The organism is Adlercreutzia sp. (assembly GCF_056795635.1).
The window spans coordinates 1-57671 of sequence record NZ_JBQIIT010000004.1 but is presented as its reverse complement, the minus strand read 5'-3'; the positions used below and the strand labels follow the sequence as shown (position 1 = coordinate 57671).

Sequence of the window (57671 nt, the reverse complement as noted above, 5' to 3'; positions counted from 1 at the left end):
CACCCGAAGGCGCACCGGCGATGCGGGGAAGGAACTGGGCTGCGCGGACTTCCCGCGACGACGGTCGCTCTCCCCGTGCGACCCCTTAGCCCTGGGAGCCGATATCGTCGCGCAGGGCCGGATCGAGGAAGTAACCCTCGGCCGAGAAGCGCTTCTTGTAGGCGAGGAAGCACATGACGACGATGGACAGCGTCGTGGCCGCCGACACCATGAGCAGCACGACGATCTGGTACTTCGCCGCGATGATGGGGTCGGCTCCGGCAAGGATCTGGCCCGACATCATGCCGGGAATCTGCACGATGCCCGCGGCCGACAGCTGGGCGAGCGTGGGGGTCATGCCCGCGCCCACGGCCGCCTTGATGGAGGGGAACGCCGCCTCCCGCGGCGTGGCGCCCAGGGCCACCATGGTGTAGATCTCGCTCGCGCGCGAATCCATGGAAGCCAGCAGCCGGTCGGTGGCCACGGCCGAGGCGGACAGCGTATTACCGAGCATCATGCCCGTTATGGGCACGAGCTGCATGGCGTTGTACCAGGGATCAGCGTGGATGACGGCCTCCACTACGATGAACGAGACGACGAGCGACGATACCGTGATGGACACGAAGGTGTCGGCCCACAGGCCGCCCATGACGCGCTTGGTGCGCCCCGTGGCGATCTGCGTGGCCGCGATGCACATGCCCACGAGCACGATGCCCACAAGCCACCAGGTCTGGTACTGGAAGAGGTACACGAGCAGAAGCCCCATGGCCAGAAGCTGCACGAAGGCCCGCACCGTGGAGACGGCAATGCGCCGGGTCTGACCGAGTCGCAGCCGCCACGACACGATACCAGCCACCAGCATGAGCAGGCTCGCCCCTACCAGCTCCACATAACCGATGTTCACCACACCGCCGGTCATCGGGAACGCTCCCGAGGGGCAGGGGCCGCGACCCCTTCCCCCGTTACAGGGGCATTGGAGACAGTCGCGGGATGGGCCTCGTAGCTGATCGCACCATCGGCCAGGGTGAACGTCCCGCAGGCGTAGCCGTCGTCGGCCCGATGGCGAATGCGCAGGCAGGTGGTGCCGCCGGTCAGCAGCGCCCGGGTCAGGCGGCTCACCGCCACGGCAGATTCCTCATCGAGGGCCGCCTCCACCTCGTCGAGCAGCATCACGGTCGGACGCGTGGCAAAGGCCCGCAGCAGCGCCACCCGGGCCTGTTGGCCGCCCGAGAGCTGGGCCGCGCTGTGGTCGAGGGTCACCCCGTTAAGTTGCGCGAGAGCCAGCAGTTCCTCCAGGGCCCCGTCACTCGGCGGTTGCGTGCCGGCATTCACCTTGAGCGTCCAGGGAAACCGCAGGTTATCGCGTACTGTGCCCGGCACAAGGGCCGCGGCTTGGGGCACGAGGCACACGCGACGGCGCCACTCCGTGGGATGGAAGCGATCGAAGGGAACACCGTTCAGGACGAGAGAACCGCCCGAACGCGGCAACATGAGGGCGCAGGCCGCCAGCAGCGTGGACTTCCCCGACCCCGACGGCCCCGTGAGGTTGTACAGCCGCCCGCCTTCCAAGGCGAAGCTCACGTCCGAGAAGGGCGCGAAGGGTTTCCCGCTGCGCTGGTACTGCACGCCGATATGTTGGGCTTCAAACACTGTCATGGTCCCATGCTACCCGACCCCGCGCGCCGCCGAGGCCGCGCGCCGCCAACCGTGACCGCCCCGGCAACTGACGGCATCGCGCACGCCGGTCCACGACCCCACCAACCAGCGACACACCGCGAGCAGCCCCGCAACGCCGCTCGCGGCTTTCGATGACGAAGCGAGAACCGACCAGCCAGCCAATCGCTCGACTGGGCGCAAGCGCAACCCCCCGAAAGCGCAAGCAAGTCGACAGCAGGGCGCCGGCGCGCGCCCAAGCCCCTCGCCAGTCAGCAGAGGTATCAGTTCTCGGCCGGCCCTTCCGAGGGTAGCGGGGGCAGGCAGCCGTCGAGCACCTCGTTGAACTCCTGGCGGTTGTGCACGGCGAACTTCGCGTAGATCCGGCTCGCGTGGGCCCGAGCCGCGCTCTTCGAGATGAACAGCTCATCGCTGATGGCGGCGATGTCACGCCCGCTGGCCATGAGCATGAACACCGTCGTCTCCCGCTTCGAGAGCCCCCGATCAGCGCTGAGCGATGCCAGCGCCTCACGCCGACGCGAGGCTGGGGACGATTGGGCGGCCCGTTCCAGCACGTGGCGTTCATCGATGCTGAACGGCGAGAGGCCCGCGCTCAGAAGGCTGATGGCCAGGATGATGGCCCCGACCAGCACTCCGTGGTCGATGACGAGATCGACGGAGCCCAGCTGCATGCCCGTCTCCGTCGTTGCGATGATGAGCAGCTTCACCACGGCGCAGGCCGGCAGGGCCGAGGTGCGGGTCGCATGGGCCCGCATGCAGGCCAGCGAGTAGGCGAACAGGCGGCAGCTGGCCGTGCCAGCCCCGGCGAACACCTGCACCCAGGCGTTTCCTCCGTCGAAGAACCCCACGAGCAGCAGGCCCGACACCATGAACACGAAGGCCACGTTCTTCAAGGTGCGCATATCGAAACGGCCCGGCAGCCCCCAGGCGAGTCCCACCACGGCGGCCCCGGGCACCATGTTCCCGAAATTGTCGAACACCGACAACTTCGGGAAATTCATGAGGGAACTCACGAGCCCGTAGGAAAAACAGTACACGCTCACCCACACCACCAGGCGCCACGAGACGATGGAGCGCACCTCCACGGGCGTGCGGCGGGCGGCCGACAGCGAGGGCGCACAGCCCTCCTCCACCATGCGGCGATAGGTCACCAGCAGCCCAAGGGACAGCATGAGCAGCAGCGGCATGCAGTAGATGGCCGTCTCCAAGCTCGCCCCCAGTATGATGACGAAAAACGAGTTGAGGCCCTCAGCGATTCCAATGATGAGAACAATGTGCTTGAGCGAGGTGGTGCCTACGAATTCGAGCCATTGCAGCATCATGGCCGCCGTTCCCAGGCCGAAGAGGAACATAGCCGCCGCCAGAACCGGCGCAGGAGGCGCCGAGAAATGGGCGAGCACAAACACGGCGCAGGCCGTAAGGGCCGCCAGCGCCGGAGCCACGAGCATCGCGAACGAGCGATGCTCCCCGTCGCGACCGTAGGCGAGCCCCACAAGCAGCACGAGCCCCACCACCTTGCCGGCATCGGCGCTCATGCTCAGGTCGCTCGGACCAACCCACTGAAACGAGAGATGGGACGCACAGCGGCAGAGGGCGTAGCCCGCTACGAGCACCGCGGCGCCCCGCTGACGCCCGAGCAGCCCCATGAGCCGCTCCAGCGCCGGGGGAAAGATCGTCTCGTGCGCCATTGTTTCTCCTCCCCTCGCGCCGACCTCGCAGCTCGGCGCACTCTCCTTCCCTCCATCCTAGCGCCTCGCCCCGCCACCCTCAAGACGCTTAAGCGCTTAAAGTCGCCACAAGGATATGACCTGGTCATTCATTTCCCATTCCTCTCCAGTATTTAAGCGGCGGCATCGCTGATTAAGCCGCCCGTAACGGCCCCAGCGGCCCCGAGCGTCTTAGGATGGGGCCACGGCATCGACCGCGATGCCCCCACCGCGGACCCGCTCCGCAGCAAGGAGGAGGAACCATGAAAGCACCGCAGACCCATTCCCTCGACCGCCGTCACTTCCTGAAGACGACCGGAGCCCTCGTCGCCGGCACCGTGGCTGCCGCCGGGCTCGCTGGCTGCGCCAGCGAGACGGCGCCCGCCGCGACCACCGACCAGTTCTGGCTTCCCGAAGCATGGAACGAGGAGCACGACATCGTCGTGGTCGGCTTCGGCGCCGCCGGCGTGTCGGCGGGCATTGCCGGCATGAAGGCCGGAGCCGATGTGGTGGTGCTGGAGGCGGCGCCCCGGGAACTGCGCGGCGGCAACAGCGGCGTGTGCGGCGGCGGCTGGATCTGCCCCACCGACGTGGAAGGCTACGCCGACTTCCTCTACCGCCTGAACCTCCAGCGCGACGACCGCCAGGAGCTGGTGGAATTCAGCCAGACCCTCTCGGGCATGGTGGACTGGATCGAAGAGCTCGGCATCGACTACATGGACACGAAGCGGGCCGGCTTCAACTTCTATCCCAAGGAGTTCCACGAGATGGCCCCCACCATGAACAACAGCCTGAAGGGCGTGGCCAAGACGGGCATGGAGCACCACGCCATGGCCGACGCCGACGGCAACCAGGCCATGGGCGGCAAGTACTTCTACGAGCCCATGGCGAAAATCTACGAGGGCATGGGCGGGGCCGTGCTCTACGAGACCCGCGGCCGCGAGCTCGTCCAAGACCCCCGCACGCGGGAAGTTCTCGGCGTGCGCGCCGAAGGACCCGACGGCGCGGACATCTTCATCAAGGCCCGCAAGGGCGTCATTTTGGCCTGCGGCGGCTACGAGGCCAGCCCCGAGCTCACCCAGGAGTATATCCGCGCCTGCATGGACATCGCCGTCACCGGCTCGCCCTTCAACCGCGGCGACGGCGTGCTCATGGCCCAGGCGGCCGGGGCGCGGCTCCACCACATGGACTGCATCGAGTGGCAGGGCTACGGCGCCCGCATCGAGCCCGATAGCGAGGTGAACGGCCGCGTGGGCACGAGCACCAACTGGCACAGCGAGCCGGCCATCATCATGGTGAATAAGTACGGCCACCGCTTCTTCCGCGAGGACATGCGCATGGGCCACACCCGCCAGTTCCCCGGCGTGGAATTCCTCGGCTTCGCCGACAGCACCGACACCATCAACGACTGGGCCGGCGCCCCGGCCTACGTCATCTTCGACCAGACGCGCTTCGCCGAGGGCGCGGGCAACTTCTACGGCGGCAAGGACAAGCTGGCCATGGGCTGGTTCGGGCAGCACGAGCTGTACCAGTGGAGCGACGACAACTCCCAGGAGCTGGCCAGCGGCATCATCAAGAAAGGCGAGACCTTGGAAGAGCTGGCCGAGACCCTCGGCTTCATCGGCGTGACCGAGTTCGCCGAGGAGGTGGCCCGCTACAACGGCTTCGTGGACGCCGGCCGCGACGAGGACTTCGGTCGCGATCCGGAGAAGATGGTGAAGATCGAGACCGGCCCCTTCTACGGCATCGAGGTGTGGCCGAGCCTGCTGAACACCCAGGGCGGCCCGAAGCGCAACAACACCACCTGCCGCGTGGTGGACTACGACGGCAACGAGATTCCGCGACTGTACTCCAGCGGCGAGCTGGGATCCCAGTTCGGCCTGGTCTACCACGGGTCGGGGAATACCACCGAGGCCGTCATGACCGGCAAGGTGGCCGCCGAGGACGCCGCCGCCCTGGAACCCTGGGACGCAGCTTAGGCGCCGAGGCGCGGTCCCACCATCATCTCACGGGAAGCGAGGAACCACCATGGAAGCACTGCAGAGAGTGCGGAGCCGTCTCGGCCGCTCCGCACGGAACCGAAAGCCGTCCTGGCGCCGGGGGTTGGCCATTCTGGCCGTGGCGGGACTGGTCGCCCTGGCCGCCGGGTGCGCCCCCACCGGCACGGCCACCGCACCAGAAGCGGAAGTGCCCGGCGCAGCAGAGAACGCGGCGGCCGAGGGCGCGGGCGCCCCGTGGAGCCCCTCGGCGGACTGCGGCCCCTGCCACGAGCGAGCCGTGGCCTCCCGGGAAGATACGGACTGTCTGGCGGCCCTGCACCGCGATATCCCCTGTGCCACCTGCCACAGCGACGAGACCCTGGCCGACGTCCACGAGGGCGCCACGGCCGAAGGCGGCGCGAAGGCCACGCGCCTCAAGAAGACCGCCATCGACGCCACAGCCTGCACCGGCTGCCACGGCGAGGGCGCTGACCTGGCCGCCCTCACGGCCGAGACCGAGGCCTGCACCGACAAGAACGGCCTGGTGGTGAACCCCCACGACCTGCCGACGAACGTGGAGCACGAGGATATCGACTGCGCTTCCTGCCACATCATGCACGACGACCGTACCGCTGCCGAGCAGGCCGAGAGCCTGTGCACCTCCTGCCACCACGAGAACGTCTACGAGTGCTTCACCTGCCACGCCTGATCGCTTCGACGTTTGATTGCTCCGGCGTTTGATCGCCCCGACGCTCGATCTCCCCCAGCCCCTTCCGTCCTCCCTCCCCGGGCCCCGCGCCACTCCTCGCGCGGGGCCCGCTCCATCATTTCACGGCGCTGGCATTAGTTTCCACTTTCGCACAGACACCCTGCAGTATGCGATGGTATAAAATGAGTGCAAGTGGTATAAAATGGGTGCAAGTGGTGCAACGCATGAAACCTGGAGGAGGCGCATCCATGAATCCCTTTAAGCCCACTGCCGGCAAGATGCCCCCGGTTCTCGTTGGACGACAGAATATCATCGAGGACTTCCAAGAGGCGCTTGATAACGGAGCCGGCGCCCCTGGCCGTCTCATGCTCATCATGGGACAACGCGGCTATGGGAAAACCGTCATGCTCACCGAGTTGCGCCGTCTCGCAGAGCAGCACGGCTGGATGACCATTTCCGAAACAGCCTCCGAAGGCCTCACCGCGCGTCTTATAAGCGCCCTCACACCCAAGGGCTGGCACATGGAAAGCGCTACCGTCAGCCCGTCCGTAGGCATTGCCGGTATTGCCTCCGCAAGTCTGGGTAACGCTTCTATCTCCTTCGATGACACAGCTGCGCTCACGCTACGGCGGGCCATCGACGAAGCTCTGGGCAACCGCAAATTGAAGAAGGGCGGCGGAATCCTCTTCACCATCGATGAGACCCAAGCGGCCACACCCGAGGATCTCGTTGCCATCGCCACCGCCGTGCAGCACGTCATCACCGACCAAGATCTTTCCAATCTGCCAGACAGCCAGAAAAAGGGCGTTGCCTTCGCTTTCGCAGGGCTGCCATCCCTCGTGGACGAGCTGGTGAACAACAAGGTGCTCACCTTCCTGCGCCGATCCCTGCAGCGACATGTGGGCGACGTCCCCCTCCCCGATGTGAAGAACGCCCTTATCGAGTCCTTCGCTTCCTCGGGCAAGGAGCTGAACGAGGAGGCTGCCACTCGCTGCGCCCGGCTCACATCGGGCTATCCCTATATGATCCAGCTGGTGGGCTACTACGTTTGGCAGTCGGCGCAGCGAGACAAGCGGGACGTCGTCACCGATGCCGACATAGAGCGGGGCTTCGCCGACGCGCTCCAGGCCTTCGGCGATGCAGTCTGCGCGCCGGCATTCGATGCCCTTCCATCGGCAGCTAAAAAGTTTGCCTGCGCTATGGCGGAAGACGGCACCGAACCGTCAAGGGTTGCCGACATTGGCGACCGTGTGGGAAAAAGCCGCAGCTGGGCCAACAAATATCGGGAATTACTCATCGCCGAGCGGTTCGTGGAGCAAGCTGATTACGGCTACGTCCGCTTCACCATCCCCCATATGGCCCGATACCTGTCTCAACATCGCAACGGATAAGGGGTTTCCATGCACGACCTGAACAAGACCATGTTCTACAAAACCGCCTTCGACATTCGCACGACGGATGAGGGCGACGATGCCCTGTGGAGCCTTCTGTGCAGCCTGCGGGCGTGGGCCACGCGCAAGTACCCGGCCCTTCCCCGGGAAGCGGCTTTCTGGAGTGCGCTCAAGCGAACCGGCCACGCGCCCTTCCAAGAGGGCTGCCCCGTCCGCTTCCGTTCGGAACTGTGCTTGGAAGACGGCGGGAACCACTGGGCCCTCACCATCGAAGAGATCACCGAGGTACCGGGTGCGGCCCCGCGCCATTGGACGACCGAGATCTCCTTCGCTTGGTCGGCCATGGATGCGGGCGCGGTGGCCATCGCCCTGTCCTATGGCGACACGCCGGGCTTCCTCGGCCCCTGTCAGCCCGAACCCACGCTCACCCTCCCTGGCTTCATCCGCACCATCCTGGAAAACGACCGCCTCGTCTGCACCGCTTCAGGGCGCCCTCTCTCCCTCGGGCCCGCGGAGTTGTCGGTGGGACAGTTCCGGGAGCTGTGGCGCTTCATCGCCGATGGCGAGCGGGAGACGCCCCTCGTGTACATCAGCCCCCGCTTCGAGCCCGGCAGCGACGCGGCCTCCTTCTCCGTCGATCCGGAACAGGTGGCCGCCGCCCTGGGCCCCTCGGCCTTCGTGTGCTATTCCCAGGATTCGGCATTCACCCAGGAGATGCGGGAGTGCATTCCCGACCTGGCGTTTCGCTGCTGCCATGGTACCGTGCGCGTATACGCCAGCCGCCCGCGCGTGGAAGAGCCCGGCGATGCGGGACGCCACCGCTTCTTCACGGCCCGCGACATCGAGACCCTGGGCGAGGAGGCCTTCGTCGGCATCCTGCGCCGGGCGCTCGCCCAAGATGTGCACTTCTACGAGACCATGCTGCGGGCCGACGGGGTGAAGCGGCGCCGCGCCTGGCTCATCCACACGAAGCAGGTGAAGGATGAGTCCGTCTCGGAAGCCCTGGACATGGTGGAGGCGGCCGAAGAGGAGAAGGCGGTGGCCGTCGATCTTCTGGAAGAGCTGCATCACGAGAACGACCAGCTGAAGGCCCGCAACGACGAACTGGAGTCCGAGCTGTACCTGGCCCAGGCGAAGGCGACGACCCTCGAGAGCCAACTCAACCGGACCGGTCGGCCGATGGAAAGCTCAAATGACCTGGATTGCTGGCCCTTACCCTACGAAGGCATACTCCGGCTCTTCCGCGAACACCACGGCGACCGCATCGACTTCACCGATCGCGCCCATCAGTCCCTGGGCGAGTGCATCACCGAGCCGAGCCTGGTCTGGAACGCCCTGCACGACCTGTGCGCCATCGCCCACCCGCTCTTCGCCTCCCGCGATGCCGGCGACTACGCCAAGAAGTTCAACGCTCAATCGGCCTTCGAGCTGAAGCGCGGCGCCGGGAAGATGACCCGCAAGGACAGCCGGCTCATGGCCCAGTATCAGGACATCTACCAGGGCCGCGCCATCAACGCAGAGGCCCACCTCGCCAAGGGCAACGACGACGCCAGCCCCAACAGCCTGCGCCTCTACTTCGCCTTCGACGAGGAAACCGACCGCATCATCGTCTCGCACATCGGCAAGCACCTCGACAACTACTCAACCCGCTACTTGAAGTAGGAGGGACGGCCCCAAGAATCGCGCCGCATTCGAGCCAATCGCGCCATAATCGCGCCAATCGCGCCATGGCACGAATCTGAAAGGGCGGTCATCATGAACGCGGACCAGTTGCAGCGCATCATTGAAGAGGGCGAGAACGACCGTGTCGAACGAACGGCCCATCGACGCAACCTTCATTGTCATCCAAACCTTCCGCACAAGCACGCTGCAGCCATCTTGACTTGTTCGCGGCTTTAGACTTTTTACTTTCGCAAAAATGCAGGATGAAAATTTGTAAAAATGTTAGATTCACTAATTTGAAAATGCTAGAAAATGCTAAAATCGGCAAAATAAAGATGCCAGAAAATGCATTCTAAGCCTTAATCGGCTCTTTTTGAAAGGCTATCCATGTTCAAGCGCAAAGCCTATAATCAGCTCGAGCGCTGGCGTACTCGCGCCGGGCGAACAGCCCTTCTGGTGACCGGCGCCCGGCAAATCGGGAAGAGCTATCTCGTCGAGCATCTAGGGCGCAATACGTTCGCCCATATGGTTGAGATCAATCTCTACGAAGATAAGATAGCCAAACAGGCCCTCGCTGAGGCCACCGACGCCGATGACCTCATCACGCGTATCGCCCTCTTCGCCGATTCGCCCCTTGTTCCTGGGAAAACCCTTATTTTCATCGACGAGATTCAAGAGCTCCCCGATCTTATGACCATGGTCAAATTCCTCGTGCAAGACGGCCGTTATGCCTATGCGTTCTCCGGATCAATGCTGGGCGTTGAACTCAAGCACGTGCGTTCATACCCCGTCGGGTTCGTCACCGAAATCACCATGTATCCCATGGACTTCGAGGAATTCTGCTGGGCGGCTAACGTGAACGAGGAGGCCTTGGATACAGCACGACGTTGCTGCATTGTGCACGAGGCCGTGCCAGACTTTTTGCACGAGCAGCTCCTCACTTATTTCCGCACGTACATGGCTGTCGGAGGTATGCCCGCAGCTATTCAGGCTTTTCTCGATTCCCAAGGCGATCTGCTAAGGGTGCGCGACACGCAGATCGAACTCGTCACCGCCTACGTGAACGACATCACGAAATACGCTGGCACCGATGCCCCGAACGTAAGGGCCATTTTCGAACAACTCCCGCTTCAGCTCGACGCGAAGTCGGTTCGCTTCATGCTGAACGACTTGGCGCCGAATGCCCGCTACGAGAAATTCCGCCTCGATTTCAACTGGCTCGTATCGGCCCATGTGGCCATGAAATGCAACATCGTTCAAGACCCGAGGTCACCCCTTCAAATGACCGAGAAGGCTTCCAGCTTCAAGCTGTACGAATCCGATACGGGCATGCTGGCCAGCCGCTATCCGTTCTCCCTCGCGCGAGATCTTTATCTCGATCGGCGCGAACCCAACTTAGGGCCCCTCTTCGAGAACGTGTTCGCCCAGGCCATCACCAGTTGCGGACGTCCACTTTTCTACTACATGAATCGCAAACGCGGGGAAGTGGATTTTCTCACCGAGGACGGCTTGGGAACCGTCATCCCCATCGAGATAAAATCAGGCCGGAACCCCCGCGCCCACGCTGCCTTAAACGGCCTTCTGGAGAACAGCGCCTACGACATCCCGCGAGGCTATGTTTTCTCGCGCCTTAATGTTGAGGTGCGGGGCAAAGTCGTCTACCTCCCCTGGTATGCCGCCCTATGCCTTCCCGAAGCGCTGAACCTCCCCGACGCCGACGAGCCCGGTACCTTTCGCATGGTGCTTCCTCCGCTGTAAGACAGAAGCTACCACCCATGTCGCACATAGTCGGCGCAAGCAACCTATGACACTCACCGCCCAGGCAGCGCGGCCACCAAGAATCGCGCCAATCGCGCCATGGCACGATTCTGAAAGGGCGGTCATCGCAGAAAGCGAAGCCACCGACGCCGCCAGCCCCTCTCTCCCTAGATGTCGCAGGCGAACGCCCATTGGGCTATCGTAGGGCACCGCTGTACGCTACCCTACGATTTAGAAGGTAATTGGCAAACACCCTCACAGCCCATGGGCACGCCGAGGACGAGGCGGTCACTATGGTTGCCATCAATGCAAGAATCCCCGCGATCATTGGCGCAAGAGCCCTAAAAACCACGGGCGCAAAGAGGACAGGGCTCGTATTCCTCACCCTGCTCCTCTCCTTGTCCTTATGCGGATGCTATCGATCGCCCCGCAACCCATCGCCAAATGAAGCCAAACAAAGCGAAAACTCCGCGAGCGCCTCAAACGCCTCAGAAGAGGGCGCTTATGGAGAAGAGCGCCTACGCGACCTGGAACGCGAACAAGAGGCCTATGAGGAAGAGATGCGGCGCCTCGAAGAATCGACGCCCGAGGCCATCGCCGACCGGCTTGGCATTCCCCAATCTCAACTGTGGTACAACGCCGGCCAATACGTAGGGGAAGTTTGCACTATCGCCGGCCCTGTTGCGAGCGTGCACCAAGCCACCGATGCCAACGGCATGCCCATCTTCGTGGACATCGGAGCCGCCTACCCCAGCGAGAACCGCGTCACCCTTGTCATCTGGACCGAGCATTACGACGATTATGCGGAGATGCTCTATGAAGTAGATCACGGGGGCGCATGGCTTTCCGTCAGCAGCTACCTCGATGTCTACGAGGGCTCCCTCCAAATGAACAGCGACAATGGCTGCGAATACACTTGGTGGACAGGGGTGGAATGAATGGCCAGGCCGTCCCTTAAGATCTTCTAGATGAACTCCGTTCTCGGAATAGCTACAGGGTTCACATTGCCGTCAGACCCAAGTGTGTAGGTGCAGGTAAGCAACCTTGGATTAGTGAAGTCGAGCTCGCAATCACTTTTCCAATAGGAACCCTCATCGCCAAACTTTTCCTCAAGGCCGCTCCATTCGGAGCCCGGGCCCAGCGCATAGGAGAATTCCCACACTCCCTCGGGAACGTAAGCCACCACCGTACCGCCCGAACGCACGTAGAACGAGAGCACCGTCTCAGCCGACAGGGGATCCTTCAGCTTGACAAAGGCATCCGCATCACTGGGAGCAACCACGATCAACTGAAATCGACCCCCCTGATCTATTGTCTCGAAAATGAATCCCGTAATGGGACGTTCTGCTGCTGCAAGGAAGCCCCTCGAGGGAGCCTCAACTCCCAATATATCCCCAAACGCCGCTGCGGCACGGGCAGCCGTCCGCTCCGCGCCGGTTGCTACGCCCTCATCGGGTCCATAGGTGTTCACTCCCTCGATCGAGGAGTTAATTACCACCGGGTCAGAGGCTGCATCCAACACCTCTTCTGAAGCCTGAGCACTCCCCGATGCCCCGTCTCCGGAGCCCGGCATCACCTCCTGCGAAGAATCGCGGGGCGTAGCCGTCCTGGAAGCATCCGTCCCGTCCGTACCCTCCGACGGCGCGGCATGCTCTTTCGTCACCTGCTCGGCCACCGATCTCGACACATTGCCGGACGACACTGAGTTGCCCTGCTGATCTCGAAACGGAAACCACAGCAAAAGAGCCAATAACGCGGCAAAGAGCGCTACGGGAATCCAATGGCGTAAGCGCCCCTCCCTACGACGGTCGAACCTGTTGCGGCGCCGATACCTATCTCCCTGATTCATGACCTACCAACCTCCTACTAATTCTAGGCGAACCACAACAACGCCCTTAAGCCAAATGCAGCCCAAACTCCCATTTCCATACCGTGATATGCGCTTGACAACGCCCGCAAAAGTGCCGGGGGACTTTCTCGGCGCTTTTTCATGAACAGCCAGCAAAGCGTTCCGCCAACGAAAGGCGATGCCAGCAAGACCCACCCCAGCGCGGGCCGACTAGCTGCCGCCGCAACCTGACACGCACCGACTGCCATGGAAATCTCAAGACAGGCCAGGGCACCAAAGGCCACCACCATCTCAAGCGATATACGAAATCGCGCCGCTCCTCCTTCATCGCCCTCATCCTCGGCAACTTTCGCATAGCGCCGAGGAAAGTACAGCGATTCCGGGCACGCCAGCCAGCAGAGGAACATCGCAAGAGGCGGAAAGGATCCGCATGCCGGCGCCAACGCCCATGCAGCCATCACTGAGAGCACTGCGCCACCAACTGTCCATGGCGCCGTCCGCCGATGCGTTTTCAGCACGAACCCAAACCCAATCCACCCTACGAGAAAGGCCAAGCCGGAAAGAGGCAGAGATGATTCTATGCGGAACGCCGCCGAATAGAGCATCGCATCCACCAGTTCCAGGCCAACCGTTCCGCCAGAAAAGCTCATGCGGACGACGATGCTCGCCAGCAAGGCCACACCCAGCCGCAATACCTTCTCCCGGATGATTCGCCAACGTATCATGAGGCCTGCCCATCGAGGGATGCCAACACAAAGCGGGCGCACTGCTCTAAAAAGTACACGGGGTCGGCCTGAGTGCTCTCCGCGAGGGAGAACACCGTCGTTTGCCCGTACACCCCTCCTACTACCCGGGGGTTTTCCGTCACTGCCACCACGAATGCCTCCCGCACCTCCACGCCGGACGCTTCGAGGACAGCACGCTCCTCCTCGATCTGGCGACAAGCGCACTCCACATCCTCGGGCATCAACATCGGCCCTCCCCCAGCACGCATCTCCATGCGCAGAGCGTCCATCGAGCAGAATCCAACTGCGCCAGCCCCCTCAACAGGGGCGTACCGAGACGCGAGGCGCACCATTTTTGCCGCGTCGCGATCGCGTTCTAGCAACGCCAGAAACTTTGCCACCCCCCTGTGGGGCGAAGCGGCGCCACAGCCCAGCCCGCCCTCGCGGGCATCGATAATCAGTAGGCACAACACGATCGGGCAAAGCTCCTCAATTGCATCGCCTCGCTTGTCCCGCTGAAGAAGCCTCACGAGATACCACCTCGCAACGAAAAAATCATTAGAAACTGGGCCAGGCTCATGAACAAGACCGCCGTGGCAACAGACCAACAGTATGATTTCCTCCCATATCCCGAGAAGCAATGCCTTCGAGCTGCAAATAGGTTGTACACTGCGCACCCCAGCACGGCAGCCACCCCGTAGCGCCAACCCATGTTAATGGCAGAATGAGCATAGTCTGCACCTCGAAGAGCCATAACGAGCAGATCGAGGGGAGCGAACCCGTTCATGGCCGAGCACAAACCCAAGGCGGCGGCCATCCCCAGCGTTACGGGCCAAAACACGGTAGCGTTCCCGTAACCGCGCAGGCCCCATGGCCGCTGCTCACACTCTTTTACCTGATCAGCAGGCACACGGGCACCGTTCAAAAATTGCTTGAGCCGGTCTTTCCATACTGAGAAACCACTCCGACGACGGCTCTCCCCGCGTTCGAAGTGCGCGATCATTTCCGTGGCGAGAGTCCCGGCGTCTCCGGTGCCCATGCCACGAAAACTGTGCCCCAACAGGTCCCTGAATGGGCGGGGCACATCCCACAGATTTCCCAGCAAAGGCGTGTCTTTATCGAAGCGACCTACGACTTTCACAAACCAGGGCCTTTTCACCGCATCGAATGTCGCTGCGATCATGTCCGAAGCCGACGGTCCCCTGAGACCCGAACAATCGTCCTCCCATAATCCCGCGCTCGGCGGAGGAGCGCCGTTCTTTCGCAGGAGGCTATATTCGCAGACGGCAAGGTCAACTGCTCCCTGCCACGGCAGCAGAGAGAGTGCAGTCTGATGCGAAGCGCAGCTCTCCTCCATCAGGGTAACCCAGTCTGTCGCCAGAAACACCCGGCACGTCGTCGGATCGACACGGATGCGCTCGGGAGATAGACGACCGAGGGAGACTCCCAGCTGCGATGCAACACATACTTGCACGGCAAGGTTGTACGCTACCCGCCGTCGTTCCGACCGAGCGTCCCCTGAAAAGTCCAGGTAACGGCTTAGGCTCACGCCACGATGCATATGCGTGACGATGAGGCCGACGAACTCACCGTTGCGATAGGCTGCATCCACGGGCAATGACACTTGCTTCTTCAATCCATTGAGCCGGGCGTCGCCGAACTTCAGCTGCGCCTTAGCGGTCGCCTCATCCCGCGAAGAGAGCAATCGCGCGGGCAGCTCCACGAAGGCCAGTTCCTCTTCGCCCTCCAGCAAAACGCTCCCGCAAAAGGAAGACAGCTCTACGAAGCCCTTTGCAGAAGGATGGTAAGTCTTTCCCCCTCTACCGGACAGCTCCCCCGATGTCTCTCGCGCAACGCTCACAGTCCACCGCTATTTGTCCCGATTATCAGAAGCAAGATCGGCAACCCATTTCTTAAGCACAGCTTTCAACGAGCCTGGCTGCTCGTCGGCGCCAGGTCGGTCGTCGAAATCCTCGGAAGCCTCGACAACTTCCTGGACCTCTCCTTCTTGTGCTCCAGGCTCCAACGCCTCGGCCGGGGGAAGCGTCCCGACTTCAGTCGCCTCCTCGGTCGCCGAAGGCCGCTCGGAAGTCTTGCTCTCATTGGGAACTGCGGGCCCGTCAGCGGCAAAAGGCTCGACGCCAGCCGGCGCCGCCTCTGCGACGGTCTCCTGTGCTTCACCCGTCGGCGCCGCCTCTGCGACAGCCCCCTGCCCTTCACCCGTCGCCGTCTCTGCGACAGCTTCACGCATTTCAGTCTCAGCCTCTTTGGCAGACGCCTCGGCCGCTGGCTCTTCCGAAGGAGGGGCATCGTGCGCAGATGCTTCCGTAACGCCCAGGCGCTCCAATTCCTGCTGCGCCCATTCTTCTTGGACGCGAGCGACCTGCTCTTGGGCGCGGGCGATTTCCACGTTGGCCTCGAGAGCCGCCTGACGGGCAGCACTCTCGGCCCGCGCGGCTTCCTTCTCGGCCCGCAGCTGATCCAAATCCATCTCAGAACGCTCTTGGCGCACCTGCCATTTCAGCCTTTCACGCTCAGCCCGCATCTGTTCTTTGCGCACACGACGCTCATAGCGGCGCTGTTTGAGTTTCTGCCAAGCGGCGTTCCGGTCTTCGCGCCGCTGGACCCGCACGGCCTTGGCTGCAGAAGACCTCACTTCCCGAGCCGTCTTGGCCTCGTTCTTCTGAGTAGCCTTTTCCCGGGTTCGCTGCGCCTTGGCCTCGGTTTTCGCCGCTCGCTCCTCATCTTGCTGCAGCCTCTTGGCCTGCTTGCGCCTCATTTGAGCTTCGCGTCGATCGTAGCTGGCCGCTACCGAATGCCATTCGTACATGCGCGCTTTGTCGATGCCCTCTTCGCGACGGGAGCGCTCCTCGCATACTGCCTGATAAGCCATGATATTCGCACGACGCAAGTCTGCAATGCGCTGGTCGATAATGCCATTGCGCTCCACCTGAATTTGCGCCAACCCATGCAACTCGCTGAGAAACGCCTCAACCAGCGGCATGGCCTGTGCGTCGTATTGGCCTCCGTGGAACTTTCGCTCGATAACCTGCATGCTTTCGGCCAATTCGGAGAAGACGAGGGCGTCCACATGGGCCGACGAGCACACGGCGCTTTCAAACACCGACGCGCCCACCAGGTTCCCCACGTCAATCCGGCGCACGCGCGGCCCCTGGGTCACCGGGCCCGGCCGATCGAAATCGAGGTGCGAGATACGAATCTGCCCAGGAGCATAGTAGGCAGCCGCTGGAGCTTGAGCGGAAGGAGCCGCCGAGGGAATCGACTGCCGCTTCTTGCGATTGAACCATGTCATGAGGATCCTCCGTCTATTACGATGCCTTCTCACCAGCCGCCCGAGTTTGCTTCGGAGCTTCCTCGGCGCTTCCCGTTGCCCACAACTTGAAACCCTCGGTTGCGGGCTCGTTTTCTACACCTCGCAGGCATGCGGCGAAGAACCGCTCGTTTTCTTCACGAGGCACGGTCGTGAGGGCTCGGTCGTTGATAATCTGCGTATCGAAGGACATCCGACGAAATACCCCGCGCCCGTAGCACGAAAGCCGAGCAACGAAGTCGAGGCGCACAAGGCGCTCATGGGTCGCCGAGGCATCCATCACATCCTGATATTGCGACAGCACCACCCCGGCCTGGGCCGATACCTTGTTGAGGGTTTCGCGCAACGCTTCCTCACGGGCGACGAACTCCCATTCGACCAGCACAGCACGGCGGATCCGCCGCTTTTCCGCCACGCGCTCGCCCGCGCACTCATCGCCGTCGCGATCAATGCAGACGCTCTCACTCTTCACCGCCTTCAGTCGCGGCAACTCATCGATACGACGAATGATCTCGTTGCGGTCGCGCACCGCCTCTTCCAACAGGGGCCGCAATTCGAACATAAGGCCGTTGGCCTCCTGCCATTCGGCATTGATACGCAAGTCGGCTCGTTCTACAAGCGTCTGAATATAAGGCGAATCAATGTGCCCCGCCCGAGCCACGAACACCTTCCCCCGTCGTGCATCGAGGTAGCCGCGCAGCCATAGACCCATACGCGCGGGCATCCCGAGGCTGCGGGGAAAGAACAGATCATAGCGCCGTTCGCGCGTCTCGGAGGCAATTTTGACGGCATCGTCTTTCGGCGAACTCATGACACCAGCCGCTATCCGAGCACAATTTCCACGCGACGATTCTGCTCGTCGGTCTCGTATGTAGCGTCTTCCCCCATACCCACGGCCGTAATCTGGCTCTCAGGCACACCAGCATCTACCATCAGGGCCTTTACCGTGTCCGCCCGCCTTTGCGACAAATCCAAATTGTAGGACTCGTCGCCAACGGTGCTCGTGTACCCATTGACGGCAACCGTCAGGGTCGGAAAGTCGATCAGTTGGTTGATGTGATCCTTCAAAGCCTCGCGGGCGGCAGCTTCGTCGACAAGGGCATCGGAGTCATTGTCGAATTTAATGGCCCCATTGCTCTTGAGCTCATCAAACTCAACGTTGTCGCCCGGGCGCATTGGCCTATCATTTTCGCTATCATACGCAATTCGAGGCATATCGACAGCGCTTACGCTGGGCACACCTTCCGTGGGGGCGGCCCCCGATCCCGGACGAAACGTGATGCCCCCCTCAACGCCAGCCGCCTCAAAAAGCGCACGATAGAGGTATTCCATAGCCTTGGTGGTTCCTTGGTTCGGAGAGGCCTGATCACCGCTCGTCTCACCCAGGCCGAACCAAATCACTTCATCAATGTTCTCGAATTTCACCAAATCGCCGCGTTCGCGTAAGGTCGAAATCAGCACTTCGGGCTCTAACAAGGCCTCACGCGTAGACTCTTCCGTGAAGTTAATCAAACCCGCCGTCGATATACCCGAATCGATGATGACGAGCACATTACGGTTCCCCTCAGCCACAGAACTGGAAAGTCTACGATCAGCTTCGCAAATCGCAGCAAACAAATCCACTTCCTCCGTTTGTGCATTCCAATTTGCGCCGAGTATTTTTTCTGCCTTCAATCCCTCGATCGCTTTTGCTTTCCTGCGCCCATTCGACTCGTCAGAAGTAAGTTGCACATCAAACGCCCATGGATTTCCATCTGCTACCACGCCGAAAAAGTGACCCTCGTTTTCCGCAATTGCGTCCAAGTACCCTTCCGCAACCAACATATCCTGGCTGGAGTTAGCCCTCTTCGCATATACAAAAGCAGCGTTGTCGCAGCTGATCGCCTCTCCGGTATCTGCCAAATCGGTCGACGGGCCCTCTGATGTGCAGCCAACGACGCCGAGGCCCAAAAATGCCCCCAGAATCAATGCTATGACGCCAAGTCCTCTTCTGCTCATTTCCTGTCTCCTTGCTCTTGATGATCGAAGGCGCGCTCCCGAACTAATCTGCCAATCTGAGTAAAATCATGGGCATCGGCTGGATCGACAATGCCGTTCAACTGAGTAGATAGCTCGCAAATGCGGAACGCGCTCTCTACCATTTGGCGATCAAGCTCACGTTCCTTCGTCTCATGTCCCAAAATAGCAATGGGGTCAACGGCGTGTATCGCATAGGTCTTCTCGTAGAGAAGCCTGTCTTCGGGAATGTGAGCTTCCGCAAGTCGCTTTTTTTCGGCTGCATAGAGATCGACGGAGTAGTACGAGCGAATCATGCTCATGAGAGCGCCGAGACCCATCACTGTCAAAAGGGCTATCGTCTCAAGCAGGGTGTCGTCGACATCGGACAGCGAATCAGCATCAAAAGCAACACTACGGAACCGAACGATTCCCACCAACGCCAGCACTATCACAAGCAAAATGAAGAAAAGAGCCCCCGAGACAAAAGCCGCCTTGCTTCTACTCACTTTGAATTCGGAGAACTTGCTGCCCGCCATACTGGAAAATTTCAAATACAGAACAATGAACCCGAGACATATCAGGGCAACAAAGGCAAAACCCATCCACTCCGACCGGTCGCCATCAGCGCCGAAGACATCGAGAAACGACGCGTTCCCAAGCATGAGCGCAAAAGAGTCTTGTAGCAAATAGATATCAACAGCAACGGATAATACGACAACGCCCAGAAGCCCCTTCACCCAGGGTCGTTTCGTCTTCATCGCCGCATCCAAATCAGCCACATAGGTATCGCTGGGAAATGCTCGGGGGAAGCGTTGCTCCCGACGGCGTTCACGCCATGCCCGAAAACGCCCCACGGCGCCTTTTATCTTGTCCCAAACCTTCATAACTTGGGCTCCCTGTACTCTCTCGTTGTCCCACGGGGCATTTCGCAAGCTCGCCCGTTACTGACGTAGTGTTTTATTGTACGAAGGACGCTGAGGGCCATTGCCCAATGAAGCCTGTAGCCGTCTTGAAGGATGCGGTCTCATTCGGGTTATAATTCCTCCCATGGATTGTCCCTTTTGTCATAGCAAAATCCCTGACGGTGCTGTATTTTGCCCACGGTGCGGGAAACCGCTGCCCGATCGCGACGAACCGAGCGACTTCGGCTATGCCGCCTTCATCAGCTACCGGCATTTACCCCGTGACACCGAGGTTGCTCGGCAGGTGCAGAAGGCCATCGAGACCTATCGGCTACCGCGCGGAGTTGCTATCAGGCAGCAACGCGATGAGAGCGCCACAACGGGTCCCAAGCGCCCGCAGGATGGCAAGGCCCTCGGCAAGTGCTTCCGCGACGAGGACGAGCTAGCGGCTTCCCCCTCCTTGCCCGACAGCATTCAACGGGCCCTCGAGACATCCCAGGCCCTCGTCATCATCTGTTCGCCCGATACCCAGGAAAGCCACTGGGTGCAACGGGAAATCGAAACCTTCGCCGCTCTGCACGGACGCGAACGCATCATCTGCGTGCTGGCCGACGGTGACTCAGCCCGCAGCATTCCCGACATTCTGAAAACACGCCTCTTTCCCGATGCCCACGGCATCATGCGCGATATGCCCACCGAGCCCTTGGCCGCCGACCTGCGCCCCGAGTCTAAGACCAAGCACAAGGCCGAGTTACTGCGCATTATTGCCGCCGTCGCCGGTTGCAACTTCGATGACCTGCGCCAGCGAGAGCGCAACCGACGCCGCAATCGCAGAATCGCTTTCTCCATAATGGGGGCAGTACTCATCTCGCTGGTTACCGCGCTGGCCGCCACCGCCATCCACGCCTCCTGCAACGCCCGCGCCGCCGAGTCGCGCAGCTTGGCGGCAGTTGCCCAGGAGCAACTGGCTCGCGGCGAGCGTATGCAGGCCGTCCAGACCGCTCTTTCTGCACTGCCCTCTTCCTCGTCCGATCTCCGGCGACCCATCACCTCCGAAGCCCAAAAGGCCCTGGAAGATGCCCTCGATGTGAACCAAGACACGATACGATTCTGGAAACCGAACTTCACTTTTGACGCGAATGCCGAGATTGTAGCCCTGGCGGCGCATCACCGAAGCGACTGGGTGGTCATCCTCGACAGCGAAGGAGCCCTCACGCTCGTGGACGTGTTTACAGGGGCGACGCGAGCCACTCTTCATCTCCGCGACTCTGATTCAAATCCCCTCTCCTGCACTACCGAGGATTGGATTCTGGCCCCTGCCGGGCCCAACCGATGCGTCATCGGCACGCGAGCCGATGAAGGCATTCTTATGTGCATTGACACCACCAGCGGTGCTGTTCTGTGGAATCGCGAAGACGTTCCCATAGATGCCCTTGCCGTAGCCGAAGATGGAGAAACTTTTGCGCTGTGCTTTATTTTGGAGGATGGCACCGCAGCAGCCACGACCCTCGATGCCGCCAATTGCACAATGATTTCTTGGACCCAGGCAAACTCTATCGAGGCCTTGCGCCCCAACACATTCGCCACCTGCGCCTATGATAGCGAAAAAGATATCGTGAGCCTCGCACTCGGAGCCTATGCCCTCCTCTTTTTCGTCGAAAACGGGGAATACGAGCTTGTCGAAGTAGGGAATAACCTCATCAGCTCCTTGGCCATGCGAGATGGCATGCTGACGAGCGCTTCATATGACGCTGGCGAAGGCGAATATTGGTTCGTTGACATGCCCTTTATGTTTACCGCCTCCGACACATCTGCCGACGTCACTAGAAGAGCATGGACTACTGAAGGAATGTTCTCGGCCACCGTAGCAGGAGAAGCTTATTACGCTACCCCTTACATCGGCTATCCGCGCTTCAATGAATATGTTTTCGAGGGCAGTCCCGCTGCGGTATTGAGCGCAGGACACAGCTTGCGCATTCTCTCTCTTACCGACGGACACAGCATCTATCAGGAGGATTACCCCAATGGCATCGTTTCCGTCGGCAAGCAGTACGGCGGCGATAACGATTTCTTAGCCATCGCCCTCGCCGACGGCACGCTGGACATCCGTCATCCCCTGGAGCCGGCCCCCTCTCAGGGTGATGTGTTTCGTGCCAGTGTTCCTTACCAGATCGACCAGGCCATTCTTTACCAAAATCCCAACGGTTTCATCGTGGCGCTTCTCCACACGGCAAACCAGCCGAACCGCATGCTTTCGTACCGTTTCGATGCGCTCACCCTGGATGATTCACCCCAGTGCACCTACGACGAACTGATCAGCCGTGGACGCTGGCTTCTGCGCAACTATCTGGTTCCTGATGCTCCTCTCCATTGCCCAACGATGTAATCGCAAGCGGGTATCATAGGCACCGCAACGTTAACAATCGCCGCGAAATTGCCGACAACGAAGGGAGGGATTGGCCAACCGATGGCTAGCAAGAGACGATCGATGGCCAATCGCCCCGTAGACGCTGTGGAGGCCGCCCTCAGGCGCGAAGAGGCGCGGCGGGGCAGCACCATGAAACCCATCGAAGTGGTGAAGGTGGCTCTGGCAGCCTACCTGTCCTTCACCTTCCGCGAAGATCGGGAGGGCAACGAGAGCGCCGCCCTCCCGACGGAATCTCGCGATGCCGCCCAGTTGCGGCGCGGCACCGAGGCATCCGTCGATCGATTGCTCTTCAACGCGAACTACTGGCGCGCGGCCTACGAATCGCGCATCATTGCCGCCTGCGCTCGGCCCGAAGACGCCCAGCTGTGCCTGCAGGCCGTATCAGTCTGGAATGCCCATACCCTCAAGCTGAATCGGCTCTCCCCTGACGAGACTGCTGCCACGTTCGCGCGCTTCTGCCCACCCTTCGCCTTGAATCAGCGGCGCGGCTCCCACGAGCGCACGCGCGCGGGCAAAGGGCCGCTGCCCGATTTTAAGAAAGCCATCGAGAGCCTGGAAGAGCAGGGCGCCGAGCCCGCCGAAAGCGTCGATGACCTCCGCTTTCTCCTGGCAACCATGGAAGCCGAAGCCGCTGCCTATGAGAGTTTCGATCCGTTGACACCGCTGCGGGCCCTGTTCGACATCCTTCCCGCCTGGTGCCTGCAAAACCGCATCGAACTGGTCGGCGGTTCGTGGTGGGACGACTGCGCCGTCATGGGCGTCATCATCGACGGGCTCTATCGTCGGTTCCTCGATCTCGGCTTCAGCGAGGCAGCCTGCCAGTACTTCCTCGATTCCTGCTACGAGGCCCTCGATGCCTACCACCGCGACCTGTCCAGCGAGCCCACCCCGCTCAGCGAGTTCGATATCCCACAGCTCATCGCCTTGGTTCGGGAAGCGCGCCGGGAATACCCCACCTTCGAGACCGACGGCTACGGCCACCAGCTACCCGCATGGCTCATCAGCAAGGAGCAGCTCGTTTGGAACATCCTGGTGTGCGCCATCTACGGGCCGCCGAGCACCCGGCCTCTACTGGTGGATTCGCCCGATATGCTGTCAAGCCAGGGCTACACGGAGAAGACCGACGTCATCACCGAGCTGGCCCAAACGTCGTTCACCCGTTACACCGCCGACCGCATCGCTTCCCAAGCCGACCAGGAGTTCGCCACGTTCGCCAGCTTGCCGGCCGACCTACGCGAATCCTCCATCGCCTACATCGTCAGCATCCACCGCAAGCTGGACACCCTCGGCTACGAGGTGCTGCCCGCGGGTAGCTGTTACCCCGACCGCTGCGTGACCGCCTTTACGGCCAGCGAGGTGGAGTGCCTCGCCATTTTGGAGCACCGCCGCTGGTTACAGGAACGCCAGAAGGCCGGCTGGCGCTACGGGGCCGCGAAGGACGTGGAGGCCAAGCGCAGCCCCTACCTCGTTCCCTGGGAAGAGCTGCCCGACCGCGCCCGGGAATGGAATCGCTCCGCGGTGCGCAGCATCCCCAGCCTGCTCGCCAGCGTGAACCTCGCCGTGGTGAAATAGCTAGTCTTCCAACTGCCGTATCGCTCGGTCGAAATCGCTTTCAAGCTGGCGCATCTCACGGGCGCGATAGGCCTCGAACTCCGCCTCGGCTTTCTCGATCGCTTGCTTATGGGAGATCGCTCCATACCCCTCGAGCAGCGCTCGACGAGAGTTAACGATTTCTCGATCAAGCTCTTCAATCCACTCGGCCATAGTCATTGTTCGCTCTTCTAGGGCCTGCAACTCAGCGTAATCGAGAAAACGGGCGACCAGAAGATTGAGCGTTTGCAGCTCTTTTTCGGTCAGGTAGTTTTTCGCAATACACACGTCAGCCTTAGTGATGTAATCGCCATCGAACGTTGTCATGCCCACAAGCGGCTTTTCGCGGTCAACGCGGTCGTAAATAACCTCAGCCGCTGTGTGCTCATGGACGGCGTAATGAAGCTTGTTCTGCACGGTAGCGAAGAACTTGCGTGTCATGGAAGATTTCGGATCATAGTCAATGGCTGTCGCATAAATATCCGTTACCTGCTGATAGAGGTTACGCTCACTGGAGCGGATATCGCGAACTCGCTGGAGCAGCTCGCGGAAATAGCGACTGCGACCGTCCTTGAGCCGGCGATCATCGAGCGCGAAACCTTTAACAGCATACTCCTTGAGAATGCTTGTAGCCCATTGGCGAAAGTGAGTGGCTTTCCGCGAGTTCACGCGATATCCCACGGAAATTATCGCGTCGAGGTTGTAGACGTTCACCGTCCGCTTGACTTGACGACTTCCCTCCTGACGAACTTGTTCCATTTTGGAACAAGTTGCATCGGCCGCCAATTCGCCCTCATCGTAGATATTTCCCAGATGCTTAGTAATAGCCTGACTGTTAACGCCAAATAGCTGAGCTATCTGCGCCTGCGTGAGCCAGACCGTCTCATCCTCAAGCTGAACGTTCAGGCGAATATCGCCGTCGGGGGATTCGTAGATTTCGATGTCGCTCATGGGGCCTCCTCGGAACAAGTGGACGCGATCCCCATCCCCAAGAAACGTATCTCCTACGCCCCACGCCCATCGCAACGCCCACGCTATAACAAAAAAGCCGTCGAGCGAACTCGACGGCTGTCATTTCTTGGTCGCGGGGGGCGGATTTGAACCACCGACCTTCGGGTTATGAGCCCGACGAGCTGACCAGACTGCTCCACCCCGCAATGGGTTGCCTCTCAAAGGCAAGGATATATATTACTCTGATCTCGACCGATTGCAAGAAAAAGTTTTCCCGCACCAATGACGGCACAATTCCTGCACACTTCGACACACCATGCTATGATGCAACGACTATGGTTTCCCTCGCCCGACATACCAGCTTGCCCCCGTGGGTTTACAGGGCCGCGCTGCTCCTGTCGGCGGCCATTTGGGGCATGGGCACCGTGGTCATCAAATCCACCGTCGATGCCTTCCCGCCCTCGTGGCTCGTCGGCGTGCGCTTCCTGGGGGCCGGTCTCATCTTGGGAGCCGTCACCCTGCCGCGCATTCGCCAGGCCTACGCCCGCAACAGGCGCGGGCACCTGCGCGATGGCGCCGTGCTCGGCGTGCTCCTGTTCGCCTCCTATTGGTGCAACTCCACCGGCCTCACCGACACCACGGCCTCGAACAGCTCGTTTCTCACCACGCTCTACGTGGTCATCATCCCGTTCCTCGGCTGGATCATCATTGCGAAGCGGCCCACCCGGTTCAACATCGCCGCCGCCCTGCTCTGCGTTGCGGGCGTTGCCTGCGTAGCCTACGGCGGTGCCGGCGCCTTCTCACTGCGCTTCGGCGACCTCATCACCCTGGCCTCGGCGTTCTTCCTCAGCCTGCACGTGCTGTACACGGCGAAGTACGCCCCGGGCCGCTCCATGACGCTGCTCACGGTCGTCCAGTTCATCACCGCCGGCATCCTCGGCCTCATCGTGGGTGCCCTCACCGAGCCCACGCCCAACTTCGCATCCCTCGGCGCCGACACGTGGGTCAGCCTCGTCTACATCACGGCGTTCGCCAGCTGCGTGGCCCTGGGTCTCCAGAACATGGCCGTGGCCCGGGTCGATCCCGCCCAGGCCTCGCTGTTCCTGGCCACGGAATCGGTCTTCGGCGTCACGTTCTCCATCCTGCTGCTCGGCGAAGTACTCACCCTCTCGTCGTTCGCCGGCTTCGCCCTCATCTTCGCCGGCATCGTCATCAGCGAATACCTTCCCCTGCGCGCTGAAAAGAAAGCCGCGGAAACGGAAGCGCTCGCCCTCGACGAAGTCGATGCCGCCCTACGGTAGGGCACGCGGTCAACGAGCAAAGGCCGATCACGGCACATGCGGCGCGATATTCCAGCCGCTCTCGAAATTACTCTCGATTCACTCTCGAAGTCGCACTCTCTATCGAGAGCATTTTCGAGAGTGCCGCAAAAAAGGAGCCAACCTGGGTCGGCTCCTTTGAGAACAGCGCTACGATCGTGAATGCAAAACGAGTTCTTACTCCCTACCATCCCAGCAGTAGGTGCAGATCTTCTCCGGGTCGATGCCGATGGCCTCGATCATGCCGGTCAGGCTCTGATAGCTCAAGGAATCGAATCCCATGTCCTCGCAGATGGTGCGCAGGAGGCACTGGCCGCGCTCGGTGGTGGCATCGGCGTACTCGTCCAAATGCGCCACGCCCTCTTCGCCTTCCAACTGGTCCACCACGCGGCGGGCGATGAGATCCATATCGGACTTGCTGGAAGAGAAGCTCAGGTACTTGCAGCTGTACATGATGGGCGGGCAGGCGCTGCGCATGTGCACCTCGGCAGCACCCGAATCGTACAGGAAGTTCACCGTCTCGCGCAGCTGAGTGCCGCGCACGATGGAGTCGTCCACGAACAGCAGCTTCTTGTCGCGGATGAGCTCGGGTACCGGCACCTGCTTCATGTTGGCGATCTTGTTGCGCAGATCCTGGTTCGCCGGCATGAACGACCGGGGCCAGGTGGGCGTGTACTTGATGAACGGGCGGCCGAACGCCATGCCGCTTTCCGTGGAGTAACCGATGGCATGGGGCACACCGGAATCGGGCACGCCGGCCACGTAATCCACCTCGGGACGCGCGCCGCGGGCCGCCTCGTCGCGGGCCATGATGGCGCCGTTGCGATAGCGCATCACTTCCACGTTCACGCCCTCGTAGTTGGAATTCGGGTAGCCGTAGTACACCCACATGAAAGCGCACATCTTCATCTCGTCGCGCGCCGGCGAGAGTACCTCGATGGCATCGGGCGTCAGCCGCACGATCTCGGCCGGCCCCAGCTCGTACTCGTCATGGTAGCCCAACTTGTGGTAGGCAAAGCTCTCGAAGGCCACGCAATGGCCGTTCTCGTCGCGCCCCACGAGCACCGGCAGACGGCCCATGAAGTCGCGGGCCGCAATGAGGTCGCCCGTATCGGTCATGATGAGCAGCGTGAGCGAGCCGTCCACCTTCGACTGGGCGTACTGAATGCCGCTGACCAGGTCGTCCTTCTGGTTAATGAGGGCCGCCACCAGCTCCGTGGCGTTCACCGCGCCGGAACTGAGGGCCATGAACTGGGTCGTGCGCCCCGAGAAATACTCCTCCACCAGGGCCTCGGCGTTGTTGATGGCACCGATGGTGGTGATGGCGAAGGTGCCCAGATGCGAGCGCACCAGCAGCGGCTGGGGGTCGGCATCGGAAATGCAGCCGATGGCACTCGTGCCATGGAAGCGCACGATGTCGTCCTCGAACTTCGTGCGGAAGGGGGTGTTCTCAATGGAATGAATCTGACGCTGGAACCCGTCGGCGTGATCGCGCACGATCATGCCCGCCCGCCGGGTACCCAAATGGGAATGATAGTCCACGCCGAAAAACACATCCAGCACCACGTCGCGCTGGGAAACTGCTCCGAAAAAGCCGCCCACGGAATCCTCCATCTCAGAAAGATCGCTTACCTCGTCAGTATAAATCGTACGCCTGCGCCAATGTTGCCGAGCCGTTAAAAGGGCACAAGAATCTGCGAGGGGCACCGCGAATCCCGCGCTCTGTCAGCCGAGCGACCGACCGGACACCGCGGCCCCTCGGTGGCGCGCGACGGCTCGCCGCGACACTTAGCCCGACGCAGCGCCTACTCCACCGTGAAGCGGCGCTGGCGGTGGGCTGCCAGGGCATCGGGGGCCAACTCGCAGCCGATGCCGAAGTCGTGGCCTTCCCCGTTCAGCGTGATGATGCCGTCGGGGGCCGTATAGGCCGGCACCGTGAGATCGGCGTCGAAGTAGCGGTCCGTGGCCCCCAAGTCGCCGGGAATGACCACCCCGGGCAGCGTTTGGAAGGCCGCGTGGACGAACCGCGAGATACCCGTGTCGTACATGCCGCTCATGCACACCTCGCGCCCCCGCGAGAGGGCCTTGTGCACGAACTCCAGAGAGCGCTGGATACCGCCGAACTTCCCGATCTTCACCATGGCACAGCGCAGCTCCGGGTACTCGAAGATGCGGTTGGCCTCGGCGGCGTTCACGAAGGACTCGTCCACGCACAGGGGCATGGCCAGGGTGTGTTGGAACGAGGCCAGCCGGGAGAAGGCGTTCTCGTGGCGGCTCACCCCCACCGCGTCCAGGTTCAGCGGCTCCTCGATCCAGCCGATGTCCAACTCGTCGTAGGAGCGCAGCTCGGCCATGTGGTGCAGGCTGAAACTCTGGTTCGCATCCAGCGTGATGAGCAGGTCGGGGAAGGCCCGGCGCACAGCCCGCACCGCCGGCAGCCCCTTGCCCGGGGCCACTTTCAGCTTCACCCGCTGGTAGCCCTGGCGCACGCAGGCCCGCACCTCGGCCACGGTCTGGGCCGGCGTGCCCATGCCCACCACGGCCCCGCTGTACACCTGGCGCGGCCGGCACCGCCGCCCGGTGGGCGCCGCATGGCCCAGGGCCGCGGGCTCTTCCTCACAGAAGGCGGCCACCCGCGAAAGACGGTCGAACTCCTCGCCGAGCAGGGCCCACAGCGGCTGCTCGGTCACCTTGCCGAACAGGTCCCAGCAGGCCATCTCGATGGCGCTCATGGCCATGGGGAACCGCTCCATACCCTCCACCGCCGCCAGGTCGGCGGCCACTTCCCGGGGATGCAGGTAGGTGCCGGCGATCACACGCGGGGCCAGCACCTCCCGCATGACCGCCAAATCTTCGCCGAGGGTCTCAGGCAGATACCAGTCGGTGTCGAAGGCCGTGCATTCCCCCACGCCCACGCGGCCCTTCTTGTCCACCACCTCCACGATGACGAGCTCGCGGTAGGTCAGGGTCTCCTTCGGCGTCTTGAAGGGCTTGGAAAACGGCAGGCGCACCTTGTGCAGCACCACGCGCTTGATGTCGATATGCTGGCGGAACAGCCCCTCGCAGGCCACCCGATCGACCTTGCCGATGCCCGTGCGCGGCATCTCGTCCACGATGCAGATCTGCTCGGGAATGTAGAGGCGCGACAGGCGCCGGGCCAGGGCATCCTTGATGATAGCGGCCGACAGGGGCGGGGCAGCCGGCGCCAACTCCACCACGGCGGCGGGACGGCGGCCCCAGCGCAGGTCGGGCACGCCGAACACGTAGGCATCGGCAATGCCGGGGATGCGCACGAGAGCATCCACGATCTCGGCCGGGTACACGTTCTCGCCGCCGGACACGAACATGTCCGCCGTGCGCTCGCGGATGTAGAGGCATCCCTCATGCAGGGCGGCGGTGTCGCCGGTGAGGAAGAACCCGTCCACCGTGAAGGCCGCTCGCCCGTTCACGTAGCCAGAGAACACCCCGGGTCCCCGCAGGGCCAGGCGGCCGAAGCCGGCGCCATCCGGCTCCACGATGCGCGCGGAATAGCCGGGCAGCAGCCGCAGGCCGCCGGTGAACTGGGGCGTGACGAGGGTGTTCGCCACCTGGCTCGAGGTCTCGGTCATGCCGTAGCTGGCATAGATGCGCGCCTTGGCCTCCAAGGCGCGGCTCACCGTGTTCGCATTCAGCGGGCCGCCCCCCAGCAGCAGGCAGTGGTACTGGGCCAGCACGCTCGGGCGGCAGTTCAGCATATCCTGGAGCATCTTGTCCACCACCGAGATGTGGGTGGCGTGCAGCTCGGTGGCATCGCGGAGCACCGTGCCCGCATCGAAGCGCTCGTAGAGCCGCAGCGACCAGCGGCTGCACACGCTGCGCACGAGCACTTGGAAGCCGCCCACGTGGAAGAAGGGCAGCACCGCCTGCCACAGGCCCCGATTCAGCGTGCGCGGGGAGAGCACCCGGTTCGATGCCTCGGCCGATTCCACCAGGTTGCGCCAGGTGAGCTCGGCCCCCTTCGGCTTGCCCGTGGTGCCCGAGGTGAACATGATGAGAGCCCGGTGCCCCGCGTCAAAGGTATGGGCCGCCCGCTCGGCGAAGTGGATGGCGTCCTCCACCACGCCGCCGAGGGAATCATCCACGCGCCCCGTGCGCGATTCCCCCCGCAGCAGCGACTGGCTCACCTGGTCGAAGAGGCGCCGCTCGCTCGCGGCGTCCACGCGGTGGGCGATGCGCACGCCGCAGCGCTCCAATTCCAGAAGCCGCATGAGCTTCTCGGCATCGGTGAGCCGATGGTTGAGGACCACCAGCCCGAAGCCCCCGTAGGCGGCGGCCAGGGCCAGAAACACGTACAGCGGGCAATTCGGCAGATCCACGGCCACCATGTCGCCGGGAAAGACCCCCTTGTCCCGCAGGCGCCGGGCCAGCTGGGCGGCCATGAGCCGTGTCTGGCGATAGGTGTAGGCCGTCTCCTCCCCCGCCCGATCGACGAAGGAGAAGAACACGGCATCGGGCCGCGCCTGGGCGGTGCTTTCAAATATATCGATCATCGACGGATCCCGGCCACCCCTCGGCTCCCTCTCCTACGGAAACTTCGGGAACTGGGTGAAGTCGGGAACGCGCTTCTCCTTGAAGGCGTCGCGGCCCTCCTTGGCCTCGTCGGTGGTGTAGTACAGAAGCGTCGCATCGCCGGCCAGCTGCTGGATGCCCGCCAGACCGTCGGTGGCGGCGTTGAAGGAGGCCTTCATGAAGCGCAGGGCCGTGGGGGAAAACTGCATCATCTCGGCGGCCCAATCCATGCACTCCCGCTCCAGGTCGTCGAAGGGCACTACCTTGTTCACCAGGCCCATCTCCAGAGCCTCGGCGGCGCTGTACTGGCGGCAGAGGTACCAGATCTCGCGGGCCTTCTTCTGCCCTACGATGGCAGCCAGGTACCCCGCGCCGTAACCGGCATCGAAGGAGCCCACCTTAGGGCCCGTCTGGCCGAACTTCGCCGTGTCGGCGGCAATGGTGAGGTCGCACAGAATGGAGAGCACGTGGCCGCCGCCGATGGCATAGCCGTTCACCATGGCGATGACGGGCTTGGGCACCACGCGGATGAGCCGCTGCAAATCGAGCACGTTCAGGCGAGGGATGGAGTCCTCGCCCACATAGCCGCCGTTGCCGCGAATCTTCTGGTCGCCGCCGGAGCAGAAGGCCTCGTCCTCGTGACGACCGCCGTGGTTCACACCCGTCAGCAGGATGACCCCCACGCTGGCATCATCGCGCGCCTCGGAGAAGGCGTCGTACATCTCCATCACCGTCAGCGGTGTGAAGGCATTGCGCCGTTCGGGCCGATTGATGGAGATCTTCGCCACGCCGTCGCACAGCTCGTAGCGAATCTCCCGGTACTCCTTGCCGCACGCCCAGTTGTAGTCGCTCAAGTTCCCGTCCTTCCCCATGTCGGCCCCAGAAAATGGGGCAATATCCTAACCAATCATAATACCGCAGAAACTTCTTCTCGCGCGGAAAAACCAAGGTCGCCGCCGTCTTCCGACCAAAAAGGGCGACCGTGCGGCCGCCCTTTGGAGAGGACTCGCGCCAAAGGCCGGGGCACCCAGCCGAAGCCGGTGCCGCGACCGGCCGAAGCCCGAAGGCCAGCCCCTACATACCCTCGCTCTCGAAGCGCTTCTTGAGGGCCTCCTGGTGGATGGCGTGCTGCAGGGCCACTTCCCGGGCCACGATGCCGTCCCTCACGAGGCGATACAGGCTCTGGTCCATGGTACGCATGCCGGCCCCGGCGGAGCTGGCGATGACCGAGTCGATCTGGTGGGTCTTCTCCTCGCGAATGAGGTTGCGGATGGCTGGCGTGGCGGTCATGATCTCGAAGGCCGGTACGATGCCGCCGTCCACCGTGGGCACCAGCTGCTGGGACACCACGGCCTGGAGCACCATGGACAGCTGCATGCGAATCTGGCGCTGCTGGTTGGCGGGGAAGGCGTCGATGATGCGGTCCACCGTGGAGGATGCGCCCGTGGTGTGCAGCGTGGAGAACAGCAGCTGGGCCATCTCGGCGGCGGTCATGGCCGTGCCGATGGTCTCCTGGTCGCGCATCTCGCCGAGCAGAATAACATCGGGGCTCTCGCGCATGGCGGAGCGCAGGGCCTCGGCGTAGGTGGCCACGTCCGAGGGAATCTCGCGCTGGGTGACGATACAGCCCTCATGGCGATGCACGTACTCGATGGGGTCCTCCATGGTGATGATGTGGCCGCAGCGCGCCTTGTTCAGCTTGTCGATGATGCAGGCGAGCGTCGTGGACTTGCCGGCGCCAGCCGGGCCGGTAACCAGCACGAGGCCCTTCTGGAAGTCGGCGCAGGCCATGACATCGTCGGGAATGTGGTAGTCGGCGGGGTTCGGCAGCGTGAAGGGAATGACGCGGATGACGGCGCCGAGCGAGCCGCGCTGGCGGAACACGTTCACGCGGAAGCGGCCCATGCCGGCCACGGCGAAGGAGAAGTCGTCGTCGTGGTTGTGGCCGTCGAGGAAGATGGTCATGTCGCGACCGGACAGCCCGTAGATGGCCTCCACGAGCGCCCGGGTGTCGGCGGGCATGAGCGGCGCCATGTCCATGCGAATCTGGCGGCCGTCGGCAGTGTAGGTGAGCGGCAGACCGGCCACAATGAAGACGTCGGAGGCCTTCTTGTCGATCATTTCCTGCAGCAGTGTCTTCAGTTCCATGGGTTCGCTTTCTCCTATCTCTAGCCGAGCCACAGGGTTTCGCCTGTGCCGTCGTCGGTCCATTGGGTCGTGGTCTTCCAGTGCTCGATGGTACAGGTGCCGTCGTCGTTCACCCGCAGCCCTACAGCCAGGGTGCGGCCGCTGTCCATGGCAAACGTCGCGGACACGAGGGCGCCGTCGAAGGTGCCGGAGACCGTGATGGCCCCCGCGCCCCCATCGTCATCGGCCAAGGTCACGCCGGCGGCCGGAACGGCGTTGCCCGAGGGGGTCTCGTCCTCGATGGTCTCGCCGGCCGAGACGTCGCCGCCCCCCGCCGCGCCGGTGCCGTCAGCGCCGTCAGCACCGGGGACCGCGGCCGTCGTTGCCACGCCGTAGTCCGCGAGCACCGCCTCCAGAGCCGCAGCGTCGCCGGTCGCCAGGGCGCCGTCCACGGCCGCCAGGAACTCCTGGCCCCGCACCTCCAGCTGGTAGGTCTCGGTGGTGGTGGCCGCCTGACGCTCGGTGACCGAAAGCTCGGCCCGGGCCGTGGTGACCGACAGCACGGCCAGCACCGCCAGGCACAAGATGATGATGAGGGTGAACAGGCTGATGGGGCCGATGCGCACCGATCCGTGGGGCCTAGCCATGGGACACCTCCCCTTCGGTCGGGGCCGCACCCGCGCCATCGGCGGCCGGGCCGCCGGTCGCGCCTGTCACGGGCGGCGCCGCGGGATCATCCAGCACGACCGACAGCTCCCCACCGTCAGCCGCATCGCCGGCCGCACCGGCAGTCGAGCGGGCGGGACGGGTGCCGTCGCCGGCCACGTAGCGCGCCGTCTCCACGGTGTACACGGGCTCTTCCGTCCAACGCTCGAAGCAGGCACCCTCGGAGTCGTTGATGAGATAGCCCTCGGCCGCCGCCTGCTCCCGATCGGTGAGCACGCGCTCCTTCCACACGGTCAGGGTCAGCCGGTGCAGCAGGCCTCCCTCGGTGGGCTCGGTGGCGAAGGCGCACTCCGCTCGCAGGATGTCGGAGCCGCTCTCCACCGCGTCGAGCGGACAGGAGAGCCACCGGTCGGCCGCGGGGTCGGCAGCGTAGGCCTCCTGGAGAGCCATCGGATCGGCGGCGAATTCCTCCGCCACGTTGGCGGCCAGCACCAAAGCGCCCATAAGGTCGGCGCTCTGCTTTCCGGCGGCGTCGGCATCGGCGTTCAGATCCATGAGCACCGCCAGGGACCCGGCCAGGAACACGAGCAGCAGCAGGGCCTCCACGATGAAGGCAGCCCCGGGCCACACCCGGCGCTCGGCCCGGTGGCGGCCCACATATTCGTGATAGCGCTCCAGGCGCTCATCGCCGGCCGCTACGCCCCGGGCATGGGAGGCCACGGAGTAGTCGGCCATGGAGCGGCGAGCATTTCCCCGAGTCATCAGCGCTCACCTCCCCCGCTGCGCAGGGCCACCGCCGTGGCGCCGGCGTCGGTCTCGATGGTGAGCTGGCCGTCCTCGTAGGAGAACGAGAATACCGAGGAGTCCACGATGGCCGTGGCCTTTTGGGGGTCGTAGGGGGCATCGGCCAGGGCGTACTCCTCCATGATGGTGCCGTCGTAGCGGTACAGCCGCGTCTCGTACACGCCGCTGGGCAGCGTCTCGCGCAGCACAAGAGCCGGCCCCTGGAAGAGGCTGTGTGCATCTTCCTCGATGGCGGCTGCCTCAAAGCCGTCGGCCTCGGCCACTTCCACGGACACCGCGTCCTCGGTCACCCAGGCCCGGGCCACGGCGTCGATCTGGTCGTTGGCCCGCACGTCGTTGGCCAGCAGCGTGAGCGACAGGCGCTGGTTGTCGGCCGCGGCCCCCTCCTGATGCAGGACCCGGTACACGCCCGTGCCCACGAGAATGGCCATGAGCAGCGTGGCCACGAACAGCGCGAACAGAAGCCCCGTGAACACGCGGCCGAAATCGCGCTCCTGGCGACGGGGGTTGCCGCCGTAGGCCTTCGCGGTGCCCGGACCGTCGGCCCCGGGCATGCGGGCGGGGTTCCACGGGCTCATCGGGGCCTCACCTCCACGCTCGGCGGCTGGTTGGCGGCGAAGGCCTCGTAGGTGACCACGTAGTCGGCGTGGTTCACGATGAGCCCGTAATGGTCTTCCAGATAATCGAGGCTCGCAGGGTAGGCCCCTTCCACGGCGGCGCACTGCAGGGCGGATTCCATCACGGCGTTGCGCACCGACACGGCACTCTGGGCCGCCGTCTGGCCCTGAGCCGTATCCCAGGCGAACCACAGCACCGCGGCCAGCACGCAGGCCGCGATGACCGCCACCGTGCGCCGGGCGCGGTCCCTTCTCATCTGGGCTGTCTTCCCGTGGATCATGGGGCTATCCGATCGATCCCATGATGCCGATGAGGGGCATCATGACCGAGATGAGCGTGGCGCCTACCGCCACGGTGAGGAAGGCCGCCAGAGCTGGCTCGATATTGTCGATAGCGCCATCGATCTGCAGGATAGCGTCGTCGAAGAAGTTCGCCGACAGGCGATCCAGGGCCGCGTCCAAGGAGCCCGACCGCGTGCCGATGGTGAGCATGCGAGCGTGAATCTGTTCGAACACCTCGGCCTCGCTGATGGCCTGGGCCAGGGAACGAGGCTCGTCGCTGTCGATCATGAGGGCGTAGGCGCCGGCGGCCTTGCGCCTCAGACCAGCGTGCTCCACCACTTCCATGGCCTCCTTCATGGCCGTGTCGGTGTTCACGCCCGAAGCGGTGTAGGCGGCCAGGGCCGAGGCAAAGCGGGACACGGCCAGCTGCTCCATGGCTCCCTTCGTGGCGGGCACCCTCTCGAACAGGCTCATCACCGCCATGCGGCCGGCCTCGGAGCGACAGGCAATGACGCCGCCGAGGGCCACGATGGTGCAGGCCAGCGTCACGCCGAGGGCCACCCAGCCGATGGCCACCGACAGCCCCACGGCCCCCGAAGAGCCGTTGGTGAGCGAGCCGGCGATGGAGACGTACACGTCCTCGAACACCGGCAGGATGATGATGACCGTGAAGGCCAGGATGATGGACATGATGCACAGCAGCGCCGCCGGGTAGCCCACCGCCGAGCGGATCTTCGCGAACAGGCGGTCCTCCTCGTCATAGTAGACGCCCAGGGAGCGCAGCACTTCCTCGGTGCGGCCGGCGTTCTCGCCCACCCGCACCATGTCCACGGCATAGCGGGGGAAGGCCCCCGACGCCTCCATAGAGCGAGCCAGGGTCTCGCCTCCGTTCAGACTGCGGTACACCGTCGTGCAGGTGGCCTGCAGCGCGGTGTCGCCGATGTCCTCGGACAGCATCCCCACTGCCTCGTCGGTTTGGATGCCCGCCGCCAGCATCATGGCGACGCTCTCGCAGAAAAGGCTGATGCCCGCGCTGTCGAGTTTCGGTTTGGCCATGTCCTTTTGCCTCTCCCTAGTACGTGTAACGGTCGGTATAGCCGGTCCCGTCGCCGATGGTGCTGCTCGCGCCACTGGCGGCGAAGGTCAGATCCACCCGGGTCCAGCTGTTCGGTTGTATGCTCATTTCCACGCTCACCCATTCTCCGTCAATATATACCATGTTCCAAGCGTGATAGATGTCATCGGGGGCAACATAGCCCGTTATGAGCTGGCAGGGAATGCCGAGGGAGCGCAGCATGGCGGCCCCGAGCGAGGCGTAGTCGAAGCAGATGCCCGTACCCGCGGCCAAGGTGGCATCGGGATCGGGCACGTAGCCGGTGACCGAGGCCAGTTCGGCGGCCTTGTCATGGTCGTAGGAGATGTTGGCCACCACCCACTGGTAGATGTTGCGCACCACGTCGCCCTGGTTGGCAGCGCCGGCGGCCAGTTCGCGGGCCTTGGCCACTACCGCCGAGGACTCGTTGTAGTTCACGAACATATTGGGCACGAGGAAGGGGGCCTGCTCGCTGGAAAGCGACACGTCGGCCGTCGTGGCGAACAGCTCCACGTAGTTGTTGCCCGAAGTGTTCTGCATGACGCGGAAGCTGTAGGAGCCGTTGCCCATGTTGAGGGGCACCACGATGGGCGTGCCGTCGCTGGGCAGATCGTAGTTGTAGCTGGCCTCGCCCTTGGTCACCTGGAACTTGAGGCGGCTGTCGCTTTGGGCCGATGCCCCCACGTAGCCGTCGGCCGCCGCCGAAACGTCGATGGAACAGCCGTTGCCGGTCTCGGCGAAGTCGCCATGGAAGGCAGAGAGGGCCACTGAGCCCGGGGCCGTGAAGGCCGGACCCGCCGTAGTGCCCCCATCGCCCTCGGCCGCCGGCTCCGAAGCGCCCGGGGCCGCCGGCGTACCGCCGCCCCCGCCATCGCCGCCGGAACCGCAGCCGGCGAGGGCCGTCGCGCACAGCAGCAGCGCCGCCAGCACGGCGACCACCGAAGCGCTATGGCGACGCAGATGAGCCATGGCCCTACAGCCACTCCTTCAAGGTCTTCACCAGCAGCTCGATCTCCATGGGCTTGGACATGTGGGCGTTCATGCCCGCCGCGCGGGCCCGGGCCACATCATCGGCGAAGGCATCGGCCGTGAGGGCCACCACGGGAATGGTGCCCAGGTCCGGACGGGGGTCGATGGCCTCGCCGTCGGGGCCCTTGCCCTCGGCGGCGGCGCGGATGGCGCTCGCGGCCTGGTAACCGTTCATCACCGGCATCTGGATGTCCATGAACACCAGATCATAGTGGCCCGGCTCGGCATTCAGGAGCGTCTCCACCGCAATGCGGCCGTTCTCGGCGTGATCCACTTCCAAGCCAGTCATGCCCATGATATCCAGGGCGATGGCCGCGGCGATGGAGTTGTCCTCGGTCAGCAGCACCCGGTGCCCGCTGAAGTCGCTCTGCTGGAGCACCTCGTACTCGCTAGCCGGCTCGGTCTCCTCGGCCACGAGCAGCCCCTTCATCACATGGACGAGGCGGCTGCGGAACAGCGGCTTGGCAATGAAGGCGTCCACGCCCACGGCGCGCGCCTCCTGCTCCACGGCGGTCCAGTCGTAGGCCGACAGGATGATGATGGGCATGTCGTCGGCCACGATCTCGCGAATTTCCCGGGCGGCCTCGATGCCGCTCTTGCCGGGCATCTTCCAATCCAGGATGACGGCCACGTAGGCGCGGTCGCTTTCAGTGGCATCGCGCACGGCGGCCACGGCGTCTTCGCCGGACAGCACGAAGTCGGGCTCCATGCCGATGGTCTTCAGCACCTCGCAGGCGCTCTCGGCGGCCGACTCCTCGTCGTCGGCCACGAGCACCCGCAGCCCCTCCAGGGGCGTGAGGTCCTGATCATCGCCGTCGCGCAGCTTCATGTACACGGTCACGGTGAAGGTGGTGCCCTCGCCGAGTTTGCTCTTCACGTCGATGGTGCCGTTCATGAGGTTCACCACCGAGCGCACGATGGACATGCCCAGACCGGTGCCCTCCACCTTGGTAACGCGGGAATCGTTGGCCCGCGTGAAGGGCTCGAACACCGTCTTCACGAAGTCCTCGGACATGCCGCAGCCCGTATCGGAGAAGGTGAACTCGTAGCAGCCCGAACCCTTCACGCGGCTCGGCAGCTCCTTGATGTGCAGGCTCACGGTGCCCCCCTCGGGGGTGAACTTCACCGAGTTGCCCATGATGTTCACAAACACCTGCTGCAGGCGCATGGGATCGCCCACCACGTGCTCGTGGCGAATATCGGCGATCTCCACCTTGAGGTTCAGCTTCTTGTCGTTGATCTGCGGCGTCATGATGGACAGCAGGCTCTCCACGGTCTCGGGCAGATCGAAGTCCTCCTCGGACAGGCCCAAATTGCCGCTCTCGATCTTCGCCATATCGAGCACCTCATTGATGAGGCCGAGCAGATGCCGGCTCGAGGTGGTGATCTTCGTGAGGCAGTCCTTCACCCGCTCCGGGTCGTTCACGTACATGGAGGCAATGGCCGTCAGCCCCATGATGGAATTCATGGGCGTGCGGATATCGTGACTCATGGAGTTCAGGAAGTCGGTCTTGGCGCGACTGGCGCGCTCGGCCTCACGGAACGCATCCTCCAGGGCATTGTGGTTGGCAATCTCGCGCTCTTTCACGTCGGTGACGTCTTGCACCGACAGCAGCACGCTCGTTACCCGGCCGGCCGCATCGCGCTGCAGGGGCAGCATAGAGGCCTGATTCCAACGCGTCTCGCCCGTCTCCTGGTCCTTAAGGCGGTACTCGAAATGCAGGTAGGTCACGTCTTCGGTCAAATGCTCGCTGATGAACTCCGGCGTGAGCTCTTCCTTCATGCGGGCGGCCTCGCTGTCATCGCAGAAACGCGTCTGCCAATAGTAGCGGAACATGTGGTACTCACCGTTGCGGGGCAAGTCGTCGTTAATGCCCTCATCTTTCAGGTACTCGTAGGTGTTGTTCTTCAGATCGATCACAGCGAAACGCTGGAACAGGGCCAGCGACGAGTACACGATGCTCGTCACATGCTCGCTCTCGCTGATGAGCTTGCGGCGCTGGCGCATGGTCTGCACGAGCAGGAAGCCCGCCACCAGGGCCAACGCGCCACCCACCAAGGCTACCAGCATGAGGCCGGCCAGGTTAGCGCGGGCCTGCATGGCATCGGTGATAGAGGCGGGGAAGGTGCGCATGAGCATCCAGTCGTAGTTGGCCACCTGCATCACATAGGCTGTGCCAGAGCCAGAATCGCCCTGGTAGTTGAAGGTGACCGAGGTGCCGTTGCGGAAGGCCTCTTCCAGCTCGGTGCGCGAGATGTTGCCCGAGCCATCCCCTTCCAGGTACAGGTCGACGGCGTTGCGCACATTGTTGCTGTAGGTGGTGGAGGAATGGGCCACCACCGCGCCATCGCGCTCGACGAGGTAGGTGTTGGTCTGCTCGTCGAAGATGTAGGTGCGCAGGAACTCCTCCATGGAACCCTCGCGGTAGGCGCCGCTGATGACGCCGACTACCTCGCCCTGGAAGTACAGGGGCGTGTAGAAGATCACGGACAGATCGTCGTAGAACAGCGAATGATCGGTGGCGCACACCCCCGAGGCGCCCTCCATGCCCTGCAGGTAGTACTCGCGGTCGGAGGCGTCGCCCTCCTTCCCCGTGTTGTCGAAGGTTCGGCCGCTGGCCAGGGAGATGGTCGTGTAGTCGAACTTCGTGTAGTCGGCCAGCTGCTTGATGCTGTCGACGTCGATATCCTCCACGCTCTCAAGCGTGCTCTCGTACATGGAGGACAACAGTTTCACCTCGGTCTGCGAGTCGGTCATCCACTCGTTGATGCGTCGGGCCGATTGCTCCGTAGACCCCTGGAGGTACTTGGCGTTCTGCTCGGAGATACGCTCGTTGTTCATGGAGGTAAACAGGACGAATGCGGCAATGACCACGGCCAGGGCGGCCAGGATCACGATGATGCGCCCGCGTCTTACTTTGTTGTCAGTTCCAGTCATTCGTCTCAGTTCCTTTCGGAAGTCGTATCGCGGCTTCCTCGGCCTCGTGCCTCCACGGCCCCGCCGGCGCCGGCGCGGACCCTTGCGATACCCGCCCTACTTATATAATGGCGATGGAATCCACCACGAGGCTGTGGGCCGCGCGCACGGCCGGCAGCAGCTCGGGCACAGCGGCCAGGTTGGCGGGGGTGCCGGCGTCGTCCAAGCGCAGGGCGTCGGACAGAGCGCAGGAGGCCTCGTACAGCGGGGTAAAGCCCAAATCGCGGCTCACGCCCTTCAGGGTGTGGGCGCCGCGGTAGGCCTCGGGGAAATCACCGGCTTCCAGGGCATTCTCCAGCGTTTGCAGGGAGGTGTCCTGCAAGAAGATCTTCGCGAACTTCTCGATGCGCTCGTCGGTCAGCAATCGGCCGCGCACGGTTTCCAGATCGCCGCCCATGGCAGCATAGGCAATTTCCAAAGACATGATGTTCTCCTTTAACGTGACCCTCCCCAGCAGTCTACTGGTCTGAATCGTTTCTGTCTATGCCCGAAAGTGCCGTGCAGGGCTCATCGAGAGAGAACGCCCGCTCTTGGTCACTCAAATCGTCGTAGAAGACGTAGCCGCCACGACCATCGCGCTTCTTGTGGTAGAGGGCCACATCGGCGCGGCGGAACAGCTCGTCGTAGTCGCGCACGCCGCCATCGGTGGTGGCCACGCCCATGGACACCGACAGCGGGAAGCCCTCGAACTCCCCTTCCAAGGACCGATGGATGCGCTCCACGAGGGGACGCGGGTCCACCGAGCAGCCCATGCACAGCAGGAACTCATCGCCGCCCACGCGGGCCACCACGTCATCGCTGCGCACGCTGTCCCGCAGGCGGTCGGCGAAGTGCTGGAGCACCCGATCACCGAACTGATGGCCGTGGGCGTCGTTAGCCTGCTTGAAGAAGTCTAGGTCGCATACGATGAGCACGTGCCGATCATCATGGCGGTCGCACTCGCCTTCCGCGCCCAGGCGCTCGGTGATGACCTTGCGGGCAAACGCCCCGTTCACCACCTCGGTCAGAGGATCGTGGTAAGCCTTGAACTGCAGGTCGTGAAGCTCGGCCTGGCGGTCGTCGATATCGACGAACTTGCCGAGAGACCCCAGGTACGTGGGGGGATTCTCGTCGGACCACAAAGCCCGGGCAAGAACGTGGAGCCAGCGCGTTTCGCCGCCCACGGTGGCCTCCATCTCCATATCGATAAGGGGCTCTTCCGCCGTGGTCGCGCGCAGGCGATGGCACAGCTCTTGCAGGTTATCGGCGCCGAATACCCCGCAGAAGGCCTCGTCGCGATAGGGATCCATGATGATTTCCGGCAGCCCGAGTTTGCGGTCGCCCCAATCGGAAAGCACGATCATAGGGGGCTCGGCGGTATATTCGAACTGCACCTCGTTGCTCATGGAAGCGAAGAAGTGGTACTTCATGCGCTCGTAATCGAGCAGCTCCAGGGTGCGGCTCGAGGCCTCGGTCTCGCCGGCATCGCGGGCCGAATCCACCACGCGCAGGCTCTCCACGGAGATCTCCCGGCCCGTGACGCCGCGATTCAGGCGGCTCTCCAGGTCGTCGGCCACCGCTGTCAGGCATTCGAGGATCAGCGGGTTGAAGGCGCCGCATTCTCCGTCACGAATCATGCGCAGGGCCTCCTCGTGGCTGAAGGGCGGCTTGTACACGCGCTGGCTCGTGAGGGCGTCGTACACATCGGCCAAGGCCACCACCTGGGCCGATATGGGAATCTCATCGCCTACCAGGCCATCGGGATACCCGCGGCCGTCATAGCGCTCGTGGTGCCAGCGGCAAATCTCGCGAGCCAGCTTCACGAGCTTCTCATCCTTGTACAGCTCCAAATCGTCCAGCATGTCGCTGCCCACGGCGGAGTGGGTCTTCATGATGGCGAACTCCTCGTCGGTGAAGCGGCCCGGCTTGTTCAGCACCTCTTCGGGAATGGCGATCTTGCCGATGTCGTGCAGGGACGAGGCCATGGTGATGAGCGAGATATCCTCAGTCGTCAGCGGGTACTGGTCGGTCATGGCCGCGAGCTGGGTGAGAATCATCTCGGTCATGGCCTGCACATTCAGCACGTGCATGCCGCTCTCGCCGTTGCGGAACTCCACGATGTGGGACAGGATGTACACCATGAGGTTGTTGGACTTCTCGCGCTCATAGACCTGATCGGCCACCATACCCATGAGCGTGCGCTGCTTCTGGTACAGCATGAGGGTGTTCATGACGCGGCGGCGCACGATGTTCACGTCATAGGGGCGATTGATGAAGTCGGTCACACCCAGCTCGTAGGCCCGCTCGATGTAGGCGGCGTCGGACTCGGCGGACACCATGATGACCGGGATGTCCTTGATCCAGCCATTGCGGTTCATGACCTCCAGCACGTCGAAGCCGTTCATCTGGGGCATGACGTAATCAAGCAGCACGAGCGAGATGCCCGTGCCCTCCTTTTGCAGCGCGGCCACGGCCTGCTTGCCGTCCTCGGCCTCGATAATGCGATAGGCGTCGCCGATCATGTCGGCGAGCAGGGCTCGATTGAGCATCGAGTCATCGACGATGAGAATCGTCTGCTTGCTATGGTTCAAGCTCGTAGCGATGGTTAACTCCTTCCATCCCGGGCTTCGCGCTCGCGTGCTCTCGCATTCGAGCTCCCGCTTATCGATGGGGCGCTGGTGCGTCCCCGAGGGTTCAGGGGCGTCACCGGCCAATCCGCGGGAATCCCGCGGGCAGCTCGGCGAGGACGAGCACCCCCCCCCATGGCGTTTCAACGTCATAGCGCCTCTCCGCTCTCTTCGCTAGTAGCGGCTGTCGAAGATGCGCTTGGTCTTCTTCTCGGACCGCGGCAGCTCGCCGACGGCCACGCCCTTGGCCTCGGGAGTGCAGCCGAGCTTCGCCTTGAAGATGAGCGCAAGCTCCTCCTCGCAGCGGGTAAGCGCCTCGCCCGTGAGCGGCGTCTCGAACAGCACGGTGAGCACGTCGTGACCGTTCACAGCCTCGATCATCACCTGGTACTCGGAGCTGGTGCCGTCGGTGGCCTTGATGACCTCCTCCACCTGAGCCGGGAACATATTGCAGCCCTTCACCTTGAACATGTCGTCGGTGCGGCCCGTGAGCGTATCGATGCGCGGGTGGTGGCAGCCGCAGGGGCAGTCGCCGGGAATGATGCGCGTGAGGTCGTGGGTGCGGTAGCGAATGAGCGGGGCGCCTTGCTTGCGCAGGGTGGTGAGCACCAGCTCGCCCACCTCGCCGTCGGGCAGGTTCTCGCCGGTTTCCGGATCCACGATCTCGATGTAGACGAAATCGTCCCAGATGTGCATGCCGGCGTGGGCATCGCAGGAGATGCCGATGCCGGGGCCGTACACCTCGGTGAGGCCGTAGATGTCGTAGATCTCGATGCCCAGCTCGTTCTGGATGCGGTTGCGCATCTTCTCGCCCCAGCGCTCCGACCCGATGACGCCCTTCTTCAGGTGGATCTTGTCGCGCAGGCTGCGCTTGGAGATTTCCTCGGCCAAAAGCAGGGCGTAGGAGCTGGTGGCGGTGATGACCGTGGATTTCAGGTCCTGCATCATCTGGAGCTGCTTGTCGGTGTTGCCCGGACCCATGGGAATGGCCATGGCGCCCAAGCGCTCGGCCCCCAGCTGAAAACCGATGCCGGCGGTCCACAGGCCGTAGCCCGGGGTGATCTGGATGCGATCGAGGGGCGTGACGCCGGCCATCTCGTAGCAGCGGGCGAACTGGGTGGCCCAGTCGATGACGTCCTGCTGGGTGTAGGGGATGATGACGGGCGTGCCCGTGGTGCCAGACGAGCTGTGAATGCGCACCACTTCCTCGTCGGGCACGGCCTGCAGGCCCAGCGGATAGGCGGCCCGCAGGTCGTCCTTTTCGGAGAAGGGAAGCCTCTCGAAATCGGCCTGGGTGCGCACGGCAGCCACGTCGATTCCCTCGAATTTCTTTCCGTAGAACGGCGAGCGTTCCTTGATAGTGGCCAGCTCGCAGGTGATAAGATCGAGCTGCTCGGTCGTCATTTCCATGGGCGCGCGTCTCTCCTTGGGCACAGTTATCTTGAGTATGCCCCATTCTAACAAATTAGTAACAGATCGCACCAGGGAATCAAGACAATCACGCCGGCATGAACGACGAGGTGGCGAGCGGAAAGAACGAGAGGGGAACATCCCCGGGAATGCGCGCAGCGGCCGCCGGAGGGGAGGGCCCCGGCGGCCGCGGGAGAGAGGCGTCGGCTCGGCTATTCGAAGCTCGCCAGGAAGGGCTTCTCCTGGGCGAGATAGGGGGTGCACAAGTTGGGGTTGGCCACCCACTCGCCGCAAGCCGGCTCGAAGAACTTGTCGATGTAGAGGAAGTGGAACGGCGTGGACATGTACTTGCCCAAGAAGGTCATGGGCTCGTCGAAGTCGCACTCGTAGGCGTAGGCCCACTCATCGGTGCCGGAGCTTTCCACCACCGGGGCGAACTTGCAGTTGCGCAGGCCGGGCACATGGGCGCACATATCGTTCATGTGAGCCTCCATCTTCTCCACCATGGCCGGGTCGGCCCCTTCGCGAATGCTGAAGAACAGCACGCGATGGCAGGTGGATTTCTCCTTCTCCTGAAGGGTGAGGGTGCCCTCGCCAAAGGCGATGAACTCGCAGTTGGCCACCGACGGGCTGTCGTTCATAAGCGCCGTGAGCGCACCCCAGGCCTCGCCGCCCTTGGCCGCCTCGTAGGCGGCCTGGTCGGCAAAGCCCACTTCGCAGAAGAAGTTGCCGCCGGGCATGGGCGGCTCGAGCACCATGTCGGCCAGAAACACCGGGCTCACGGCCTCGGCCGCCGCCTTGGCGTCGGCCACGTACCGCTCGGCGTTGGCTCCCTCGGCGAGGGTCACCGAAAATACCGCATTAAACATTGTTGAGCACCTCCATGTAGCTTTCGGAAGCCGAATAGACGCGATCGTGGGAAACGAGACGGTCGCTCATGGCCGCCCACCACTGGACGTACTCGGGGTTGTAGCGCGTGCCGGAAGAGTAGGCCCAGGCCGCCTGCACGATATCGGCCATGGTCCACTCGATCTCGATGATGTTGCTGTCGGTGTCGAGCCACAGGGCCGGCGACACGGTGGCGCGCTTGAATGTCCAGCCCGCCCCCTCGATGAGCGGCTTCATGTTCGCCATGAAGTCATCCAGCACGGCCTTGCCGTCACCGGGCTTGGCCACGAGGCGGTCCACGATGTAGACGACGTTCTCCTCCCCGGTATCGGCCAGATTGGCCGCGGGCTCAGAGGCGGCCTCGGTCGTAGGCTCGGGCGCTTCGGGCGCCTCTTCCTTCGGCTCCGGTGCACCCGCCGTCTCGGTGGCGCATCCGGCCAGAAGGCCGAGGGAAGCCACCGTAGCGCAGGCTCCAGCGGCCACGAACGAGCGGCGCGAGAGCTGCGATGGGAGTTGTCTCATAGCATATCCCCTTTCTTGACAAAGAATCCTCCAACGGATAGGCTCGGCCCCAGGTTTTTCGCACTATCTTCTTCCACAAACATATTGCTGAGACCCAGGACCGAACCTACTGGAAGCATATCCAGCGGGCCGGAAAATGTCTGTCTCACGAAAGCGGGTACTTCGACGTTTTCCCTCGTCCAAAAGATATGATTTGCTGATTTCAAGGGAGGGAACGATGCAAATCAACCTACGGGCCCACGGGGTCAACCGCATGCAGGCGGCGAAAATCGCCCTGGCCGATGCCATCATCTGGCTATGGCTGCACCAAGCAAACTACGACAGCCTCTTCACCGCATCCTTCATCGAGCCGGCCATGCTGGCGCTGCCGAGCCTTGTGCTCAGCGGCGCCCTCGTCATTGGCATCACCTGGGCCCGATGGGATCGCATTCCCCGGGCACTGCGCGTGGGGACTGCCCTGGCAGCCGCGGCCGTGGGGCTTGGGCTCACCTTGCTGCCCCAGCTGCCCGCCGCCCCGGAGTTCGCCCATTCGGCCCTGGTTCTGGGCCTGGCCGTGCTCTGCGGTTTTGCGGCCCTGCTGCGCTTGGAAACCCTCGCGAAGTGCGATGATTTCTCCACCCTGTCTGTGGCGCTTTCGGGCTCATTGCTGCTGTTCTATCTGTTGAACCTGGTGCTCTTGCTCGTCCCCCGGCCCGTCTACGACTTCCTCGTCGTTATGGCGCCCCTGGCCATGCTCTTCGGCACGAACACGCCCGCGCCGTCCTGCAAGCGCCTCGGACCCCTGCCCAAAAAAGTGCGCCTGTCGCCCCCGAGCATCGCGCCCTGCCTGACCGGCGCCGCCACGGGCCTGGTGGTGGCCCTCGGCACGGTGTCCATGGCCACATCCCCCGGTCAGCTGTTTGCGCATCCCGCGCCCCTGTTTCTTATCTCCCAGCTGCTGTTCATCATGCTCGGCGTCGTAACCGCCTTCGGCATAGACCTGCGCAAGGCCAGCTATTTCGCCCTGCTGAACTTTAGCTGGGGCTTCGGTATCGTGGCGGGAACCCTTGTTCGCGACCAGCTCCCCCTGATCCCCGAGGCCTTTCTCGTAGACCTGTCGTCCTTCGTCTGCCTGCTGACCCTGGTGGGGTTCTTCGCCTTCTCGGGCGTGTGGATCAACACCTTGGGACGCACGGCCGACATGGGGCGGGAGGTGGCCCTGGAAGAGGTGGCGCAGGCAGCCGGGCTCACCAAGCGGGAGACCGAGGTGACGGCCCTCCTACTAGAGGGCCGCTCCCTGCGCATCGTGCAGCAGGAGCTGTTCATCTCCGAGGGCACGGCCCGCACCCACGCCAAGCGCATCTACGCGAAACTGGGCGTCCATTCCAAGCAGGAACTCATCGACTACTTCAAGCGCCACCTGCCGGAGAGGTAGGATTGCGCGAATCGGCCCCGCCGAGGCAGGGCCGATTCATAAGGAAGAGATCGGCGACGGAGGGAGGGGGGCCGCCGCCAACCTGCAACGAAAACGCTTAGGCGCTGAGGGCGTGGTTCACGGCCACCCAGCTCATGACGCCGCCGGAACCCAGGCTGATGCCGCCGTGCACGTAGGTGCCGCCGGACACGCCCGAGGAGCAGTTGCCCACGGCGTACAGGTGCTCGATGGGCTCGCCGGCCGTATTCACGACCTGGGCGTTCTCGTTAATGGTGAGACCGCCGGCGGTGCCGCACGTGCCCGGCACGTAGATGGCGCCGTAGAACGGGCCCGTGGCCAGGGGCGCGAGCACCGGGTTGGCCAGGTCGGTACGGCTGCCGGCCATAACGCCCGTGGTGTTAATGTCGAGATGCTTCTCGCCGCGATGGAACACCGGGTCTGTGCCCTTGACGGCGTTCTCGTTGAAGGCGGCAATCTCGGCGGTCAGACCGGCCGGATCGATGCCCAGCTTCTCGGCCAGCTCTTCCAGGGTGTCGGCCTTCACGAAGTGCGCGGGCACCTCGGCAGGATCGGTGGCCTCGCCGCCGTAGGTCTCGTCGAAGTAGCTGCCGTCGCCATCGCCCACGGCGCCCACGGTGTGGCCCGGCAGGGAATAGGTGGCCCAGCAGGCGGCGTCGCAGATGAAGTAGGCAGGAATGTTCACGTGGCCCGGCTCGCCAGTGTCATAGTAGGCGAAAGCCTGGTTGAACAGGTCGTAGGGGCCAGCCTCGTTGCCGATACGGCGGCCCTTCTTGTTCACGACCACCGCACCGGGCAGGCCGCGGTACATGGCCCAGTCGGTGCCGGCGATCTCCTGGGCGATGGTGCCCTCGGCAATGAGCGTAGCCGGGTCGTCGCCCGTGGTGAGGATGGCCGGAGCGCCCCAGCAGCGGTCCATGTAGGACACGTTGGCGCCGATAGCCATGCCCATGAGCTGGCCGTCACCGGTGTTGGTGGGCACGGCGTTGGTGGCCATGATCTTGAAGGGATGGTACTTCGCGCGCATCTCGTCGTTGTGGTCGAAGCCGCCCGTGGCCACGATGACAGCGTTGGCCTTGATGTTCTGGCCGCCGCACACGGCACCGGCCACGCCACCCTCGCCGTCGGCGATGAGCTGGGTGGCCTCGGTGTCCATGAGGATCTCGACGCCGTAGCCCTCCATCTTCGCCTTCATTTCCTCCCACATCTGGGCGGCGATCATGGGACCGTCGGCGTTGGTGGCACCGAGGCTGCCGCGGCCCATGGGAATCCAGCCCTCCATGGGCTCGTAGTAGTCACCGAACAGCGGCGAGGCCACGAACTTCCAGCCCATCTCTTCAGAGATCCAGTCGATGAAGTCGCTGCCGTTGTCGATGAAGGAGCCCAGGACAGCCTCGTCCACGCGGCCATCGGAGGCGTTCTTGAAGTACTTGACGATCTCCTCTTTGCTGTCGGAGATGCCCGCATCGGCGGTGGCATAGGTCAGGGGCACGGCCAAGCCGCCGCCCGAGGTGGCCGCGGTGCCGCCCCACATGGTGCCCTTCTCCACGAGGCACACCGAGCCCGCGCCCTTGGCCGCCGCCACGAGAGCTGCAAAGGCACCGGTGCCGGAGCCGAGGACGAGCACATCCACTTCCTTATCCCAGGCAATATCGCCGGTGCTGCTCAGCGCGGCCCCGCCATCGGTGCCCGCCGCCGGGGCGCAGCCGGCCAAGGCCGCAGCCCCGCCCAACGCCAGACTCGACAGCGCAGCGGTCTTCAGAAAGTCGCGGCGGCCCATTCCCTTGATGTCTCCCATGAAATTCCTCCTTTCGGCGAACCGGCGTCCCTGCCGATTCGGATACCCTTGCATCCTAGGGTCTCGGGGTAGCGCCGTCAGTCTCACGAAAGCGGTGATCTGCCCCCGAGTGCTCATCCGAAAGGTATGATTTTGAGAAAAGCCCCGTTCAGCACCTTCGTCAAAAAGAGTGAGGGCTCACGGCATCCTGTTGGCAATCAGAGTCGAAATGCTCGAGATGTGGCGTTTTACACGCGCCCTCTTGCAAACTGAGAGAAACAGGGCGTTCAGTAGTTGATAAACTAATGTGCTATACGCTATACTTACTAGTATCTTTACACTAGCTGATGGGATGATTGCCATGGCAACGGCAGCACTGGAAAAACCGAAGAAAGCGAAGGGCACTGGCAAGTCCCAAACCCAACGCAAGCCCGTGCCTAAGCGGGCGACCGCGAAGAAAAGCGCCCTCCGCGCAGGCACGCCCTCCCGGCCGAAAACCGTGCAGATGAACGTACGCATCGACGAGGCAACCAAAGAAGCCGGTGATGCCGCGTTCGCCCGCATCGGCCTTACTCCCAGCCAGGCGGTGCGCATGGTCTGGGAATTCGCCGCCCAGCACGTCAACGATCCCGAGGCATTACGCAGCCTCCTCGACAAGCTGAATAAAAACCAGGAGAATGGCAGCGCCTCTAGCGAGCAAACGCGCCGCGTTGAAGCCCTTCATGAGGGCTGGGCCCTTATCGATAATTTTCGCAAGGAACACGATCTGATTTGCACCGTGCCAGAAGATGACGACGAGAGAATGGCCTATTACGAACAACTACGCGAAGAGGCCCTGCAGGAACGCCTTGAGGAAAGAGGGCTGCTATGATGAGTTTGCCGTCCATCGTTCTTCTTGACACCAATGTATGGATCGATAGCTGCATTGGCACACGGAAAGGAAGCACCGCATCCCGCCAACTTCTCTGCGCATGCACGAGAAGAGAAATTCCGGTTTGCCTTTCTATCACATCCCTCAAGGACATTTATTATCAAGTGGGGGCAGAGCTCAAACGCGAGTACCGCGCCACAGGCGAGACGCTAACCGAAGCAGCGGCGCTGGCCATCGAAGAGGTGAGCTGGCAATCCATAATGAGCATAGTTGAGCAAGCAGCGATTGTGCCCGCCGACACCTCTGATGTAACCGTCGCGCGGTACTTCCACCAAGTCCATCGAGATTTTGAAGACGATCTCATCTTGGCAGCCGTAAAACGATCGAAGGCAGATTATCTCATCACAAGCGATAAGCAACTTCGCACCCACGCTCCCGTCGCCTCGCTCACGCCCTCCGATATGCTCACACTGCTGGAGGCGTTCGAGTAGGTGCTACCCGTAGGCCTCCACGGCGGTGTCGATAGCGGCGAGGTTCATGACCACGAACTGGGGCTTCACACAGGCTTGCACAGCCTCCTTCAGTTCGCCCACCGTCAGCGGCACGCGCCCTTGGGCCACGGCTACCGCGAGCAGCATCATGTTGAGCGCCTTGCGGCCGCCCGGACCCGCTTCGCGCACGAGGGCCTCGTCATCGACGGGCACGAACAGCGGCACGGGGTAGCCCTCCACGCCGGGAGCCTGGGCATCCTGACCGGCGGTCTGCGCCGTGCCTCGAGGTGCGCCGGGGACATCGTCCCCCGCTGCTTCCGCCGCCTGCGCAGGCCCTAGCCCGACAGCCGCTTCCGCCGCTTGCTCGCGCATAGCCTCAGCCTGTAGCGTATTCGCGAGAGCGGCTACCACGTCACCAGCGCGATAGGGCGCAGACGACAGGGCCGCGGTGACGGGCTGGATGGCCGTCGTGGCCGTCACGAGCACGCCGCCCGGTGCCAAGTACGGCAGCGCGCGGGCCGCCTCGCCCGGCTCCAAGGCGATGACCATATCGGCCGTGCCCGGCGTGATGAGCGGCGAGAACACCGCTTCCCCATTCGAGCCCATGCGCACGTGACTCGTCACGTTGCCGCCGCGCTGGGCCATGCCGATGGTCTCGGCCGTGCGCACCTGCCAGCCCTTCGATTGCGCCGCCTGGGCCAGCACCTTCGCGGCCAGCACCGTGCCCTGGCCGCCCACACCGGCCAACAGAATGTCGATCATCGGGCACCTCCTTCGTCCCGAACTGTTTCTTCAGACAACGGCAACCCCTCTAGAGGACCGGTCGGCCCATCGGAATGCACGGTAGCCGAGGCCACGGCCACGGCCTCTGCGGCGGCCAGCGCCTCACCGGGCGTGCGATTCGGCTCGCCCGCTAATTCCGTTTCCTGGAAATCGTTCACCTCATCGGCCAAAATACGGGGAATGGGGCCCGTTTGGAACGGATCGGGATTCGGAGCGTATGCCGCCGGCTCCGCTGGTGCCGCGCCGCCGAAGCCCACGGCCCCCTCGATGGCGCCGAAGGGGCACACCTGCACGCACAGGGCGCAGCCGTCGCACAGGCTGCCATCCACGAAAGCCTGGCCGCGCTCGCCCGACTTCGGACCGCGCAGCCCCTCGTCGAACCCGATGCCGGGGCAACCGATGGAGGTAATGCACTTCTTGCAGCCGGTGCACGCGTCGTCGTTGATGACCACGGGCGCATCGGGCTTCTTCAGCTGAATGCACGGAGCGCGGAAAATGATGGCCGAGGGCCCGTCGTAATCGATGGCCGCACGGGCCGCCGCCACGGACGTCTCCAGGCTGTGCGGGTTCGCGAACCCGATGTGCTGAACGCCCAAGCCGTGCAGCACCTCCTCGATCACAATGGGGCGCCGTTTCTCGCCCATGAGCGTAACGCCGGTGCCGGGATGCGGCTGACTGCCCGTCATGGCCGTGGTGGCGTTATCCAGAATGGCGAAGGTGACGTCATGGCCGTTGTACACGGCGTTCGCGATGCCCGTGAGCGCACTGGCGAAGAACGTGGAGTCGCCCACGAAGGCCACCGCCTTTTTCTGGGGCTCCACCACCGAGAAGCCCTGGGCCATGGTGATGCCGGCACCCATGCACAGGCAGGTGTCCACTGCATCCAGCGGCTGGGCGTTTCCCAGCGTGTAGCAGCCGATATCGCCGCAGAGCACCGATTCGCGCCCCTTGAGTGCCTGCTTCACGGCGTAGAAGCTGCCCCGGTGCGGACAGCCCGCGCACAGCACCGGCGGCCGCACCGGCAAGGGCCCGTCATAGCTGAGGGCGTTGGCGCCAATGGTGCGGGCCGCGAGGGCAGCGAGGGAGTCAGCCTCTTCAACCTCAGACGAGCAGCGCGAGGACGGAGGCACCTCCTCGCGCGCAGATTCCGCAGACTCGGAAAAAATGGGATACACTTCTGATCCTATTTTTTCCGAAAGCGAGGACTTGTTTGAGCACGTGGAGGTGCCTCCGTCCTCGTGCGGTGGAATGGGAAGGACAACCCGCGTCCGATCGAAGAACCGTCCCAGGCGGCCGGCGATGTTCTCGGCCGTGTTCTCGCCGCGGTCGTTGGCGGCACCGGTCAGCTTGCCGTGCACCCGCAGGGGCAAATGGCGCACGCCGGCCAGCTTCTGCATCTCCTCTTCCAGCACGGAATCGAGCTCTTCGAAGACGATCACATCGGTAAGCCCGTCCGCAAAAGCCGCGGCCGTTTCCCCGGGGAAGGGATAGGGCGTGCCCACGGCGAGGAAGCGGTAGCGGGGCACGGACATGCCCGCGCGGGCGGCCTGCCGCTCCAAAAGCGCCAGGGCCTCGCGGGCATAGGCCACCGACACGCCGCCGGCCAAAACGCCCACCGTCGGCGCCTCGACCGGCTCCAAAGCGGCCGTTGCGCCAGCCTCTTCCCCGACAGTAGGTTGAACGGCACCCGCCGCGACCGTCGCACCGCTTCCGCCCCCCTCGAACATCTCGTTGAAGGACGCCAGCGTGGGATCGTAGGCGTAATCCCAGGCAATCTGGGCCAGGCGGCGGTTGATCTCGCCGTGGCCCTCAAAGGCCCGCTTGGGGAAGATGACCCACTTCGGGTCTTTCTGAAAGCCCTCTGCGGGCAGGGGGCGGCCGTGGGTCTTATCGGCCACTTCGAAGAACGTGGACGCATGGTTGATGCGCGTGGTGGGACGCACGATAACCGGGGTATGGTAGCGCTCGGACAGGTCGAAGGCCGCCTGCATCATGGCGAAGCCCTGCTCGGGCGTGGCCGGATCGAGCACCGGCACCTTCGCGAAGGCTCCGAACCGGCGCGTGTCCTGCTCGGTCTGGGACGAGATGGGGCCCGGGTCGTCGGCCACGAACAGCACGCAGCCACCGCCCACGCCCACGTAGTTCAGGGACATAAGGGCGTCGGAGGCCACATTCAGGCCCACCTGCTTGCACGTGAACAGCACCCGCGCGCCGCAGTAGGACGCGCCCGCGAGCATTTCCAGGGCCGCCTTCTCGTTGGTGGACCATTCCACATGCACGTCCTGGGCCACACCGGCCCCGTGCAGCTTCGCCACGGTTTCCACCAGCTCGGACGATGGCGTGCCGGGGTATCCCGCCACCACGTTCACCCCGGCCTCCAGGGCCGCGTGGGCAAACGCCTCGTTCCCCATCAGAAGTTTCTTCGCCATAACCGCTCTCATTCCCTTTAGTGTCAGGCTACTCCAGTGCCAGAGCGCGCTGCGCCGCATAACTCGGGCTGCCCGTTTCCGTAGCGGGCCTTTTTGCGTAATAAACTCCGCGAAACAGACTCCATCATCTTAGCCTTACCCGGAAAGGACGCATTTCCGTTGTTTTTCGCCCCTATTCCGCCCCGAAGCGGCGCACCCGGATCTGTTTCGCGGAGTTTGCTGCGCAAAATCAGGCGCCTCAAAGGTTCGAAGTCCAATCAGGGGCGTTTACGCCTCGGCCATGGCCGCCTTCAGGTCGGCCACCTTCTGCAACATGGCCGGGTCGTTCGTGCCCATCATCTGCACGGCCAGGATAGCGGCGTTCTTCGCACCGTTGATGGCCACGCAGGCCACCGGCACGCCCGAGGGCATCTGCACCATGGACAGCAGGGAATCAAGGCCGCCCAGATCGCTCGTCTTCATGGGCACGGCGATGACCGGCAGCGGCGTGAAGGCGGCCACCACCCCACCCAGGTGCGCGGCCTTGCCAGCTGCCGCGATGATCACCTTGATGCCGCGGTCAACGGCGGTTTCGGCCCACTCGTGCACCACGGCCGGCTTGCGGTGGGCGCTCGCCACCTTCACCTCGTAGGGCACGCCCATGGCGTCCAGCTGGGCCATGCACGGCTCCATGGCCGGCATGTCCGATTCCGATCCCATAATGATACCCACCACGGGGGTTGCGTCCGCCATGCTCGCGTCCTTTCCTCGTTCGCCTGTGCGTCGCTGCCCATTATAAAACCGTCTCGTGGCAAATCGCCTACGAATGACCCCGTTGCCCCCTGGTCGGCCGTTGGTGACCTATGGTGGGGAAATCACCGATCAGAAGGAGGCCGACCATGGGCACCGAGACCTATCAGCAGCATGAGGAGCAGAAGGCGAAGCACGTCGAGGATCACATCGGCGACGAGGCGCGCACCGTGCGCGACCACGAGTACCGCGCCGACCACAGCGAGCATGAGATCATCGGCGACGAAATCGCCCACGAGAAGAAGGCCTGTCGCCGCCAGCAGGACGAGACCGACGCCGCCCTCACTGAAACCGCCGACACCATTCTGCGCGGGGAATAGGGGCGTTCAGACATTTCCCGAAAAAACTTCTTGCACAGGTGCCCTAAGTCGGGTATTATCTACTACGCTCTTTTGGTGATACCGAAACAGCACCTGCGGGCGTGGCGGAATTGGCAGACGCGTACGGTTCAGGTCCGTATGGGGGCAACCCCATGGAGGTTCAAGTCCTCTCGCCCGCACCACTTTGAAGCAAGCGCCCTCTTCGGAGGGCGTTTTTATTTGCTAAGCTCGATGCGTCAACGCCGATACGCAAAGGGGTGAGCCCATGTCCGCCGATAGCCTCGATGCCTTCCCCTACGAAATCAGCGCACAGCTCTCCAATGAAGCGATGCGCCGACATTACTGGGCCACGGCCATCGGGCTGCAGGCGGTAGACGGCCTGGAAGTTTCCCCCTATCTGCGCGAACTAGCGCGAGACTACGAACAAGGGCGCTGCACTTTGCAGGAGACAGGTGAGCTCATTCGCACCTACCACGCTGAGGGAGCGCACGATCGACGAGCCACAACCGAGGCCGACCTGGTCAGCCAGCGCATCGTCGAGATGTTGGAGGCCGGCAGCTTCACCTTTGCCCCCGACATGCTTCCCCTCATCCACCACACCCTGTTCCAAGACATGGATGCGGAAGTTTACCAACCCGGTCAATTCAAAACCGAACGGCTCGTAAAGCAGGAGGACATCCTCAACGGCGACAGCGTGCTGTACGCAGATCCAGCCATGATCCAGACATCGCTGGATTACCTATTCCGCGAAGAGGGTCGCGAGGGCTATAGCACGTCGCTTTCCGAGGCCGACATCGCGCGCTTGACGAAGTTCGTCGCGCTGCTGTGGCAGGTGCACCCCTTCGTGGAGGGGAACACCCGCACGGTGGCCGTGTTCTCGGAGCTCTATCTCGGCTCGCTCGGATTCGCAGTGGGCAACGAGCCCTTCCAAAAGCACGCACGCTACTACCGTGACGCCCTTGTGCGGGCCAACTACCGCAACAACGAGGCCGGCATCCCGCCCGAGCGCGGGCCTCTGGAGGCATTCTACGAAAACCTGCTGCTGGACACCGGGCATCAACTCAATCGCGAAGACCTCATCTGCCCCGAGCTCTTCGATAATCCCCAGCTCCTCAAGCACATCGACCCTTCGCGCGCGCTGAAAACGCATCCCTAAAGATCGAGCACGCCCTGCATGGGCGGCTCACTAAACTTGAAGCTTCTGTCCCTTGCATCCCCGGTGCCCCGGTGATCCGTGACTTTGTCGACGGCGGGATCGACGGAGCCGCACAGCATTGAGCTGGCGGGGTCGCAAAGCCGCATCGTGCGCGCAAGGCCCTCATGATCCGTGGTGGTAGCGTAGCAGTACTTGCATCCATTCAGGCAGGTGTTGGGCCAACCGATGTCGATGCTTTCGACGCAGCCACACTCCTTCCGCTGGGATTTGTCCTTGGGCATCTCCTCGTGGCGGGTCTTGAGGCGCGAGAGCCGACAGCGGCCGATCTTCTCAAAGATTCGCGAATCGACACAGCGCCCGCGGCCGATGCCCCACCGACTCAGATCGGCGGCCTCGGCGCAGGTGCCAAGCGCCATGCCATGCTCATGGGCCACGGAGGAAAGCCGTTCCGCCAGAATATTCTGCTGATCGGCCGTTACCCCGCTGGTGCCCACCGCGGCATAGGCGCTTCTTCCGCCGCAAGGGTACTCGTCGATAAAGCTCATGGTTACCCTCTCGGTAAAGCCGCTCAGTTCGGCCGCAAGGGCGCTGAAGGCCCGCAGCTGGTACTCGACCGGTTATTTCTCGCTGATAAGAATAGGATCGAAGCGCCATACGATACGATCGCTGCCAATTTCACGGGCGAGCGCCTTGAGCGTCTCGACCAAATCGCGCTTGGCGCGCAGGCCGCTTTCGATATCTTTGCCGTAGGGAGTCAGGGAAAACTGAAAGTAGAACGGGTAGGTGGAAAAGGCATCCAGCTTGTCGAGCATGGGCGCCGGATCTTTCGTCCAGAATACGATCCCGTCCACCACGCTCGGATCCAAACGGTAGCGGCTCACCTGCGTAGGGAACAGAGGGTTCCTCACGTCGACGAACCCTTCTTTCACGCGATTGACCATCCACGCGCTGTGGAATCGGGGGATGTCGGTCCTTCGGCTCGCGCTTATGATCAACGTGCCGCCCTTTCTTCTCTCAAGCGTCGCGGAATGCCTGTCGCCGCCGGGTCGAACGCCGCAAGGCAGCTGCCGCCGCTGGAGCGAGCGCGACTAGCCCGTCCGCCCGCCCCACACGGGTGGGTCTATTCCCCGCTTGTCCAGAACTGGCGCAGGATATCGTTGAAGCGGTCGGGGGCGTCCATATTGGCGCAGTGGCCGGCACCTTCCACGACGGCCACCGAGCTGTCGGGTTCGGCCGTGGCCCAGGTCTGCACGGCTTCAAGCTCCATGGGCAAGTCGCGCTCGCCGCAGCCGATGAGCAGCGGGTAGGGACGCGGGCGCGGCTCGTGCTTGCCCACCAGCTTGCCCAAGGCCGCCAGATGCCGCAGCGATCGCTTGGGGAAGCCCAGATTGAGCTCGTAGAACTCCTGTTGCGCCTGGTCGGTGTAGGCCGAAATGGCCTTGTTGGACTCGGCGAACCACCGTCCCGACACGAGGGCCTTGCCCACCATGGCCATCTGGGCGGCCCCATTGGCCTTAAGCAACTCGGAGTCGGGGCGCGTTATGTCGTAGGCGCCAAAGCAGGCCAGGGACGCCACCCGTTCCGGATAGGCGCAGGCGAAATCCTGGGCCAGCACGCCGCCGAGCGACACGCCCACCACGTGGGCCGCACGGGCACCCTCGGCCTCCAGGATGGCATTCAACCACGAGGCCATGGATTCGAGGCTATCACCGCGCCGTGCCTCAGTGGAGCCACCATGGCCGAGAATATCCACAGCGATGATGCTATAGCGTCCGCGGAAGGCCTCCACCTGGGCTCGGAACATCCGATGATCAACGAAGGCCGCGTGGAGCAGCAGCACCCACGGCGTTCCCTCTGTCTTGTCCACGTGATACACGATGGGCGTGCCCTCCAGCCGGCACCGCCGCATTCCCAGACCCATAGCGTTGTCTCCTCACATACTCAGCGCTCAAAGGGATTGACCACGTCGATGGCCAAATAATCGAAGTCCTTCACGTTGCGCGTTGCCAAAATGCAGTCGTTGCGCTTGCAGATGGCTGCGATCATCAGATCCTCTATGGTGGGCACTTTCCCCTGAGACAACGCCCGCTCATGAAGCTCGGC

The 57671-nt window shown here is 63.2% G+C and carries 47 protein-coding genes, 2 tRNA genes and 1 pseudogene; 15 read left to right on the top strand and 35 right to left on the bottom strand.

All coding sequences use genetic code 11. The features are described from left to right. Positions 1-85: 85 nt before the first annotated feature. The 3 genes from ACTOXK_RS03350 to ACTOXK_RS03340 form a co-directional block, all read right to left on the bottom strand. Positions 86-898, bottom strand: coding sequence for an ABC transporter permease (locus tag ACTOXK_RS03350; RefSeq protein WP_482279357.1), 813 nt, complete (start codon positions 896-898; stop codon positions 86-88). Then, positions 895-1635, bottom strand: a complete 741-nt coding sequence (locus ACTOXK_RS03345; protein WP_482278583.1) for an ABC transporter ATP-binding protein — start codon at positions 1633-1635, stop codon at positions 895-897. Before ACTOXK_RS03345 ends, ACTOXK_RS03350 begins: the two co-directional genes overlap by 4 nt. A gap of 281 nt (positions 1636-1916) precedes the next feature. Further along, a complete protein-coding gene (locus ACTOXK_RS03340) occupies positions 1917-3341 on the bottom strand; it encodes a helix-turn-helix transcriptional regulator (protein WP_482278584.1) in 1425 nt (474 codons plus the stop codon). A 281-nt stretch (positions 3342-3622) separates the two neighbouring features. On the opposite strand from ACTOXK_RS03340, the gene ACTOXK_RS03335 reads away from it, so the two are divergent. From ACTOXK_RS03335 to ACTOXK_RS03310, 6 genes are all read left to right on the top strand, one after another. Next, positions 3623-5338 carry an FAD-dependent oxidoreductase gene (locus ACTOXK_RS03335; protein WP_482278585.1) on the top strand — a complete coding sequence of 572 codons (1716 nt, stop codon included), beginning with the start codon at positions 3623-3625 and terminating at the stop codon, positions 5336-5338. 49 nt (positions 5339-5387) lie between these two features. Then, positions 5388-6047 carry a cytochrome c3 family protein gene (locus ACTOXK_RS03330; RefSeq protein ID WP_482278586.1) on the top strand — a complete coding sequence of 220 codons (660 nt, stop codon included), beginning with the start codon at positions 5388-5390 and terminating at the stop codon, positions 6045-6047. A gap of 212 nt (positions 6048-6259) precedes the next feature. Continuing rightward, the gene (locus tag ACTOXK_RS03325) at positions 6260-7438 is read left to right on the top strand and encodes an ATP-binding protein (protein WP_482279846.1); all 1179 of its coding nucleotides are present in this window, start codon (positions 6260-6262) and stop codon (positions 7436-7438) included. Positions 7439-7447: 9 nt separating this feature from the next. After that, a complete protein-coding gene (locus tag ACTOXK_RS03320; protein WP_482279245.1) occupies positions 7448-9100 on the top strand; it encodes a hypothetical protein in 1653 nt (550 codons plus the stop codon). Between the two features lie 387 nt (positions 9101-9487). Next, a complete protein-coding gene (locus ACTOXK_RS03315) occupies positions 9488-10858 on the top strand; it encodes an ATP-binding protein (RefSeq protein ID WP_482277256.1) in 1371 nt (456 codons plus the stop codon). Positions 10859-11151: 293 nt separating this feature from the next. Beyond that, the gene (locus ACTOXK_RS03310; RefSeq protein WP_482277257.1) at positions 11152-11796 is read left to right on the top strand and encodes a hypothetical protein; all 645 of its coding nucleotides are present in this window, start codon (positions 11152-11154) and stop codon (positions 11794-11796) included. Positions 11797-11822: 26 nt separating this feature from the next. Here the strand turns inward: ACTOXK_RS03310 and ACTOXK_RS03305 are convergent, their stop codons facing one another. The 8 genes from ACTOXK_RS03305 to ACTOXK_RS03270 form a co-directional block, all read right to left on the bottom strand. Continuing rightward, on the bottom strand, positions 11823-12707 hold the full coding sequence (locus ACTOXK_RS03305) for a hypothetical protein (protein WP_482277258.1): 885 nt from the start codon (positions 12705-12707) through the stop codon (positions 11823-11825). 23 nt (positions 12708-12730) lie between these two features. Next, positions 12731-13432, bottom strand: a complete 702-nt coding sequence (locus ACTOXK_RS03300; protein ID WP_482277259.1) for a hypothetical protein — start codon at positions 13430-13432, stop codon at positions 12731-12733. Continuing rightward, positions 13429-13962 carry a hypothetical protein gene (locus ACTOXK_RS03295; protein WP_482277260.1) on the bottom strand — a complete coding sequence of 178 codons (534 nt, stop codon included), beginning with the start codon at positions 13960-13962 and terminating at the stop codon, positions 13429-13431. The genes ACTOXK_RS03300 and ACTOXK_RS03295 overlap by 4 nt, the downstream gene beginning before the upstream one ends. Next, entirely contained in the window at positions 13959-15155 is a 1197-nt protein-coding gene (locus ACTOXK_RS03290; protein ID WP_482279246.1) for a hypothetical protein, read from the bottom strand. Before ACTOXK_RS03290 ends, ACTOXK_RS03295 begins: the two co-directional genes overlap by 4 nt. 147 nt (positions 15156-15302) lie before the next feature. Then, on the bottom strand, positions 15303-16745 hold the full coding sequence (locus ACTOXK_RS03285; RefSeq protein WP_482277262.1) for a coiled-coil domain-containing protein: 1443 nt from the start codon (positions 16743-16745) through the stop codon (positions 15303-15305). Between the two features lie 16 nt (positions 16746-16761). Next, positions 16762-17574 carry a hypothetical protein gene (locus ACTOXK_RS03280; protein ID WP_482277263.1) on the bottom strand — a complete coding sequence of 271 codons (813 nt, stop codon included), beginning with the start codon at positions 17572-17574 and terminating at the stop codon, positions 16762-16764. 11 nt (positions 17575-17585) lie between these two features. After that, positions 17586-18761, bottom strand: a complete 1176-nt coding sequence (locus tag ACTOXK_RS03275; RefSeq protein WP_482277264.1) for an OmpA family protein — start codon at positions 18759-18761, stop codon at positions 17586-17588. Next, positions 18758-19645, bottom strand: coding sequence for a hypothetical protein (locus tag ACTOXK_RS03270; RefSeq protein ID WP_482277265.1), 888 nt, complete (start codon positions 19643-19645; stop codon positions 18758-18760). Before ACTOXK_RS03270 ends, ACTOXK_RS03275 begins: the two co-directional genes overlap by 4 nt. 163 nt (positions 19646-19808) lie before the next feature. Between ACTOXK_RS03270 and ACTOXK_RS03265 the strand changes: the two genes are divergently transcribed. Together ACTOXK_RS03265 and ACTOXK_RS03260 are read left to right on the top strand one after the other, a co-directional pair. Next, the gene (locus ACTOXK_RS03265) at positions 19809-22049 is read left to right on the top strand and encodes a TIR domain-containing protein (protein WP_482277266.1); all 2241 of its coding nucleotides are present in this window, start codon (positions 19809-19811) and stop codon (positions 22047-22049) included. An 81-nt stretch (positions 22050-22130) separates the two neighbouring features. Continuing rightward, positions 22131-23663 (top strand): RyR domain-containing protein, encoded by a 1533-nt coding sequence (locus tag ACTOXK_RS03260; RefSeq protein ID WP_482277267.1) that lies wholly within the window; start codon positions 22131-22133, stop codon positions 23661-23663. Here ACTOXK_RS03260 and ACTOXK_RS03255 read toward each other — a convergent pair whose 3' ends face one another. Then, positions 23664-24632, bottom strand: a complete 969-nt coding sequence (locus ACTOXK_RS03255; RefSeq protein WP_482277268.1) for a virulence RhuM family protein — start codon at positions 24630-24632, stop codon at positions 23664-23666. 128 nt (positions 24633-24760) lie between these two features. After that, a tRNA-Met gene (locus ACTOXK_RS03250) sits at positions 24761-24838 on the bottom strand. A gap of 129 nt (positions 24839-24967) precedes the next feature. On the opposite strand from ACTOXK_RS03250, the gene ACTOXK_RS03245 reads away from it, so the two are divergent. Continuing rightward, positions 24968-25933: a DMT family transporter gene (locus ACTOXK_RS03245; RefSeq protein WP_482277269.1), complete on the top strand. Its 966-nt coding sequence runs from the start codon at positions 24968-24970 to the stop codon at positions 25931-25933. A gap of 195 nt (positions 25934-26128) precedes the next feature. Here the strand turns inward: ACTOXK_RS03245 and ACTOXK_RS03240 are convergent, their stop codons facing one another. From ACTOXK_RS03240 to ACTOXK_RS03165, 16 genes are all read right to left on the bottom strand, one after another. Next, the gene (locus ACTOXK_RS03240) at positions 26129-27553 is read right to left on the bottom strand and encodes an amidophosphoribosyltransferase (RefSeq protein WP_482277368.1); all 1425 of its coding nucleotides are present in this window, start codon (positions 27551-27553) and stop codon (positions 26129-26131) included. Positions 27554-27756: 203 nt separating this feature from the next. After that, positions 27757-30480: an AMP-binding protein gene (locus ACTOXK_RS03235; protein ID WP_482277270.1), complete on the bottom strand. Its 2724-nt coding sequence runs from the start codon at positions 30478-30480 to the stop codon at positions 27757-27759. 33 nt (positions 30481-30513) lie between these two features. Further along, positions 30514-31353 (bottom strand): 1,4-dihydroxy-2-naphthoyl-CoA synthase, encoded by an 840-nt coding sequence (gene menB, locus ACTOXK_RS03230; protein ID WP_482277271.1) that lies wholly within the window; start codon positions 31351-31353, stop codon positions 30514-30516. Between the two features lie 220 nt (positions 31354-31573). Continuing rightward, positions 31574-32647, bottom strand: coding sequence for a type IV pilus twitching motility protein PilT (locus ACTOXK_RS03225; protein WP_482277272.1), 1074 nt, complete (start codon positions 32645-32647; stop codon positions 31574-31576). Positions 32648-32667: 20 nt separating this feature from the next. Beyond that, the gene (locus ACTOXK_RS03220) at positions 32668-33273 is read right to left on the bottom strand and encodes a hypothetical protein (RefSeq protein WP_482277273.1); all 606 of its coding nucleotides are present in this window, start codon (positions 33271-33273) and stop codon (positions 32668-32670) included. Continuing rightward, positions 33266-34054 (bottom strand): hypothetical protein, encoded by a 789-nt coding sequence (locus ACTOXK_RS03215; RefSeq protein WP_482277274.1) that lies wholly within the window; start codon positions 34052-34054, stop codon positions 33266-33268. Before ACTOXK_RS03215 ends, ACTOXK_RS03220 begins: the two co-directional genes overlap by 8 nt. Beyond that, positions 34054-34674 carry a DUF4860 domain-containing protein gene (locus tag ACTOXK_RS03210; protein WP_482277275.1) on the bottom strand — a complete coding sequence of 207 codons (621 nt, stop codon included), beginning with the start codon at positions 34672-34674 and terminating at the stop codon, positions 34054-34056. Before ACTOXK_RS03210 ends, ACTOXK_RS03215 begins: the two co-directional genes overlap by 1 nt. Beyond that, positions 34671-34970: a hypothetical protein gene (locus ACTOXK_RS03205; protein WP_482277276.1), complete on the bottom strand. Its 300-nt coding sequence runs from the start codon at positions 34968-34970 to the stop codon at positions 34671-34673. Before ACTOXK_RS03205 ends, ACTOXK_RS03210 begins: the two co-directional genes overlap by 4 nt. Positions 34971-34998: 28 nt before the next feature. After that, on the bottom strand, positions 34999-36051 hold the full coding sequence (locus ACTOXK_RS03200; RefSeq protein WP_482277277.1) for a type II secretion system F family protein: 1053 nt from the start codon (positions 36049-36051) through the stop codon (positions 34999-35001). A 16-nt stretch (positions 36052-36067) separates the two neighbouring features. Next, the gene (locus tag ACTOXK_RS03195; RefSeq protein WP_482277278.1) at positions 36068-37057 is read right to left on the bottom strand and encodes a transglutaminase-like domain-containing protein; all 990 of its coding nucleotides are present in this window, start codon (positions 37055-37057) and stop codon (positions 36068-36070) included. Between the two features lie 4 nt (positions 37058-37061). Continuing rightward, complete coding sequence (locus tag ACTOXK_RS03190) at positions 37062-40055, bottom strand: hybrid sensor histidine kinase/response regulator (protein ID WP_482277279.1); 2994 nt, start codon at positions 40053-40055, stop codon at positions 37062-37064. A 100-nt stretch (positions 40056-40155) separates the two neighbouring features. Beyond that, complete coding sequence (locus ACTOXK_RS03185) at positions 40156-40518, bottom strand: Hpt domain-containing protein (protein ID WP_482277280.1); 363 nt, start codon at positions 40516-40518, stop codon at positions 40156-40158. A gap of 34 nt (positions 40519-40552) precedes the next feature. Next, complete coding sequence (locus tag ACTOXK_RS03180) at positions 40553-42664, bottom strand: bifunctional diguanylate cyclase/phosphohydrolase (protein ID WP_482277281.1); 2112 nt, start codon at positions 42662-42664, stop codon at positions 40553-40555. A 210-nt stretch (positions 42665-42874) separates the two neighbouring features. Further along, positions 42875-44110, bottom strand: coding sequence for a phenylacetate--CoA ligase family protein (locus ACTOXK_RS03175; RefSeq protein WP_482277282.1), 1236 nt, complete (start codon positions 44108-44110; stop codon positions 42875-42877). Positions 44111-44322: 212 nt separating this feature from the next. Then, the gene (locus ACTOXK_RS03170) at positions 44323-44979 is read right to left on the bottom strand and encodes an antibiotic biosynthesis monooxygenase family protein (RefSeq protein WP_482277283.1); all 657 of its coding nucleotides are present in this window, start codon (positions 44977-44979) and stop codon (positions 44323-44325) included. Then, a complete protein-coding gene (locus ACTOXK_RS03165) occupies positions 44972-45520 on the bottom strand; it encodes a hypothetical protein (protein ID WP_482277284.1) in 549 nt (182 codons plus the stop codon). The genes ACTOXK_RS03170 and ACTOXK_RS03165 overlap by 8 nt, the downstream gene beginning before the upstream one ends. A 217-nt stretch (positions 45521-45737) precedes the next feature. Here ACTOXK_RS03165 and ACTOXK_RS03160 point away from each other — a divergent pair, with 217 nt between their 5' ends. Beyond that, complete coding sequence (locus tag ACTOXK_RS03160; protein WP_482277285.1) at positions 45738-46934, top strand: response regulator transcription factor; 1197 nt, start codon at positions 45738-45740, stop codon at positions 46932-46934. Between the two features lie 97 nt (positions 46935-47031). Here the strand turns inward: ACTOXK_RS03160 and ACTOXK_RS03155 are convergent, their stop codons facing one another. After that, on the bottom strand, positions 47032-48750 hold the full coding sequence (locus ACTOXK_RS03155; RefSeq protein WP_482277286.1) for an FAD-dependent oxidoreductase: 1719 nt from the start codon (positions 48748-48750) through the stop codon (positions 47032-47034). A 340-nt stretch (positions 48751-49090) separates the two neighbouring features. Here ACTOXK_RS03155 and ACTOXK_RS03150 point away from each other — a divergent pair, with 340 nt between their 5' ends. Both ACTOXK_RS03150 and ACTOXK_RS03145 read left to right on the top strand, forming a co-directional pair. Beyond that, complete coding sequence (locus ACTOXK_RS03150) at positions 49091-49600, top strand: type II toxin-antitoxin system RelB/DinJ family antitoxin (RefSeq protein WP_482277287.1); 510 nt, start codon at positions 49091-49093, stop codon at positions 49598-49600. Beyond that, positions 49597-50091 (top strand): putative toxin-antitoxin system toxin component, PIN family, encoded by a 495-nt coding sequence (locus ACTOXK_RS03145; RefSeq protein WP_482277288.1) that lies wholly within the window; start codon positions 49597-49599, stop codon positions 50089-50091. Before ACTOXK_RS03150 ends, ACTOXK_RS03145 begins: the two co-directional genes overlap by 4 nt. Positions 50092-50094: 3 nt before the next feature. Here the strand turns inward: ACTOXK_RS03145 and ACTOXK_RS03140 are convergent, their stop codons facing one another. The 3 genes from ACTOXK_RS03140 to purE form a co-directional block, all read right to left on the bottom strand. Beyond that, a complete protein-coding gene (locus tag ACTOXK_RS03140) occupies positions 50095-50853 on the bottom strand; it encodes a 2-oxoacid:acceptor oxidoreductase family protein (RefSeq protein WP_482277289.1) in 759 nt (252 codons plus the stop codon). Beyond that, positions 50850-53303, bottom strand: coding sequence for a thiamine pyrophosphate-dependent enzyme (locus ACTOXK_RS03135; RefSeq protein WP_482277290.1), 2454 nt, complete (start codon positions 53301-53303; stop codon positions 50850-50852). Before ACTOXK_RS03135 ends, ACTOXK_RS03140 begins: the two co-directional genes overlap by 4 nt. 267 nt (positions 53304-53570) lie before the next feature. Further along, positions 53571-54035, bottom strand: coding sequence for a 5-(carboxyamino)imidazole ribonucleotide mutase (purE, locus tag ACTOXK_RS03130; RefSeq protein WP_482277291.1), 465 nt, complete (start codon positions 54033-54035; stop codon positions 53571-53573). 146 nt (positions 54036-54181) lie between these two features. On the opposite strand from purE, the gene ACTOXK_RS03125 reads away from it, so the two are divergent. The 3 genes from ACTOXK_RS03125 (at position 54182) to ACTOXK_RS03115 (ending at position 55568) form a co-directional block, all read left to right on the top strand. After that, entirely contained in the window at positions 54182-54412 is a 231-nt protein-coding gene (locus tag ACTOXK_RS03125) for a hypothetical protein (protein WP_482277292.1), read from the top strand. A 95-nt stretch (positions 54413-54507) separates the two neighbouring features. Continuing rightward, positions 54508-54594: transfer RNA gene (locus tag ACTOXK_RS03120), tRNA-Leu, on the top strand. Positions 54595-54677: 83 nt separating this feature from the next. After that, a complete protein-coding gene (locus ACTOXK_RS03115) occupies positions 54678-55568 on the top strand; it encodes a Fic family protein (RefSeq protein ID WP_482277293.1) in 891 nt (296 codons plus the stop codon). Here ACTOXK_RS03115 and ACTOXK_RS03110 read toward each other — a convergent pair. Together ACTOXK_RS03110 and ACTOXK_RS03105 are read right to left on the bottom strand one after the other, a co-directional pair. Next, a pseudogene (locus tag ACTOXK_RS03110) lies at positions 55565-56563 on the bottom strand (DUF1848 domain-containing protein). The gene ACTOXK_RS03115 and the pseudogene ACTOXK_RS03110 overlap by 4 nt on opposite strands. A 125-nt stretch (positions 56564-56688) precedes the next feature. Then, positions 56689-57489: an alpha/beta fold hydrolase gene (locus ACTOXK_RS03105; RefSeq protein WP_482277294.1), complete on the bottom strand. Its 801-nt coding sequence runs from the start codon at positions 57487-57489 to the stop codon at positions 56689-56691. Between the last annotated feature and the right edge of the window lie 182 nt (positions 57490-57671).

Bases quoted from the DNA above. Each gene is read 5' to 3' on its own strand.
- ACTOXK_RS03225 (WP_482277272.1), bottom strand. From the start codon at position 32,647: ATGGAACTGAAGACACTGCTGCAGGAAATGATCGACAAGAAGGCCTCC.
- ACTOXK_RS03300 (WP_482277259.1), bottom strand. From the start codon at position 13,432: ATGATACGTTGGCGAATCATCCGGGAGAAGGTATTGCGGCTGGGTGTG.
- ACTOXK_RS03350 (WP_482279357.1), bottom strand. From the start codon at position 898: ATGACCGGCGGTGTGGTGAACATCGGTTATGTGGAGCTGGTAGGGGCG.
- ACTOXK_RS03190 (WP_482277279.1), bottom strand. From the start codon at position 40,055: ATGACTGGAACTGACAACAAAGTAAGACGCGGGCGCATCATCGTGATC.
- ACTOXK_RS03200 (WP_482277277.1), bottom strand. From the start codon at position 36,051: ATGGCCAAACCGAAACTCGACAGCGCGGGCATCAGCCTTTTCTGCGAG.
- ACTOXK_RS03185 (WP_482277280.1), bottom strand. From the start codon at position 40,518: ATGTCTTTGGAAATTGCCTATGCTGCCATGGGCGGCGATCTGGAAACC.
- ACTOXK_RS03315 (WP_482277256.1), top strand. From the start codon at position 9,488: ATGTTCAAGCGCAAAGCCTATAATCAGCTCGAGCGCTGGCGTACTCGC.
- ACTOXK_RS03155 (WP_482277286.1), bottom strand. From the start codon at position 48,750: ATGGGAGACATCAAGGGAATGGGCCGCCGCGACTTTCTGAAGACCGCT.
- ACTOXK_RS03280 (WP_482277263.1), bottom strand. From the start codon at position 17,574: ATGAGTTCGCCGAAAGACGATGCCGTCAAAATTGCCTCCGAGACGCGC.
- ACTOXK_RS03195 (WP_482277278.1), bottom strand. From the start codon at position 37,057: ATGGCTCATCTGCGTCGCCATAGCGCTTCGGTGGTCGCCGTGCTGGCG.
- ACTOXK_RS03205 (WP_482277276.1), bottom strand. From the start codon at position 34,970: ATGAGAAGGGACCGCGCCCGGCGCACGGTGGCGGTCATCGCGGCCTGC.
- ACTOXK_RS03245 (WP_482277269.1), top strand. From the start codon at position 24,968: ATGGTTTCCCTCGCCCGACATACCAGCTTGCCCCCGTGGGTTTACAGG.
- ACTOXK_RS03105 (WP_482277294.1), bottom strand. From the start codon at position 57,489: ATGGGTCTGGGAATGCGGCGGTGCCGGCTGGAGGGCACGCCCATCGTG.
- ACTOXK_RS03135 (WP_482277290.1), bottom strand. From the start codon at position 53,303: ATGGCGAAGAAACTTCTGATGGGGAACGAGGCGTTTGCCCACGCGGCC.
- ACTOXK_RS03345 (WP_482278583.1), bottom strand. From the start codon at position 1,635: ATGACAGTGTTTGAAGCCCAACATATCGGCGTGCAGTACCAGCGCAGC.
- ACTOXK_RS03340 (WP_482278584.1), bottom strand. From the start codon at position 3,341: ATGGCGCACGAGACGATCTTTCCCCCGGCGCTGGAGCGGCTCATGGGG.
- ACTOXK_RS03175 (WP_482277282.1), bottom strand. From the start codon at position 44,110: ATGGAAATGACGACCGAGCAGCTCGATCTTATCACCTGCGAGCTGGCC.
- ACTOXK_RS03220 (WP_482277273.1), bottom strand. From the start codon at position 33,273: ATGGCTAGGCCCCACGGATCGGTGCGCATCGGCCCCATCAGCCTGTTC.
- ACTOXK_RS03330 (WP_482278586.1), top strand. From the start codon at position 5,388: ATGGAAGCACTGCAGAGAGTGCGGAGCCGTCTCGGCCGCTCCGCACGG.
- ACTOXK_RS03160 (WP_482277285.1), top strand. From the start codon at position 45,738: ATGCAAATCAACCTACGGGCCCACGGGGTCAACCGCATGCAGGCGGCG.
- ACTOXK_RS03260 (WP_482277267.1), top strand. From the start codon at position 22,131: ATGGCTAGCAAGAGACGATCGATGGCCAATCGCCCCGTAGACGCTGTG.
- purE (WP_482277291.1), bottom strand. From the start codon at position 54,035: ATGGCGGACGCAACCCCCGTGGTGGGTATCATTATGGGATCGGAATCG.
- ACTOXK_RS03270 (WP_482277265.1), bottom strand. From the start codon at position 19,645: ATGAAGGTTTGGGACAAGATAAAAGGCGCCGTGGGGCGTTTTCGGGCA.
- ACTOXK_RS03150 (WP_482277287.1), top strand. From the start codon at position 49,091: ATGGCAACGGCAGCACTGGAAAAACCGAAGAAAGCGAAGGGCACTGGC.
- ACTOXK_RS03310 (WP_482277257.1), top strand. From the start codon at position 11,152: ATGGTTGCCATCAATGCAAGAATCCCCGCGATCATTGGCGCAAGAGCC.
- ACTOXK_RS03210 (WP_482277275.1), bottom strand. From the start codon at position 34,674: ATGAGCCCGTGGAACCCCGCCCGCATGCCCGGGGCCGACGGTCCGGGC.
- ACTOXK_RS03275 (WP_482277264.1), bottom strand. From the start codon at position 18,761: ATGAGCAGAAGAGGACTTGGCGTCATAGCATTGATTCTGGGGGCATTT.
- ACTOXK_RS03165 (WP_482277284.1), bottom strand. From the start codon at position 45,520: ATGAGACAACTCCCATCGCAGCTCTCGCGCCGCTCGTTCGTGGCCGCT.
- ACTOXK_RS03125 (WP_482277292.1), top strand. From the start codon at position 54,182: ATGGGCACCGAGACCTATCAGCAGCATGAGGAGCAGAAGGCGAAGCAC.
- ACTOXK_RS03265 (WP_482277266.1), top strand. From the start codon at position 19,809: ATGGATTGTCCCTTTTGTCATAGCAAAATCCCTGACGGTGCTGTATTT.
- ACTOXK_RS03235 (WP_482277270.1), bottom strand. From the start codon at position 30,480: ATGATCGATATATTTGAAAGCACCGCCCAGGCGCGGCCCGATGCCGTG.
- ACTOXK_RS03115 (WP_482277293.1), top strand. From the start codon at position 54,678: ATGTCCGCCGATAGCCTCGATGCCTTCCCCTACGAAATCAGCGCACAG.
- ACTOXK_RS03320 (WP_482279245.1), top strand. From the start codon at position 7,448: ATGCACGACCTGAACAAGACCATGTTCTACAAAACCGCCTTCGACATT.
- ACTOXK_RS03335 (WP_482278585.1), top strand. From the start codon at position 3,623: ATGAAAGCACCGCAGACCCATTCCCTCGACCGCCGTCACTTCCTGAAG.
- ACTOXK_RS03285 (WP_482277262.1), bottom strand. From the start codon at position 16,745: ATGACATGGTTCAATCGCAAGAAGCGGCAGTCGATTCCCTCGGCGGCT.
- ACTOXK_RS03170 (WP_482277283.1), bottom strand. From the start codon at position 44,979: ATGTTTAATGCGGTATTTTCGGTGACCCTCGCCGAGGGAGCCAACGCC.
- ACTOXK_RS03140 (WP_482277289.1), bottom strand. From the start codon at position 50,853: ATGATCGACATTCTGTTGGCCGGTGTGGGCGGCCAGGGCACGGTGCTG.
- ACTOXK_RS03215 (WP_482277274.1), bottom strand. From the start codon at position 34,054: ATGACTCGGGGAAATGCTCGCCGCTCCATGGCCGACTACTCCGTGGCC.
- ACTOXK_RS03255 (WP_482277268.1), bottom strand. From the start codon at position 24,632: ATGAGCGACATCGAAATCTACGAATCCCCCGACGGCGATATTCGCCTG.
- ACTOXK_RS03145 (WP_482277288.1), top strand. From the start codon at position 49,597: ATGATGAGTTTGCCGTCCATCGTTCTTCTTGACACCAATGTATGGATC.
- ACTOXK_RS03305 (WP_482277258.1), bottom strand. From the start codon at position 12,707: ATGAATCAGGGAGATAGGTATCGGCGCCGCAACAGGTTCGACCGTCGT.